This window comes from Streptomyces sp. NBC_01244, assembly GCF_035987325.1.
Classification (GTDB): Bacteria; Actinomycetota; Actinomycetes; order Streptomycetales; family Streptomycetaceae; genus Streptomyces.
Genome location: NZ_CP108488.1, coordinates 7,423,425 through 7,481,095, shown reverse-complemented (window position 1 = coordinate 7,481,095; position 57,671 = coordinate 7,423,425). Strand labels below are relative to the sequence as shown.

The 57,671-nt window shown below is 73.2% G+C and carries 46 protein-coding genes, 1 tRNA gene and 2 pseudogenes (2 of these 49 cut by a window edge); 31 read left to right on the top strand and 18 right to left on the bottom strand.

Going from position 1 to position 57,671, the window contains the following annotated elements; translation table 11 throughout:
• A protein-coding gene (locus OG247_RS33410) for an SAV2148 family HEPN domain-containing protein (RefSeq protein ID WP_327255687.1) crosses the window boundary here: on the bottom strand, nt 1-723 show its 5' portion. Its footprint begins 558 nt before the window's first position; the window shows 723 of its 1,281 coding nt (coding positions 1-723); it begins with the start codon at nt 721-723; its stop codon lies off the left edge, out of view.
• Nucleotides 724-1,078: 355 nt separating this feature from the next.
• Between OG247_RS33410 and glgX the strand changes: the two genes are divergently transcribed.
• Entirely contained in the window at nt 1,079-3,193 is a 2,115-nt protein-coding gene (gene glgX, locus OG247_RS33405) for a glycogen debranching protein GlgX (RefSeq protein ID WP_327255686.1), read from the top strand.
• Here glgX and OG247_RS33400 read toward each other — a convergent pair.
• Nucleotides 3,178-4,461, bottom strand: a complete 1,284-nt coding sequence (locus OG247_RS33400) for an MFS transporter (RefSeq protein WP_327255685.1) — start codon at nt 4,459-4,461, stop codon at nt 3,178-3,180. The genes glgX and OG247_RS33400 overlap by 16 nt on opposite strands.
• An 82-nt stretch (nt 4,462-4,543) precedes the next feature.
• On the opposite strand from OG247_RS33400, the gene treY reads away from it, so the two are divergent.
• Nucleotides 4,544-6,877 (top strand): malto-oligosyltrehalose synthase, encoded by a 2,334-nt coding sequence (treY, locus tag OG247_RS33395; RefSeq protein WP_327255684.1) that lies wholly within the window; start codon nt 4,544-4,546, stop codon nt 6,875-6,877.
• 328 nt (nt 6,878-7,205) lie between these two features.
• Nucleotides 7,206-8,468 (top strand): M14 family zinc carboxypeptidase, encoded by a 1,263-nt coding sequence (locus tag OG247_RS33390; protein ID WP_327255683.1) that lies wholly within the window; start codon nt 7,206-7,208, stop codon nt 8,466-8,468.
• 83 nt (nt 8,469-8,551) lie between these two features.
• Here OG247_RS33390 and OG247_RS33385 read toward each other — a convergent pair whose 3' ends face one another.
• The 3 genes and pseudogenes from OG247_RS33385 to OG247_RS33375 form a co-directional block, all read right to left on the bottom strand.
• Nucleotides 8,552-9,022 carry a GNAT family N-acetyltransferase gene (locus tag OG247_RS33385; RefSeq protein ID WP_327255682.1) on the bottom strand — a complete coding sequence of 157 codons (471 nt, stop codon included), beginning with the start codon at nt 9,020-9,022 and terminating at the stop codon, nt 8,552-8,554.
• Nucleotides 9,023-9,091: 69 nt separating this feature from the next.
• Nucleotides 9,092-10,226: pseudogene (locus tag OG247_RS33380) on the bottom strand (RNA-guided endonuclease InsQ/TnpB family protein).
• 149 nt (nt 10,227-10,375) lie between these two features.
• Nucleotides 10,376-10,939, bottom strand: coding sequence for a DUF1707 and FHA domain-containing protein (locus tag OG247_RS33375; protein WP_327255681.1), 564 nt, complete (start codon nt 10,937-10,939; stop codon nt 10,376-10,378).
• A gap of 112 nt (nt 10,940-11,051) precedes the next feature.
• Here OG247_RS33375 and treZ point away from each other — a divergent pair, with 112 nt between their 5' ends.
• Together treZ and OG247_RS33365 are read left to right on the top strand one after the other, a co-directional pair.
• On the top strand, nt 11,052-12,890 hold the full coding sequence (treZ, locus tag OG247_RS33370) for a malto-oligosyltrehalose trehalohydrolase (RefSeq protein ID WP_327255680.1): 1,839 nt from the start codon (nt 11,052-11,054) through the stop codon (nt 12,888-12,890).
• 52 nt (nt 12,891-12,942) lie between these two features.
• Complete coding sequence (locus OG247_RS33365) at nt 12,943-13,722, top strand: class I SAM-dependent methyltransferase (RefSeq protein WP_327255679.1); 780 nt, start codon at nt 12,943-12,945, stop codon at nt 13,720-13,722.
• A gap of 57 nt (nt 13,723-13,779) precedes the next feature.
• Here OG247_RS33365 and OG247_RS33360 read toward each other — a convergent pair whose 3' ends face one another.
• On the bottom strand, nt 13,780-14,901 hold the full coding sequence (locus OG247_RS33360; RefSeq protein WP_327255678.1) for an aminopeptidase P family protein: 1,122 nt from the start codon (nt 14,899-14,901) through the stop codon (nt 13,780-13,782).
• Between the two features lie 279 nt (nt 14,902-15,180).
• Complete coding sequence (locus OG247_RS33355) at nt 15,181-16,353, bottom strand: heparan-alpha-glucosaminide N-acetyltransferase domain-containing protein (protein WP_327255677.1); 1,173 nt, start codon at nt 16,351-16,353, stop codon at nt 15,181-15,183.
• 166 nt (nt 16,354-16,519) lie between these two features.
• Between OG247_RS33355 and OG247_RS33350 the strand changes: the two genes are divergently transcribed.
• Nucleotides 16,520-16,592 (top strand) — tRNA-His (locus OG247_RS33350).
• A gap of 124 nt (nt 16,593-16,716) precedes the next feature.
• Nucleotides 16,717-17,841 (top strand): alpha/beta hydrolase, encoded by a 1,125-nt coding sequence (locus OG247_RS33345; RefSeq protein ID WP_327255676.1) that lies wholly within the window; start codon nt 16,717-16,719, stop codon nt 17,839-17,841.
• A 56-nt stretch (nt 17,842-17,897) separates the two neighbouring features.
• Here the strand turns inward: OG247_RS33345 and OG247_RS33340 are convergent, their stop codons facing one another.
• Together OG247_RS33340 and OG247_RS33335 are read right to left on the bottom strand one after the other, a co-directional pair.
• Nucleotides 17,898-18,653, bottom strand: coding sequence for an alpha/beta fold hydrolase (locus OG247_RS33340; protein ID WP_327255675.1), 756 nt, complete (start codon nt 18,651-18,653; stop codon nt 17,898-17,900).
• Nucleotides 18,654-18,798: 145 nt separating this feature from the next.
• Nucleotides 18,799-19,161: a hypothetical protein gene (locus OG247_RS33335; protein ID WP_327255674.1), complete on the bottom strand. Its 363-nt coding sequence runs from the start codon at nt 19,159-19,161 to the stop codon at nt 18,799-18,801.
• 739 nt (nt 19,162-19,900) lie between these two features.
• Here OG247_RS33335 and OG247_RS33330 point away from each other — a divergent pair.
• The 4 genes and pseudogenes from OG247_RS33330 to OG247_RS44945 form a co-directional block, all read left to right on the top strand.
• Complete coding sequence (locus tag OG247_RS33330) at nt 19,901-20,509, top strand: DUF6879 family protein (protein ID WP_327255673.1); 609 nt, start codon at nt 19,901-19,903, stop codon at nt 20,507-20,509.
• Nucleotides 20,510-20,556: 47 nt separating this feature from the next.
• Entirely contained in the window at nt 20,557-22,914 is a 2,358-nt protein-coding gene (locus OG247_RS33325; RefSeq protein WP_327255672.1) for an ATP-binding protein, read from the top strand.
• Between the two features lie 68 nt (nt 22,915-22,982).
• Nucleotides 22,983-23,936: a GNAT family N-acetyltransferase gene (locus OG247_RS33320; RefSeq protein WP_327255671.1), complete on the top strand. Its 954-nt coding sequence runs from the start codon at nt 22,983-22,985 to the stop codon at nt 23,934-23,936.
• A 19-nt stretch (nt 23,937-23,955) separates the two neighbouring features.
• Nucleotides 23,956-24,135, top strand: a pseudogene (locus tag OG247_RS44945) (hypothetical protein); the annotation flags it as partial.
• A gap of 232 nt (nt 24,136-24,367) precedes the next feature.
• Here OG247_RS44945 and OG247_RS33315 read toward each other — a convergent pair.
• A complete protein-coding gene (locus OG247_RS33315; protein WP_327255670.1) occupies nt 24,368-26,431 on the bottom strand; it encodes a phosphocholine-specific phospholipase C in 2,064 nt (687 codons plus the stop codon).
• A 369-nt stretch (nt 26,432-26,800) separates the two neighbouring features.
• On the opposite strand from OG247_RS33315, the gene OG247_RS33310 reads away from it, so the two are divergent.
• The 10 genes from OG247_RS33310 to OG247_RS33265 all read left to right on the top strand — a co-directional run bounded on the left by OG247_RS33310 (nt 26,801) and on the right by OG247_RS33265 (nt 39,751).
• Nucleotides 26,801-27,829 (top strand): 3-oxoacyl-ACP synthase III family protein, encoded by a 1,029-nt coding sequence (locus tag OG247_RS33310; protein WP_327255669.1) that lies wholly within the window; start codon nt 26,801-26,803, stop codon nt 27,827-27,829.
• Nucleotides 27,826-28,578, top strand: coding sequence for a glycosyltransferase family 2 protein (locus OG247_RS33305; RefSeq protein ID WP_327255668.1), 753 nt, complete (start codon nt 27,826-27,828; stop codon nt 28,576-28,578). Before OG247_RS33310 ends, OG247_RS33305 begins: the two co-directional genes overlap by 4 nt.
• Nucleotides 28,578-30,251, top strand: coding sequence for a class I adenylate-forming enzyme family protein (locus tag OG247_RS33300; RefSeq protein WP_327255667.1), 1,674 nt, complete (start codon nt 28,578-28,580; stop codon nt 30,249-30,251). Before OG247_RS33305 ends, OG247_RS33300 begins: the two co-directional genes overlap by 1 nt.
• 104 nt (nt 30,252-30,355) lie before the next feature.
• Nucleotides 30,356-31,144, top strand: a complete 789-nt coding sequence (locus OG247_RS33295; protein WP_327255666.1) for a YhjD/YihY/BrkB family envelope integrity protein — start codon at nt 30,356-30,358, stop codon at nt 31,142-31,144.
• Complete coding sequence (locus OG247_RS33290; RefSeq protein ID WP_327255665.1) at nt 31,141-31,899, top strand: glycosyltransferase family 2 protein; 759 nt, start codon at nt 31,141-31,143, stop codon at nt 31,897-31,899. The genes OG247_RS33295 and OG247_RS33290 overlap by 4 nt, the downstream gene beginning before the upstream one ends.
• Complete coding sequence (locus OG247_RS33285) at nt 31,896-33,116, top strand: cytochrome P450 (RefSeq protein WP_327255664.1); 1,221 nt, start codon at nt 31,896-31,898, stop codon at nt 33,114-33,116. Before OG247_RS33290 ends, OG247_RS33285 begins: the two co-directional genes overlap by 4 nt.
• On the top strand, nt 33,113-34,075 hold the full coding sequence (locus tag OG247_RS33280; RefSeq protein ID WP_327255663.1) for an NAD-dependent epimerase/dehydratase family protein: 963 nt from the start codon (nt 33,113-33,115) through the stop codon (nt 34,073-34,075). The genes OG247_RS33285 and OG247_RS33280 overlap by 4 nt, the downstream gene beginning before the upstream one ends.
• A 120-nt stretch (nt 34,076-34,195) precedes the next feature.
• Nucleotides 34,196-35,503, top strand: coding sequence for a hypothetical protein (locus tag OG247_RS33275; RefSeq protein WP_327255662.1), 1,308 nt, complete (start codon nt 34,196-34,198; stop codon nt 35,501-35,503).
• A 209-nt stretch (nt 35,504-35,712) separates the two neighbouring features.
• Nucleotides 35,713-37,110: a hypothetical protein gene (locus OG247_RS33270; RefSeq protein ID WP_327255661.1), complete on the top strand. Its 1,398-nt coding sequence runs from the start codon at nt 35,713-35,715 to the stop codon at nt 37,108-37,110.
• Nucleotides 37,103-39,751 carry a hypothetical protein gene (locus OG247_RS33265; RefSeq protein ID WP_327255660.1) on the top strand — a complete coding sequence of 883 codons (2,649 nt, stop codon included), beginning with the start codon at nt 37,103-37,105 and terminating at the stop codon, nt 39,749-39,751. The genes OG247_RS33270 and OG247_RS33265 overlap by 8 nt, the downstream gene beginning before the upstream one ends.
• Before the next feature lie 127 nt (nt 39,752-39,878).
• Here OG247_RS33265 and msrB read toward each other — a convergent pair whose 3' ends face one another.
• From msrB to OG247_RS33245, 4 genes are all read right to left on the bottom strand, one after another.
• The gene (msrB, locus tag OG247_RS33260) at nt 39,879-40,286 is read right to left on the bottom strand and encodes a peptide-methionine (R)-S-oxide reductase MsrB (RefSeq protein ID WP_327255659.1); all 408 of its coding nucleotides are present in this window, start codon (nt 40,284-40,286) and stop codon (nt 39,879-39,881) included.
• A gap of 36 nt (nt 40,287-40,322) precedes the next feature.
• Nucleotides 40,323-41,717: a UDP-N-acetylmuramate--L-alanine ligase gene (gene murC / locus OG247_RS33255; protein WP_327255658.1), complete on the bottom strand. Its 1,395-nt coding sequence runs from the start codon at nt 41,715-41,717 to the stop codon at nt 40,323-40,325.
• 88 nt (nt 41,718-41,805) lie between these two features.
• Nucleotides 41,806-42,273 (bottom strand): indole-3-glycerol phosphate synthase, encoded by a 468-nt coding sequence (locus OG247_RS33250; RefSeq protein ID WP_243331409.1) that lies wholly within the window; start codon nt 42,271-42,273, stop codon nt 41,806-41,808.
• A gap of 147 nt (nt 42,274-42,420) precedes the next feature.
• A complete protein-coding gene (locus OG247_RS33245; protein ID WP_327255657.1) occupies nt 42,421-43,194 on the bottom strand; it encodes a pyrimidine reductase family protein in 774 nt (257 codons plus the stop codon).
• An 84-nt stretch (nt 43,195-43,278) separates the two neighbouring features.
• Between OG247_RS33245 and zapE the strand changes: the two genes are divergently transcribed.
• The 5 genes from zapE (at nt 43,279) to OG247_RS33220 (ending at nt 48,829) form a co-directional block, all read left to right on the top strand.
• On the top strand, nt 43,279-44,334 hold the full coding sequence (gene zapE, locus OG247_RS33240; RefSeq protein ID WP_442813676.1) for a cell division protein ZapE: 1,056 nt from the start codon (nt 43,279-43,281) through the stop codon (nt 44,332-44,334).
• Between the two features lie 62 nt (nt 44,335-44,396).
• Nucleotides 44,397-44,828, top strand: a complete 432-nt coding sequence (locus tag OG247_RS33235; protein ID WP_327255655.1) for an OsmC family protein — start codon at nt 44,397-44,399, stop codon at nt 44,826-44,828.
• Nucleotides 44,829-44,982: 154 nt separating this feature from the next.
• Nucleotides 44,983-46,323 (top strand): alkaline phosphatase PhoX, encoded by a 1,341-nt coding sequence (locus OG247_RS33230; protein WP_327255654.1) that lies wholly within the window; start codon nt 44,983-44,985, stop codon nt 46,321-46,323.
• 614 nt (nt 46,324-46,937) lie between these two features.
• The gene (locus OG247_RS33225; RefSeq protein ID WP_442813675.1) at nt 46,938-47,870 is read left to right on the top strand and encodes a polyphosphate kinase 2 family protein; all 933 of its coding nucleotides are present in this window, start codon (nt 46,938-46,940) and stop codon (nt 47,868-47,870) included.
• Nucleotides 47,871-47,887: 17 nt separating this feature from the next.
• Nucleotides 47,888-48,829, top strand: a complete 942-nt coding sequence (locus OG247_RS33220) for a polysaccharide deacetylase family protein (protein ID WP_442813482.1) — start codon at nt 47,888-47,890, stop codon at nt 48,827-48,829.
• Nucleotides 48,830-48,856: 27 nt separating this feature from the next.
• Here OG247_RS33220 and OG247_RS33215 read toward each other — a convergent pair whose 3' ends face one another.
• Together OG247_RS33215 and OG247_RS33210 are read right to left on the bottom strand one after the other, a co-directional pair.
• Nucleotides 48,857-49,057: a hypothetical protein gene (locus OG247_RS33215; RefSeq protein ID WP_327255653.1), complete on the bottom strand. Its 201-nt coding sequence runs from the start codon at nt 49,055-49,057 to the stop codon at nt 48,857-48,859.
• Between the two features lie 21 nt (nt 49,058-49,078).
• Nucleotides 49,079-49,753: an AIM24 family protein gene (locus OG247_RS33210; protein ID WP_327255652.1), complete on the bottom strand. Its 675-nt coding sequence runs from the start codon at nt 49,751-49,753 to the stop codon at nt 49,079-49,081.
• 71 nt (nt 49,754-49,824) lie between these two features.
• Between OG247_RS33210 and OG247_RS33205 the strand changes: the two genes are divergently transcribed.
• The 5 genes from OG247_RS33205 to OG247_RS33185 all read left to right on the top strand — a co-directional run bounded on the left by OG247_RS33205 (nt 49,825) and on the right by OG247_RS33185 (nt 56,005).
• Nucleotides 49,825-50,574, top strand: coding sequence for an aminoacyl-tRNA hydrolase (locus OG247_RS33205; RefSeq protein WP_327255651.1), 750 nt, complete (start codon nt 49,825-49,827; stop codon nt 50,572-50,574).
• Between the two features lie 134 nt (nt 50,575-50,708).
• Nucleotides 50,709-52,238, top strand: coding sequence for a DUF692 domain-containing protein (locus tag OG247_RS33200; protein ID WP_327255650.1), 1,530 nt, complete (start codon nt 50,709-50,711; stop codon nt 52,236-52,238).
• The gene (locus OG247_RS33195; protein ID WP_327255649.1) at nt 52,235-53,308 is read left to right on the top strand and encodes a TIGR04222 domain-containing membrane protein; all 1,074 of its coding nucleotides are present in this window, start codon (nt 52,235-52,237) and stop codon (nt 53,306-53,308) included. The genes OG247_RS33200 and OG247_RS33195 overlap by 4 nt, the downstream gene beginning before the upstream one ends.
• Before the next feature lie 83 nt (nt 53,309-53,391).
• Nucleotides 53,392-54,177: a TIGR04222 domain-containing membrane protein gene (locus OG247_RS33190; protein ID WP_327255648.1), complete on the top strand. Its 786-nt coding sequence runs from the start codon at nt 53,392-53,394 to the stop codon at nt 54,175-54,177.
• An 82-nt stretch (nt 54,178-54,259) separates the two neighbouring features.
• Nucleotides 54,260-56,005, top strand: coding sequence for an alpha/beta hydrolase (locus OG247_RS33185; RefSeq protein WP_327255647.1), 1,746 nt, complete (start codon nt 54,260-54,262; stop codon nt 56,003-56,005).
• A 105-nt stretch (nt 56,006-56,110) separates the two neighbouring features.
• Here OG247_RS33185 and hemQ read toward each other — a convergent pair whose 3' ends face one another.
• The gene (gene hemQ, locus OG247_RS33180) at nt 56,111-56,824 is read right to left on the bottom strand and encodes a hydrogen peroxide-dependent heme synthase (protein ID WP_243331434.1); all 714 of its coding nucleotides are present in this window, start codon (nt 56,822-56,824) and stop codon (nt 56,111-56,113) included.
• Nucleotides 56,825-56,828: 4 nt separating this feature from the next.
• A protein-coding gene (gene hemG / locus OG247_RS33175; RefSeq protein WP_327255646.1) for a protoporphyrinogen oxidase crosses the window boundary here: on the bottom strand, nt 56,829-57,671 show its 3' portion. It continues 651 nt past the right edge of the window; the window shows 843 of its 1,494 coding nt (coding positions 652-1,494); the start codon falls outside the window, past its right edge; the stop codon is at nt 56,829-56,831.

The following is a 57,671-nucleotide window of genomic DNA, read 5'->3' as shown; positions in this document are numbered from 1 at the left end:
GTCCGCGTACCGGTCGCCGACCAGGTCCTCGACGGCGTCGATGGGCAGCCGGTCCGCGGCCGGCGAGCCCGCGCCGCCGCCCAGTACCTCCAGCAGCCGCGCCGACGCCCGCTCGGCCTGTTCCAGGACCGCCCGCGACAGGGCCCGGTTGCGCGAGACGACGTTGCGGGTGACCTCCAGCTCGTCCAGCGCCTGCTCGATCTCGCGCCGGTCGTCGAAGTACGGCTCGAAGCAGGGCCAGTGCTGGACCATCAGCTCGCGCAGCTGCGGCAGGGTGAGGAAGCTCAGCACGTTGTCGTCGGCGGAGTCCAGCAGGTAGCCCTTGCGGCGGCTGACCTCGCGTACGGCGACGGCGCGCTGCACCCATTCCTGGCCGGCGGGGCCCGCGGCCGCCACCACCCAGTCGTCCCCGCCGTGCACGGGCTCGTAGACCGGCCGGAGCACCGCCCCGACCACGGACCGCAGCCGCTGCTCGATCAGGTTCAGCCAGATGTACGCGCGCCCGGCGCGCTGGGCCCGGGTCCGGACCTCGCTCCAGGCGTCCGCGCCCCAGTCCAGCTCGGCGCCGGCTCCCGCCTGCGCCTTCCCGGTCCCACCGGCCTCCGGCGGGGCCAGCGACACGGCCCCGGCGGGGATTCCGCCGGCCGCACCGCCCGCGGCGTCCGCCGGGCCGCCCTCGTGACCGCTGTCACCAGGGGGCAGCTCCAGACCTCCCGAGCTCACCCGTGCACCGCCTCCTGCGTCTGGACGCCCGTCTCCAGTGATCACGGAAGGGTACTCCGCGCGTGCGGCCCCCTGCAGCCCGATGCGCGGCCCTGCGGCCGGGCGCGGGCTCACGGCCCGTACCCGGGCCGTCCGTTGGCCCATTATCCGCTCTGCCGACGATCCGGATTCCCCATGGTCCGATGTCCCCATGGTCCGGCGACCCTCTTATCAGCTCTCCGGGTCACCCGGTAGGACCCTCCCAAGTCCCCGCGTGGAAGCCCTCTTTCGGGGAAGATCTGCCAGTGACGTGGTCCACGCCGGATCAGCCCTACACAGAGGGACACCAGAGGGACAGAGGGGAAGAGTCGTTTCTATGCAGGTCTGGCCGGGACAGGCGTATCCGCTCGGTGCCACGTATGACGGCGCCGGCACCAATTTCGCGGTCTATTCGGAGGCCGCCCGACGCATCGAGCTGTGCCTGCTGCACGACGACGGTTCGGAGACCGCGATCGAACTGCGCGAGACCGACGCGTTCGTCCGGCACGCCTACCTGCCGGGCATCATGCCCGGCCAGCGCTACGGATTCCGGGTGCACGGCCCCTACGAGCCCGAGCGCGGCAGGCGCTGCAACGCGGCGAAGCTGCTCCTGGACCCGTACGCGCGGGCCGTCGCGGGCAGCGTCGACTGGGGCGAGGAGGTGTACGGCTACCACTTCGGCCGGCCCGACTCCCGCAACGACCTGGACTCCGCGCCCAAGAGCATGAGTTCGGTCGTGGTCAACCCGTACTTCGACTGGGCCAACGACCGGCCGCCGCGCCACGAGTACCACCACACCGTGCTCTACGAGGCCCACGTGAAGGGCCTGACCATGCGTCATCCGGACCTCCCCGAGGAGCTGCGCGGCACGTACGGGGCCCTCGCGCACCCGGCGGTCATCGGGCACCTGACCAAGCTGGGGGTGACGGCGCTGGAGCTGATGCCGGTCCACCAGTTCGTCAACGACCACCGGCTCGTCGACGACGGGCTCAGCAACTACTGGGGCTACAACACCATCGGCTTCTTCGCCCCGCACAACGGCTACGCCTCGGGCGACCGCGGCCAGCAGGTGCTGGAGTTCAAGTCGGCCGTCCGAGCCCTGCACGAGGCCGGCATCGAGGTGATCCTCGACGTGGTCTACAACCACACCGCCGAGGGCAACCACCTGGGCCCGACGCTGTCCTTCCGGGGCCTGGACAACGCCTCGTACTACCGGCTCGCGGACGATCCCCGGCACTACATGGACACCACCGGCACCGGCAACTCGCTGCTGATGCGCTCCCCGCACGTGCTCCAGCTGATCATGGACTCGCTGCGCTACTGGGTCACCGAGATGCACGTGGACGGTTTCCGCTTCGACCTGGCGGCCACACTGGCCCGCCAGTTCCACGAGGTGGACCGGCTTTCCTCGTTCTTCGACCTGGTCCAGCAGGATCCGGTGGTCAGCCAGGTCAAGCTGATCGCGGAGCCGTGGGACCTGGGCGAGGGCGGCTACCAGGTGGGCAACTTCCCGCCGCTGTGGACCGAGTGGAACGGCAAGTACCGGGACACCGTACGGGACCTGTGGCGCGGGCAGCCGCGCACGCTCGCGGAGTTCGCGGGCCGGCTGACGGGCTCTTCCGACCTCTATCAGGACGACGGCCGGCGGCCGCTGGCCTCGATCAACTTCACGACCTGTCACGACGGTTTCACCCTGAACGACCTGGTCTCGTACAACGAGAAGCACAACGAGGCCAACCGCGAGGGCAATCGGGACGGCGAGACCCACAACCGCTCCTGGAACTGCGGGACGGAGGGGCCGACGGAGGATCCGGAGACGGTGGACCTGCGCGAGCGCCAGATGCGCAACTTCATCGCCACGCTGATGCTTTCGCAGGGCGTGCCGATGATCAGTCACGGAGACGAGTTCGCCCGCACCCAGGGCGGCAACAACAACGCCTACTGCCAGGACAACGACCTGTCGTGGGTGACCTGGCCCGAGCCCGGCAAACCGGCGCCCGCCCTGCTGGAGTTCACCCGGAGGATGGTGTGGCTGCGGCGGGAGCACCCGGTGTTCCGGCGGCGCCGGTTCTTCCACGGCCGGCCGGTGGAGGGGACCCACGACGAGCTTTCGGACATCGCCTGGTTCACCCCGCACGGCGAGGAGATGCGGGCCCGCGACTGGCAGGCCCAGCACGCGCGGGCACTGGCGGTGTTCCTGAACGGGGAGGCCATCTCAGAGCCCGGCACCCGCGGGGAGCGGATCACCGACGACTCCTTCCTGCTGATGTTCAACGCGGGCGCCGAAGCACAGGACTTCACGGTCCCGGCCGGGCACGGAGCGCAGTGGCGGCTGGTCGTGGACACGGCGCGGCCGGACGTACTGGCACCCGGTACCGGGCCGCAGTACGCGGCCGGGGACCGGGTGACACTGACAGGACGGTGTCTGGTGGTGCTTCAGCGCCCGGCGTAGGCGGCGCCTTCCAGGACGGCTTCCGGGCGGGCGCCCCCGACGGAGACCACCGGAGCGTGCGCACGGCCCGCCGGGACCTTGGTGACCAGGGCCAGGACCAGGCACAGGGCGGCCGCGCCCACGGCCACCGCGAAGGCGGCGGAGGGCCCGTACCACTCGGCGAGCCGCCCGGAGACGGCGAGCGAGGCGGCCTGGCCGGCGACGAGCGAGCTGGCGGCGAAGGCCATCGACTCGGCGAGCCGGGACGGCTCCACCGCCCGCTCGGTGAGCGCGAAGGCGGTGATCAGGTGCGGGGCGTAGGCGGCTCCGAGCACGGTGACGACCACGTACAGCGGCCACAGGGTTTCCGTGAAGAGCAGCGGTACGGAGAGCACGAGCGCGGCCGCCGTGGCCCACCGCCAGCGCAGCCGCAGTCCGAAGCGGGCGGGCAGCGCGCCGAGCGACAGCCCGACGGCGGCGCTGACGACGCCCATGGCCGCGTACACGATGCCGGCCTGGCCGGGGACGCCCAACTGTGCGGTGAGGGCGGCGATTCCGGCCTGGCAGGCGCCGAACATGGCGCCCTGGAGGGCGAGTGAGCCCCGTACCGCGATGACCACGCGGGGCGGGCGGACCCGGGAGCGCTCCTTGCCCCGGAGGACTCCGGCGGGCACTGCGGCCGTGACGGCGGCGGTCGGGTGCAGCGCGTAGAGGGTGCCGAACACGGCGACGAGGGCCGCCGCGCCGCCCAGCGCGATGGCCGGGTGCAGCGCGAGGGTGGCCAGACCCACGAGGGCGGGCCCGAAGACGAAGGAGACCTCGTCCAGGGTGCCTTCGAGGGAGTGGATGGCGCCCACGACGCTCTCGTCGGACTTGGCGCGGTGCGCCAGGGCCACGGAGCGGGTACGGGCGAGCGGTCCGATCAGCGGGACGGAGGCCCCGGTGACGAAGCCGATCGCGGCGAGCGGGACGGTGGCGAGGTCGGCGAGCGCCCCGACCACCAGGGCGGCGGTCGCCACCGCGTTGACCGCGGCGGCCGTCAGGACGACGGTGCGCTGCCCGTGACGGTCGGCGAGCCGGCCCAGGACGGGTCCGAAGACCACCTGGCCGGCGGAGAGGGTGCCGCCGACTATGCCCGCGGTGGCGAGGGAGCCACTGGTCTCGGCGACCAGGAGGACGCTGCCGAACTGCGACATCGCGACGGGCAGTCGGGCGAGGAAGGAAATGAGCGGGAGAAGGGGCCCGGTCAGGGCGATGACTCTTCGATAGGTGTTGACGGTTCCAAACACTTGAGCAACGTTAACCCGGCGCAGTCACCCGGATGCATTGGGTAATGGCACGGAATCCCGCATCCTGGGTACGTACGTTCTCATGAGCCTGCCCCCGCGTACCGGTCGCACCCGTCCCGAGTTCAACCGGCCGGAAACCGATGGACCACCGGCCGTCACACCGGCGTCGACCTACCGCCTTCAGCTGCGTCCCGAGTTCACCTTCGGCCACGCGCGGGCCGTCGTACCGCACCTCGCCTCGCTCGGTGTGTCACACCTGCACCTGTCCCCCGTGCTGGAGGCGGTGCCCGGTTCGGCCCACGGATACGACGTGACCGACCACACCCGGGTCCGGGTGGAGCTGGGCGGGGAGGACGGGCTGCGGGCCCTGGCCGCCGAGGCCCGGGCGCACGGGCTCGCACTCGTGCTCGACATCGTGCCGAACCACATGGCGCTGCCGGCGCCGCTCGGCCTCAACCGGCCCTTGTGGGAGGTGGCCCGGGAGGGTCCCGACTCGCCGTACGCGCGCTGGTTCGACATCGACTGGGAAGCGGGCGGGGGGCAGCTGCTGCTGCCCGTGCTCGCGGAGCCGCTGGATCCGGGCGAGGTCAAGGTCGACGGGCGGGGTGGGCGGGCCGTGCTGCGGATCGGGGAGCTGGAGTTCCCGGTCCGGGAGGGCACCGCCGGGCTGGAGCCCGCGGCGCTGCTCGCCGCCCAGTGGTACCGGCCGGCGTGCTGGCGGGAGGCCCGCACCGGGCTCAACTACCGCCGCTTCTTCACCATTTCGGAACTGATCGGGGTCCGCGTCGAGGATCCGGAGGTCTTCGCCGCCACCCACGCCAAGGTGCTGGAGCTGGTCCGCGACGGGGTCGCCGAGGGGCTGCGGATCGACCACGTGGACGGCCTGGCCGACCCCGGGGGGTACCTGCGGCGACTGCGGGACGCCGTCGGCGGGGACTGCTGGGTGGTGGTCGAGAAGATCCTCGCCCGCGAGGAGCGGCTGGCTCCCGGCTGGCCGGTGGCCGGGACCACCGGGTACGACGCCCTGTACCGGGTGGACGGGGTGCTGATCGACCCGGCCGGGGCCGCGCGGCTCGACGCCCGGTTCCGCGAGGCGACCGGGCAGCCCCGCTGGGAGCGGACGGCCGCGGCGGGCGCCCGGGAGGTCCTGACCGGCGACCTGGCCGCCGAGCTGGCCACGCTCGAGAGGCTGGCAGGACCCGAACTCGCCACTGCAGTACGCGAATTGCTCATCGCCTACCCCGTCTACCGGCCCTACCCCGGCGATCCGGAGCTCGCGCCCGAGGCCCTGGAGCGGGCCGCCGCGCAGGCCGGCGCGGGTCCGGTGGCCGGCGTACGCGAACTGCTGCTGCGGGACCCGGCCTTCGCGGCCCGCTTCTCCCAGACCTCGGCGGCCCTGCGCGCCAAGTCCCTCGAGGACAGGGCGTTCTACCGGTACGCCCCGCTGCTGTCGGCCACGGAAGTGGGCGGGGATCCCGGGGCTCCGGCGGTCACGGTGGCGGAGTTCCACGCGTACTGCGCCGAGCGGGCCAGGCTGTGGCCCCGCTCCGGGACGGTGCTGACCACGCACGACACGAAGCGCAGCGCGGACGTCCGGGCACGGATCTCGGTGCTCTCGCAGGACCCGGAATCCGTACCGGCTCCGGCCGGCGTCGATCCCCAACTCGCCTGGGTGGCCTGGCAGACGGCGTTCGGACTCGGGGCCGGCGACTCCCCCGCGGTGCGCCGCGACCGCCTCGGGCAGGCCCTGCTGAAGGCCGTCCGCGAAGCCGCCCTGCACACCACGTGGACCGAACAGAACCCCGCGTACGAGGCCGCGGTCCCGGGGTACGTCCCGGCGGCCGCACCCGAGCCGTCCGGACCCCTGGCGGCCGCGGCCCGCGCCAACCTGCTCGGCGCGGCGCTGCTGCACCTGGCCATGCCCGGAGTGCCGGAGGTCTACCAGGGAGCGGAGACGGAGTACCGGGCCCTGGTCGACCCGGACAACCGGCGGCCCGCCCACTTCCCCCGGGAGGCCCTGGCCCGGCTGGACGCGGGGGCTCGGCCGTCCGGGACGGCCGAGGAGAAGCTCGCCCTCACCGCCGCCCTGCTGCGGCTGCGCCGGAGCCGGCCCGGGCTGTTCGCCGGCTACGTGCCGCTGCTCGCCCGGGGCCCGGCGGCGGAGCACTGCGTGGCCTTCGCCCGCTCGGCCGGCCTGGTGGCGGTGGCCACCCGCCTGTCGCACGGGCTGGCCGGGGCGGGCGGCTGGCGCGACACCACCCTGCCCCTGCCGCCGGGACGCTGGCGGCGACTGCCGCTCCCCGGGCCGGGGGCCGCGCCCGCAGCCCCGTACACAGGTGACCTGCCGCTCGCGGAACTCCTGGGCGACGCTTCCCCGGTAGCCGTCCTGCTCCGTGAGGACCCGGACCGGGCGTGACGCCCCGGGCTGCTGCCGCGGAGCTGATCCCCGCCCCGCCCTTTCGCCGTTTCCTGGGGCTCCGCCCCAGACCCCGCGCCTCAAACGCCGGCGAGGCTGATTTTTTCAGCCCGTCCGGCGTTTGAGGACCGGGTCCGGGCAGCGCCCGGGGAACGGGCGAAGGGCGGGTAGGGGACTCCGCCCCGCGCAGCGGCGGCAGCGGCAGCGGCAGCGGCAGCGGCAGCGGCAGCGGCAGCGGCACACTAGGCCACAGCGACAGCGGAGCGGCACGGCGCCCGGACCAGGCGAACACGGCTAGGGCAGGCTCGCGGCGGGAATGGGATCACCTGTGACCCTCATCCGTGACATGTGCTACCCCACCCCCCACGAACTGGCCCTGGCCGCACGCGCCCTGGTCGATGAACACCCCGCCTCGGCCCGGCTCCGCCAGATCGGCGCGTCCCGGGCCGGGGAACCCCTGTGGCTGCTCTCCGTGGGCTCCACGACGGCAACGGCGACCGCACCGAACGTGCTCGTCGTCGCCGGCGCCCACGCCAACGAGCCCGTCGGCGGGGCCACCGCCCTCGCGCTCGCCCGCCACCTGATCCGCGTACCCGCCGCCGGAACGACGTGGCACTTCCTGCTCTGCGCCGACCCCGACGGCGCGGCTCTGCACCGCACCCCCCGCCCGTACTCCCTGCTCGACTACCACCGGAACTTCTTCCGGCCGCCCGGCCCCGAACAGCCCGAGTGGGCACCGTCTTTACTGCCCCCGGACCGCCTCCCGCCCGAGACCCTCGCCCTGACCCGGCTCATCGACGAGCTCCGGCCCGTCCTCCAGGTCTCCCTGCACGGCACCGATCTCGGCGGCTCCTGGGTGCAGCTGACCCGGGACATACCCGGCCTCGCGGAGCCCTTCGGCAAATCGGCCGCCGAGCTGCGCATCCCGGTGGAGACCAGCGCCTCCGACGCGGCCGGCTGGCCCTCGCCGGGCGCGGGGATCTTCGTGATGCCCTCCCCCGGGACCAGCGCGGACGGACCCTTCCACCCCGAGGACACCCGGCTGAGCACCTGGTACCACGCCCACCGCCACGCCGGCACCACCGCGATCGTCGAAGTCCCCATGTGGGCCTCGGACCTGGTCGACGATCCGGCCCCGCACCCCGATCCGCGCACCGCCCTGCGCATCCTGGCCGGCCGGCTCACCGCCGACGCCGCGCAGGTGGCGGCCCTGCGGGAGGACGCGGCCGAGGGTACGGACCCGGCCGCCGCGGCCCTGCTGCGCGCGGTGGACTGGACGCTCGCGCTGATCCCCCGGATCGCCGCCGAGTGGACGGGTCCGGGGGCTCCCGCCGAGGCGACGGCGGCGTACATCGGGAGCATCGACGCCTTCGGACGGCGGCTGTCGCTGCGCGCCGCGGCGATGCTGCTGCGGGTGCTGCGCGCGCAGGGGCAGCCGGCGGCGCCGGCCGTGGACCGGCTCGTCACGGGGTGGTGCGAGGAGTTCGCGGACCGCTTCCAGGCACGCTGGGTCCCGGTGGCCACGCAGGTGGAGCACCAGTCCCGGGTCGTCCTGGCGGCCTACGACCGGCTCGTGGCGGCGGGCCGGTAGGCGGGGGGCGGCGGACGGGCTCGGTCAGACGGGGGCAGGAGGGGGCGGTAGGCGGGGGCGGTAGGCGGAATCGCCGCCGCGGGTCACTCCACCGGCAGGGCGTACCGGAGCTTCGGCTTGCCGGTGGCCCCGAGCCGGTCGTAGAAGCGGATCGCGCCCTCGTTCCAGTCGGGCGTCTGCCACTCGACGTGGTCGAGGCCCAGCTCGCGGGCGAGTGCGGCCACCCCGTCCATCAGGGCGGCGCCGAGGCCGTGTCCGCGGGCCTCCTCGGCCAGGTAGAGGCAGTCCATGTGGAGGTGGTGGCGGGCCTCCCAGAAGGAGAACTCGGCCGAGCAGGCGGTGTACCCGGCGATCTCGCCCCGCGGGGTCTCGGCCAGCAGCACCCACAGCCGGGCCCCGTCGGCGAACAGCTGCGCGCCGAGCCGGTCGGCGAGACCGGCCGAACGAGGCTCGGACCTCTCGTAGACCATGTGCTCGCGCATGAGCGCGACCAGCCGGGGCAGGTCCTCTGGGCGCGCGGGCCGTACGACGGGGGCGGCAGACATGTGTTCCATGATTGAATCCTCCCCTCCCTGAGGGGAGGGGGATTCCGCACCCTCCAGGACTGATCGGGGATTTCTAGCTCACGCTGCCATACCAGGCAGCGCCTGGTCCGGTCTTCCACGATCAGCACTAGCCGGGTTGAGACCAGCCCGGACCAGCATCACGCGCGCGGAGTTCTTATCCCTGGGGGACACGGCTCCGCACACGGTGCAGGCATACGTTCGCATCGAGAGAGGGAGTGCGTGCTTGGTTCTCGCTCCGCACTGCGCGCAGTCCATCGTGGTGTGCGCGGGGTGTACCAGGAACACGGCGCGGCCGTGCTTTCGGCCCATCTCGACCAAGGCCGTCTTGGTGGCGCCGATCGCTGCGTCGGCGGCCTTCTTGGCCATGGTGGATTTAGCGAGAAACTTCGACTTGAAGTCCTCCACCGCCAGGGCGTCGTGGTCGCGGACCACGCGCTTGGCCCACTTACGGCCGGTGTCCTGCCGCTGCCGGACCACCTTCTTGTACAGCTTCGCCGTCAGCCTTCTTGCCGTGCTCGGCATGCGGGAGGTCGTGGTCGTCGCTGGTGGTGGTCGCTGTCTCCCTCACACCCCAGTCGATCCCGATCACCGCACCCGTCTCCGGGAGCGGCTGGCCTTCGGTCGGGACGACGAAGGAGCAGTACCAGTGCCCGAGACTGTCCTGGTACACGCGCACGCTGGACGGGCCGGCGGGAAGGCTCCGCGACCACACCACCGTCAAGACGATCCCGCCCGCCAGGTGCAAGCGGCCGTCCTTCAAGCGGAAACCACGCTTGGTGTAGTTGAGGGACGGCAGCGCTCCCCGCTTCTTCTTCCACTTCGGCATCCCGGCCCGCTGCCGCACCGGCAACCGGTCCTTGACGTCCTTCTGCGCCTTGGCCCGGGACTTCCCGAAATCCCGAATCAACTGCTGCTGCGGAACGCTGGAGCCCTCACGGAGCCAGCTGTTCGTCTTGCGGCACTCGGTCAGCATCTTGTCCAGCTGCCCCGGACCACACGTCTGCTTGTCCACACCCTCAGGCCGGCGCTTGTTCCACAGGTGCGTCTGCTTCGACTTCGCGCAGCACTCGTTCCAGATCCACCGGCATCGATCCCACTCCGCCATCAGGGTGGCGAGCGCGGTGGACGACACGCGGACGCGGAAGGTCCACCGGGCATACCCGGCATCCCCCACGATCGGTGTCTTCGCCATCCCAACAACCTAGCCCCGCCCACTGACAACAAACGAAGGAGCAGGTCAGACCAGATGGGAACCGGCCTCCGATCGCTCCCCGCCCGCGCCCCGAACCCCCGTGTCTCCGGCCCCCGGACCAGCGGGCCCCGGACCGCCCGCCCGGATGCTCAGCCGCCCGACAGCCTGAAGCTCATCCGTCCGAAGCCGATCTGGTCCCCGTCCCGGACCACCGCCGAGCCCGTCACCCGGCGCCCGTTCACCGTGGTCCCGTTCGTCGAGCCGAGGTCGCGCACCACCCAGACCCCGTCCCGGATGCCCAGTTCCGCGTGGGCCCGCGAGACCGTCTCGTGGCTCAGGCGCAGTCCGTTGCCCGGGTCGCGGCCGATCCGCAGCGGTCCGGCGCTCGGATGCGGGAGGAGCAGCGTGGGCAGCTTCTCCGCGGCCCAGGCCCGCCGTACGCCCACGGACACGGCCGAGACCCGCCCCACCCAGCCGAACAGCCGGCTGGTCCACGGGCCCTCCGTGCCGTCCCGGCCCTCCAGGTCCGCGGTGAGCACCGCGAGGTCCTCGGAGCGGCGGGCGACGAGGGCGAGCTCCATGCGGCGCAGGAAGGTGTCGTGCGACAGCTTGCCGACGGCGGCGCCCTCCCTGAGCTGGCCCAGCGCGCGGTCGCGCTCGGCATCGGAGAGCCGCGGGGCGGGGAAGGCGGAGAACTCGAAACTCGACGTCACCAGGTGATTGTCGGCCTGTCGGGGGCAGAGTGTCCAGAACTCCCGCGACCGGCCGGGGATGATGGCCCGGACACGCAGGTTGGGGTAGCGCCGCCAGACGAGGGGACCGTCCGTGCAGTTCGAGGTGTGGGCACCGCTGACAGACCGGGTCGCACTGCGGCTCGACGGGGCCGCGTACGCGATGGAGCGCGATCCGGAGCGCCCCGGCTGGTGGGTCGCCGAAGCCGAGGCGCGGGACGGATCCCACTACGGGTTCCAGCTGGGCGGCGCCCCGCAGGCTCCCGTTCCCGGGGACGACCCGCGCGACCCGGTGCACCCCGGGCACCACGTGGAGCATCCGGACCACACTCGCCTCGGACCCCCCGTACGCCCCGATCCGCGCGGGCGGCGCCTGCCGGAAGGCCCCGACGGGCTCTCGGCCGTGGTCGACTTCGCCGCCCTCCTTCCCGGCGAGCCGGCGCCCTCCCCCCGGGTGCCGCTGCAGGACGCCGTCCTGTACGAGCTGCACATCGGCACCTTCACCCCCGAGGGCACCTTCGACGCGGCCGCCGCCCGCCTCGGCCACCTCACCGCCCTCGGCATCACCCACATCGAGCTGATGCCGGTGTGCTCCTTCCCCGGGCGGCACGGCTGGGGGTACGACGGGGTCGCGCCCTGGGCGGTGCACGAGCCGTACGGGGGCCCGGCCGGGCTGGTCCGGTTCGTGGAGGCCGCGCACACCGCCGGGCTCGGCGTGGTGCTCGACGTGGTCCACAACCACCTCGGCCCCTCCGGCAACCACCTCCCCGTCTTCGGCCCGTACTTCACCGAGACCCACCACACCCCCTGGGGCGCGGCGGTGAACCTGGACGCGCCCGGCTCCGACGAGGTGCGCGCCTACCTGCTGGGCAGCGCGCTGGCCTGGCTGCGCGACTACCGGATCGACGGGCTGCGGCTGGACGCGGTGCACGCGCTCGCCGACGACCGGGCCCTGACCTTCCTGGAGGAGCTGTCCGCGGCGGTGGACGAGCTGGCCGCCGAGACCGGCCGGCCGCTGTTCCTGATCGCGGAGTCGGACCGCTGCGATCCCCGCACCACGAACCCGCGCGCCGCCGGGGGCCTGGGCCTGCACGCGCAGTGGAACGACGACTTCCACCATGCCCTGCACTGCGCGCTGACCGGTGAGTCCCAGGCGTACTACGCGGACTTCGCCGAGGCCCCGCTCGGGGCCCTCGCCAAGACCATGACCCGGGCCTTCTTCCACGACGGGACCTGGTCCTCCTTCCGGGGCCGCCACCACGGCCGCGCGGTGGACCGCGGCCGCACCCCGGCGCACCGCTTCCTCGGCTACACCCAGACCCACGACCAGGTCGGCAACCGCGCGCTGGGCGACCGGCTCTCGGCCTCCCTGTCCCCCGGGCTGCTGGCGTGCGCGGCGACGGTGGCGCTGACCGGGCCGTTCGTGCCGATGCTGTTCATGGGCGAGGAGTGGGGCGCCGGCACGCCGTGGCAGTACTTCACCGACCATCCCGACGAGGAGCTCGCCGAGGCCGTACGGGTGGGCCGGCGGCGGGAGTTCGCGGAGCACGGCTGGAAGGCGGAGGAGATTCCCGACCCCCAGGACCCGGCCACCCGGGACCGCTCCCGCCTCGACTGGGCCGAGCCGGGCCGGGGGGCCCACGCCCGCCTGCTGGACTGGTACCGCACCCTGATCTCGCTCCGCCGGACCCACTCCGACCTGCGCGATCCCGATCTGGCGGCGCTGCGGATCGCCCATGACGAGGAGCGCCGCTGGCTGACGTTCCGCCGGGGCGACGTCCGCGTGGTGGTGAACCTCTCCGGGGAGCCCGTCACCGTCGCGCTGGGCCGCAACGGGGTCCGGGTGCTGGCCGCCTGGCTCCCCGTCGAGCATCCGGACGCCGACGGGCGGGTCCACGTACCGGCCGAGTCGGCGGTGGTGCTGGGCCATTAGGGCCCGCAAACCCAGTCGCGGAGGCCCGGAGCCGTCTGATGGGATCGGCCCCATGAAGATCGAACCTGTCGAATCATCCGCGGCCGGCGGCGGACACGCGGCCAAGTACGACCGCATCGGGGTGGGCTACCGGGAGATCCGGCGGCCCGATCCCCGGCTGGCCGCACTGATCGCGGGCGCCCTGGGGGACGCCCGGACCGTGGTCAACGTCGGGGCGGGCGCCGGTTCTTACGAGCCGGAGGACCGCGAGGTGACCGCCGTGGACCCGTCCCGGGTCATGCTCGACCAGCACCCGGGGACCCGCAAGATCAAGGCGGGTGCGGAGGAACTTCCCTTCGAGGACGGGGCATTCGACGCCGCGATGGCGGTGATGACGGTCCATCACTGGCCGGACCCCGCGCGCGGGCTGGCCGAACTGCGGCGGGTTTCGCGGCGCCAGGCCGTCTTCACCTGGGATCCGGCCCACCGGCCCGAGCTGTGGCTCTTCGAGGAGTACCTGCCGGAGGTCGGGGAACTGGACCGCTCCGCCTTCACCCCGCTGTCCGTGGTGACGGGGGCGCTGGACGCGCACACCGTGATCCCCTTCCCCGTCCCGCACGATTTCACCGACGGCTTCCGGGCCGCCTTCTGGCGTCGGCCCGAGTCCTACCTCGACCCGGTCGTACGGGCCGCCGGCTCCACCCTCGCGAGCCTGCCCGCCTCCGTCGTGGAACCGGCGATCGCCCGGCTGCGCGAAGACCTGCGGTCGGGGGCGTGGCGGCGCCGCCACGCCGACCTGCTGGAGCGGGAGAGCATCGACTACGGCTACCGCCTGGTTCTCGCCGGGGCCTGACCCGGCGAGCACCGTGCGCCGTCGCCTACGCCACTACTCCACTACTCCACTACTCCACTACTCCACGATGGCCAGCTCCCGGGAGGCGTTGTTGAAGCTGCGGCAGCCGTTCCCGGTGACCGTGATGATGTCCTCGATGCGGACCCCGAACCGCCCCGGAAGGTAGATCCCCGGCTCCACGGAGAAGCACATGCCGGGGACGAGGGGCTGCTCCTCGCCTTCCACCATGTACGGCGGCTCGTGCGTGGTGACTCCGATGCCGTGGCCCGTGCGGTGGATGAACTGCTCGCCGTAGCCGAACTCCGTGATCACCGCGCGGGCCGCCCGGTCCACGTCCTGGCAGGCGGCCCCCGGCCGGGCCGCCGCCACTCCCGCCAACTGGGCCTCGCGGACGATGTCGTGGACGCGCTGCTCCTCCTCGGTGGGCTCGCCGACGTGGACGGTACGGGAGATGTCGGAGCCGTAACCGTGCTTGAGGCCGCCGAAGTCGAGGACCACCATGTCCCCGTGCTGGATGACCCGGTCACCGGCTTCGTGGTGCGGGTTGGCGCCGTTCGGGCCGGAGCCGACGACGGTGAAGTCCACCTGGGAGTGGCCGTGCACGCGCAGCAGCGCGGCCAGGTCGTCGGCGACGTCGCTCTCCCGGCGCCCCGCGAAGGGGACATGGAGGATCTGGGCGTACGCGGCGTCCGCCGCCTCACCGGCCGCGGCGAGGCGGGCCAGCTCGCGCTCGTCCTTGACCGCGCGCAGCATCGGTAGCGCATCGGTCAGCGAGACGTACGAGGTCGCCGGCAACTCCCGCTGCAGGCCCAGCAGATGCAGCGCCCAGGCGTTGTCGCTGACCCCGAAGCGGCCGGCCACGTCCAGCAGCGGGGAGGTCACGGCGTACGGGTTCTTCCCGTCGGCCCAGTCCCGCAGGGTCAGCGCGCCCGCGCCGGGGGACTTCGCCGCGTCGGGGGCTTCCAGCGCGGGGACGACGAGGACGGGGTCCTGCCCGGCGGCGAGGACGAGCAGGGTCATCCGCTCGGTGTCGACGGGCCGGTACCCGGTGAGGTGGGCCAGGTCGGGCCCGGGGGCGACCAGCAGGCCGGCCAGCCCCGCGTCGGCGGCGGCCTGCGCGGCGGCGGCCATCCGGGCGGCGTAGTCGGCGGCCGTGAAGGGATCGGAGTCATGGTCCATGACTCCGATCCTCCCGCGCCCCGCCCCCGGACGGCAGGGGGCCGCGCCGATCACCCGGCCCCGTCCCCCGCACTGCCCGCTACGCGGAGCCTGTCCCCTACCCGCCCTTCCACCGCCCCCCGAGCTCCGCCCAGACCCGCGCCGCGGCACTCTTCAGCCCCGCCGGCGTTTGAGGCGCGGGGGTCCGGGGGTGGAACCCCCGACGGGGTCCGGGGCGCAGCCCCGGGGAACTGGGGAAGGGCGGGTAGGGGACAGAACCGCCCCGCCCGCCCAAGGGCGTCAGCCCGCCGCCCGCCCCGCCGGTGTCGCCGCCCGCAGGGCCCACTCCAGCGGCCCCCGGTACAGCTCCGTCCCGCGCAGGAGCCGCCGCCAGACCACGCACCCGATCAGCGCGCATGCCGAGAACCCGGCCAGGACCTCCCACCCGCTCCAGCCCCGCAGGAACACCGCCAGCGCGAGCGCGTGCACCACGTACACCGTCAGGGCCATCGCCCCGACGGCGGCGAGCGGCCGCAGCAGCCGCGCCGCCACCCGGCCCGCGCCGTGCGCGGCCAGGGCGAGCAGGCCTATGAGGGCCGCCCCGACCCCGGAGTTGCCGAGGGTCTCCAGCGGGGTCTGGCTGTAAGGGCCGGCCACCAGCAGCCAGTCCCAGGAGGTGCTGGGGACGGCCCCGAACTGCCGGCCCAGCACCGCCGCGACCGGGTCGGGCTCCGCCGCCGCCCAGGGGTGCTCCCGCGCGATGGCTTCCAGGAGCGGCCCGCGCCGGCCCCCGGGCCCCAGCGCGAGCCAGGAGACGCCGTAGCCGGCGACGGCGGCCGCCGCCCCGTACCCGGTCAGCAGCCGCAGCGACCGCCCGCTCCGCAGGTCGGCGAGGCGGCCGAGGGCCATGCCGGCCAGGATGTACGGGAAGTAGGTGAGCAGCGGGTAGGCGCCCGAGAGCAGGAGCTCCCGCAGCATCCCCCCGGCCCCCGCCCAGCTCGCCAGGTCGGCGGGGACCGGCGTGGCCCCGCGCCCGCCGGTGCGCAGCCCGAGGGCGGGGCCCAGCAAGTACGAGAGGAGCGGGCCCAGCGCCACCGAGCCTCCGGCGACGGCGGCCAGGGTGCGGGTGCGCAGCCGGGTGAAGGGTTCGGCGGCAAGGAAGTAGACGGCGTAGAAGGCCAGGATCACGAGGATGCCGGGCGAGAGCGCTGCAAGGCACAGGCCGAGCGCGGCGAGGATCGCGCAGCGGGTCAGGGTGGCCCGCAGGGGCGGCGGTCCGGCGGCCCGGGCGCGGGCGAGCGCGAGGGAGAACCCGGCGATGAGCGTGAAGACGGCGGGCGCCCGGCCGTCGGCGGCGACGAGCAGCCAGCCGGGGCCCTCGGGCGTGGGCGGCGGGCCGACGTGTACGGCGAACATGCCGAGGACGGCGATGCCGCGGGCGGCGTCCAGGCCGGTGAGTCGGTTTGATCCCATAACGGTAGTGATGGCGATCCGGGACGCGGGGTTGCCTGCGCCCTCACCCGGAGCCGGTCTCCGGGTCGCCGGGTCGCGGGGTCGCCGGAAAAGGCGTCGCGGGAGCACCCCGCTGATCAGCTATGCTGTGCTTGCACATCGAACGGGTGGTCCGCCGCCCTTCGTGGTGGGTGTAGCTCAGTTGGTAGAGCACCTGGTTGTGGTCCAGGTGGCCGCGGGTTCAAGTCCCGTCACTCACCCTGTTGATCCCGTGGGGGTTACGAGTTCTTCTCGTAACCCCCACGGGTTTTTTCGTTCCCCTGCGGGAGCGGCGCGTCACGACCGGCCGGGCCCGCCCGTCCGAGTCCTGGCAGGATCAACCACATGAAATGGGACATCGGGGGCACCCCGGCGCTGCTCCTCGCCGTCCTCGTGGCGGCCGCGGTGTTCGGGGCCACCGTGTGGCTGTGGCCCCGGCTCGCGGGGTCCGGGGTGCGGCCGGTGCTGGGGCGGGCCGGGCTCCAGCTCGCGATCACCCTGACGACCGGGTCGGCGCTGCTGCTCGCGGTGAACTCCTCGTACGGCTTCTACGGCTCCTGGCGCGACCTGCTGTCCCTGCGCCGCGAGGACCCCGCGTCGGCGGGCGCGCAGGCCCCGGGGCGGGAGGCGCTGCGGGTGCGGGGCACCCACTCCTGGCGGCACGCGGGCTCCGACGACCCGGCGGTGATCGGCCGGATCGAGGTGGTGACGGTGCGCGGGGCGCACAGCGGGCTGTCGGGGCAGGGGTACGTGTACCTGCCGCCGCAGTACGTGCACGCGTCGGCCGGGCGGCGGGCGGAGTTCCCGGTGGTGCTGGCGCTGAGCGGGTTCCCGAGTACGCCGGGGGTGCTGATCGACCGGCTGCGGTATCCGCAGCTGGCACTGGAGGCGGTACGGGCGGGGCGGATGCGGCCGGCGGTGCTGATCCTGATGACGCCGACGGTGGCGCCGCCCAGGGACACCCAGTGCGTGGACGTGCCGGGCGGTCCGCGGGCGGAGACCTTCTTCGCCCGGGACCTGCGGACGGCGGTCTCCTCGTACTACGGCCTCACCGGCGATGCCCGGGGGTGGGGCGTGATGGGCAATTCGGTGGGCGGCTACTGCGCGCTGAAGCTGGCCCTGCGCACGCCGGACGCCTACCGGGCGGCGGCCGCGCTGTCGGCCCCGTACGCGGCGGCGCGGGACGCGGACACCGGAGACCTGTTCGGCGGGGACGCGGGCCGCCGGCAGGAGGACGACCTGCTGTGGCGGCTGCGGAACCTGCCGCAGCCGCCGGTGTCCCTGCTCGTGGCGAGCAGCCGCAAGGGCGAGCACCAGTACCCGGCGACGCTGGAGTTCATCGACGCGGTACGGCCGCCCGCGCGGGTGTCCTCGATCCTCCTCGCGAGCGGCGGGCACAACTACGAGACGTGGGCGCGCGAGGTCCCGTCGGCCCTGGAGTGGCTGGTAGGACGCCTGAGCCCGCACTGACACGCGCCGAACACGGCTCGCCCCCCTCCCCCCTACGCCCCTACTCCCCTACTCCCCTACCCGCGCAGGAAGGCCTCCACCTCGGTGGCGAAGGCCACCGGGCTCTCGTGCGGTGGGTAGTGGCCGGCGCCGGGCAGCGGCAGGATGCGGCAGTTCGGGTACGAGACCTGCCAGGTGGCCCGCATGACCTCCACGGTGAGCGCGAGGTCGTACTCGCCGACGAGGACCAGCACCGGGACCGTGCTGCCCTTCACGGCGGCAGACAGGTCGAGCGGCTGCCAGCCGGCGAGGTACCCGGCGAAGGCCTCCGGCCGGGACACGGCGAGCGAGTGCGCGACCATCCGGTCCAGCCAGTACGTGCTCGCGCGGCGGCCGGTGACGATGTCGAGGATGGCGCGGCGGTTCTCCGCGCTGCCGGCGGCCCCGTAGAAGAGCCCGTGGGTGGCGTCGTCCATCTCGTACGGGCCTGCGGGGACCGGGTTGATGCCGATCAGCTTCTCGATGCGCTCGGGGGCGCGCACCAGGACCTGCTGCATGGCCTTGCCGCCCATGGAGTGGCCGAGGAGGGAGAAGGTGTCCCAGCCGAGCTCGTCGGCGAGCGCGAGGACGTCGTCGGCGATCTCGGGGAGCGTGTAGCGGCCTGGGACGTCCCTGCGGTCGCCGTAGCCCCGGTAGTCGAGGAAGGCGTACGAAAACTCCCCCGGGTCCAGATGGTCCAGTACGGAGCCCCAGTTGGCGGACGTGCCGAACCAGTCGTGCAGCACGATGACGCGCACGGGCCCGGTACCGATCCTGCGGTGGGCGATGGCCATGCGTTCTCCCTCGGTGACGGGACACGGAAAACCAACGCCGTAGGTCTGCCCACCGCGCCTGCGGTCACACCCTTGGAAACCCCTCTCGCACCACCACCAGCGGAGCATCCGCCACGACATGGCCCTACAAGGAAGCCGGTCCGCGTCAGTGCTGGGGAGGTGGGGTGGTGGTGAAGGTGACACCGCCGGTGATGGTGTGGGCTTGGACGGTGTGTCCGTGGACGGTACCGGTGATGTTGTTGTGGGCCGTTCCACTCGCGGCTTCTTGCGACGGTGTGATTTCAGCGAGGAGTGCGCGCAAGTGGGCGGCTACTTCGGGGTTGGTGCGCAGGGTGCGGCGCATGCGCCCCCGCCACTCCTCCTCCAACATGTCCAGGGTCGGCTGCGGGTTTCCTGCTTCGCGGGCGTGTGTCAGCTCGGTGCGGGATTCCTCCAACTCGCCCTCGATCGCCTCGGCCTCGACTCGGTCGCGGCCGAGGAGCCGGGCGGTTCGGGCGCGTATGCTCACCCACCCATCGGCGGCCATCGCCGCTACGATCGCGGTTGCCCCGGACATCGCCAGGGCCGCCAACTCGGCATCCATCTACGCATCTCCCAAGGCTCTTTGATGATGGTGTCTACACAGGCGGCCCGTTCCGCCGGTTTCGCGTCCTCCGGGCACAGTCGGTGGCTGCCCAGGGCCGTCTGATTCCTACCCCGCAGCCGTCACCCTGCACATGCCTCCTGATGCGGATGTGGCACCTTGCCGACAACTCCTGGCCGGGCCCCCCGAAGACCGGCCTCGAGTGGCGGTCTGCCGGGCAGGTGGTGCAGGCGTGACCTGGGGCTGGTCGGCCCCGCGGCCTGGGTTGAGTAGGGTTTGCGCCAGTGTCACCTGTGTGCCGCAAACCAGTAGGAACGACAAGTCCGTTGCGCTAGCTTGTCACTCCAAGGGTTCGCTTGGACATGGAGGGTGACCATGGCTAGTGGCGTGTGGAGTCCCGACCCGCAGGCATCGTTAGTCCGTCGGCTGGGTATCGCGCCGACGGCTCCCGGGAGTGGTCGCGACCCTGGAGAGACCGGCAGCGGTGGTGAAAGCGGCTGCCCCGACGTCTGGGAACTGGACAACGGGGATGTGGTCGTCATCGGACGTGATCTGACCGAAAACTACGCCGGACGACTCCCGGACGGAGTCAGTGTCAGTGCGGGCGAGCGACTTGTGGTGATCCCCCGGGGGATGGCGAGGGCGGTACGGAGCGATGTCCCGGATGCTTGAGGAACTATTGGACGCGCCAGGCGAGCGGCTGCTCGGAGACGCTTACCTGGCTGACTTCGAGCAACACTTCTGGCGGATCGGCAAACCCGGGTTCTGGAAGCTGGAGCGCCTCCAGCAATTCCAGGAGCCAACGGACGACAGTTGGGTCGCCTTCTCCAAGGGAGACTGGCCAGGAGCCCTGGCCTTGCTGGAGAGCCGCCGCGAGGCACTCACCCAGCACTACGCCAGACTTCGGTCCCACGGGTTCGAGACGTGGCGGATCAGGGTTGTGGAAGAACCGCTCACCGACTACATGCGCTGGGAGCTGCGCCTGCTGCTCATGCGGGACGAACTCGGCGGTCATACCAGAGTGATCGATGCCGCGAGGGTTCGCCCGTACGAACAGGCTGCTGTGCTACCCGAGTTGATCACCCTTGGTGATGACGTGGTGTATCACCTGCTTTATGACGAGAACGGCCTGCAGGAGGGTGGCGTCCGCTATATCGGACGTGATCTGGTCCTCCGCTGCAGGCAGTTCGTGCAAGGGCTCTACGACGAGGGCGAGAGCATCAGCGATTACCTCGCCCGGGAGGGGATCTTGCCGGCGCGAGAGCAGTACTGATGTCGTCATCGCCCAACGAGCCTGCACACCTCGAATCCCATGCCGACTTGTCCGGCTCCGCCCGCGACGTGGTGCAGGCCGGGAACGTGCACGGCGGGGTCCACTTCCACCGCGCCACGGAACGGAACCGCCCCGAACCTCCTCGCCAACTACCCGGAGACGTAGGCGGATTCGTCAACCGCCGCGATGAGCTCCTGGCGCTCGACACGGTCCTGGACCGGAGGCAGGGCGGCACTTCGGGGGCCAGTGGGGTCTACGTGATCACCGGGACCGCCGGTGTGGGCAAGACCTCGCTGGCCCTGCACTGGGCGCACAGCGTGCGCGACCGGTTTCGCGGTGGTCAGCTCTACGTCAACCTTCGCGGCTACGACCCCGGCGAACCGGTCACCGCGGAGCAAGCCCTCGACCACTTCCTGCGGGCCTTGGGCGTTGCCCCGTCCGCGGTGCCGGCACGCTTGGAGGACCGCTCCGCGCTGTTCCGGTCTCTCCTGGCCGATCAGCGTGCGCTCGTGATCCTGGACAATGCGGCGACGGTCAGCCAGGTTCGGCCGCTTCTTCCCGGGAACCCGGACTGCCTGGTTCTGGTGACCAGTCGGCACCGCTTCTCCGGCCTGGTCGCCAGGGACGGCGCGCACCGGCTCGTCCTGGACGTCTTCTCCGAGCAGCACGCGGTAACACTGCTGCAGACCGTCACGGCGGGGTACCGGGGCCTCCCCGATACCGACACGGACCTGTCCGAGCTGGCCCGCTTGTGCGCCCGATTGCCACTGGCCCTGCGGATCGCCGCTGAGCGCGCCTCGAGCAGGCCCCTCATGCCCCTGGACGAGCTGATAGCGGACCTGCGAGACGAGTCGGCGCTGTGGGGTGCTCTGACAGCCGAGGAGGACGACGAGTCCGACGCCGTGCGAACCGTTTTCGCCTGGTCATACCGGGCCTTGTCGGAGGTGGCCGCGCGGCTGTTCCGGCTGCTGGGCCTCCACCCCGGCCCTGAATTCGGGGTGTCTGCCGCGGCCTCGCTCGCCGGCACCACTGTCCCGGTGGCCCGTCAGACGCTCGACGTCCTCACGGGAGCACATGTCCTCGAACAGGCCACGTACGGGCGGTTCCAGTTCCACGACCTCTTGCGGGTCTATGCCGCGCAGCAGGCCGTGCAGTACGAGGACGACGAGGCCAGGGCCGAGGCCCTGGCCCGGGTGCTGGACCACTACCTCATCGCGCTGGCCCGTGCGATCTCGCACATCAGCCCGCTGGACCGGCTCGTGCCACTGCCCGAGCCCGAGCCCGGCGCGGTCGTAGTGGAGTTCGCGGACAGTGCCGCGGCCTGGCAGTGGTTCGAGTTGGAACGGGCCAACCTCGTGGCCGCCGTCCACGCGGCCGCGGCTGGAGGCCGGCACGAAGTGACGTGGCGAATCGCCGCCCTGTTGCGCAGCATCTATGTGAGCCGCAACCCGTTCCGGGAATGGATCGCCGTGGCCGAAACCGGTCTCGCTTCGGCTACTGCCATCGGTGACCGGCGAGGCCAGGCGGAACTGCGCGACAGCCTGGGCAAGGCGTACTTGCAGTCGCAACGACTCGAAGAGGCCGAGGCGCATCACCGCGAGGCACTGCGGCTGCGCCAAGAGAGCGGCGACCGCTACGGCGAGGGCATCGCCGTCAATGCACTCGGCCTGCTCGACTGGCGGCGCCGCAGACTCGCGGCCGCCGAAGAACGATTCCAGGAGGGACGGGGGATTTTCCGAGGCCTGGCCAATCTGCGCTGGGAGGCCCTGCTCCTGTCGAACCTGGGAATGACCCGGTTCGACGGGCTTCAGCTCGATGCGGCGGAGGCGGACCTCAGAGAGTCGCTCCGGCTCTGCCGGGAGGTGGGGGACCGGGCCAACGAGGGGAACGCTCTGTTCTATCTCGCGATGACTCAACGGGAGCGAGGTGAGCCGGAGACCGCCCTGTCGACCGTACGGCAAGCCCTCGACATCGCCCGGACGGACAGGCTCACGGCCTGGGGAGCCTTCTGGCATCTGGAACTCGCGCGAATCCAGCGCGCTCTCGGGAAGCCGGGCGAGGCGCTGGTGTCCTGCCAGGAATCAGCCGTGGTCCAGCGCCAGATCGGCGACCGCAACCGCGAGGCCGCGGCACACGACTGCGCGGGTGAGGCATACCGTGACCTCGGCCGCCTCACCGAGGCAGCCGGGTTTCACCGCATGGCGGTCACCGTGTTCCGCGACACCCGGGACCAGTGGGCCCTCGCCGGTGCGCTGGTCAACCTGGCACTCGCGCTAGCGCTGTCCGGTAGCGATGACGGAGAGGAAGCCGCGGGCTGCGCCAGAGACGCGGCAGCGATCCTGAGCCGTTTCGATGACGCGCGCGCGACGGCCCAGCGCGAGCGGATCTCGGGGCTGATCCCGTGACAGAGCGCCTCGCGGCCGGTTCTGGAGCCGGCTTGATCACCGGCCTGACGGAACGCCACAATCACAGGTTGCGCCGGATCGACCCCCGGGTGGCCTCCGCGGCCTTGCTCGCGGACGACCAAGAGCTCACCGTCTCCAGCAGGAACGGGGCCTTCGCCGCAGGCCGGATCCAGCAGTACCGCTTCGGCGAGGATACGTACGCTGCCCTCTGGGGCGCACTGCAGCGGCACGTCCTACAGCTGCGCGTCTTCGGGACGGATCCCGCGGCGGCCGTCGACGAGGTGCTGGCCGGACTGCTCGGCCGACTCCGCGCCGACCCTTGTGCCAGTGCTGCTGCCGGCCCAGGTGCCGGGCTGGAGAACGACCGGTCCGTGGCGCTCACCTGGCCCAGCCTGGATACGGCCTGCGCGGCTCCGCTCGTCCGGCACGGCTTCGCCCCGCTGACCTCCCTGGTCCTGAAGCGGCTTGGGCAGCGAGCGGATTCCCCGGGGGGAACGACTGTACGTCCCGCCCAGCCGGGTGACCTGGAGCGCCTTGCCGAGCAAGCGGAACGGCTACACCTGTTCGAGATCCAGCTGGGGGTACTGCCACGGCGCCCCGCGCTCCGGACCCGGCTGGCGGAGGAACTGGCCGGTGCCCTGGCGGGCGAACCCTCCTTTGTGCTGACTGCACTGATCGACGGCGTACCGGTCGGATTCCTGCACGGGCAGTTCCCTCACGGTGCCTGGATCGAACAGCAGGTCACCACGGAGCCCACGGGGTACCTGTCCCGGCTGTTCGTCGAACCGGAGGCGCGGCGGAAGTCGGTGGGGCAGGCGCTGATCGCCGCCGCACACGAGACGCTCCGTGCGCGCGGTGCGCAGGCCGTGCTGCTCCACCACAGCCTGCACAACCCGCTCGCCGCCCCCCTGTGGGCGCGGGTGGGCTACCGGCCCGTGCTGACCACTTGGACGAGGACACCGCCCGGGGCCGACGTGCAGCAACACCAGGGGCCGCCCCCGCCGGGCGCCGGCCTGAGCTGACCTTGTCGTAACGGCTTCGGTGGCGGGGCAACTCGGTGTACGACAGTCACCGGGGCCGACCGAGTCGGCTGCTTCGGGGCGGGAGCGGGCAAGGAGCGAGGGGCATGGGGCGTCGGGGGGGAGCCAAGCGGTCACCGTACGGACGCTGTCGTTCAGCCCTGACGGCACCCGCCTCGCCACCACCGGCCATGACCGGACCCTTCGCGTGTGGGCTGCGTGGACGGGGGAGGCACTCGCCACCATGCGGACCGACAGCGCTCTCACGGCCTGTTCGTGGCACCCCGGCGGCCGGCTGATCGTCGCGGGCGACCGGGGAGTGCTCGCGTACGACTTCCAGCACCCGGGGTGAGCGGCCCGGCACGCCCGCAGCCACCGTCCCCGCGACCTCCCGGTCCTGGAACGGCGGCTGCTGCGTGCGCCGGACGACCGCGTCAGACGGTCTTGATCGCCGGGTCCGAGACTCCGGCCGCGCCCGTTTCCACGTGGCCGGCGAAGCGGCGCAGGAAGGTGGCGTCCGCGTCGGAGACGACGGTGACGTCGTACCAGCGGGCCGTGCCGGACAGGGTCACGGTGTGCGCGACGGTGGCGCCCGCCGCGACGCGCACGACCTGGGCCGTGCCGCCGTAAGCGTTGGTGACGGTCAGGTTGACGGCCGCCGTGCCCCCGTTGGTCAGGGACAGCACCAGGTTGCCGGTGGAGGCGGAGTGGCGGGCCGTGGCTTCGGGGCCGGCCTTCTTCGCCGGGCCCTTCCAGGTGCGCAGGAAGCCGTTCGGGCCCCAGACCGAGAGGTTGATCTGGTTTCCGGTGGAGCTGCTCGTGCTCCAGGTGTCCGACAGGGTCTTGCCCGCCTCGACCGTGTAGGGCCACGGGCCGTCCGTACGGTTGCCCGAGGTGCTGTGGAAGTGGGCGCCGAGGGTCGGACCCGAGGAGAAGGTCAGGGTGAACTTGCCCGTGGAGACCGTGGCCTTGCCGTCCACGTACGGGGCGTAGCCCAGTGCGCGAGTCGGCTTGGCGCCGGCTTCCTGCTTGGGCAGGGTGCCCGTGGCCGGCGGGGTCGGGTTGTAGGACGAGTGACGGTTCTTGTCCGGCGGTACGTACGCGGCCGTGGACGGCAGGGCGGCGGGCGCGGCGTCGGCCTGCGTGAAGTCGAAGGCCGAGGTCAGGTCACCGCAGACCGCGCGGCGCCACGGGGAGATGTTGGGCTCCTGCACACCGAAGCGCTTCTCCATGAAGCGGATCACCGAGGTGTGGTCGAAGGTCTCGGAGCAGACGTAGCCGCCCTTGCTCCACGGGGAGACCACGATCATCGGGACGCGGGGGCCGAGGCCGTACGGGCCGGCGGCGTAGCCGGAGACGCCCCCGGTGTAGAGGTCGCCGGTGACGCTCGCCGTGGACAGGCCCCAGGCGGAGGACGTGGGCGGGTACGGCGGGACGACGTGGTCGAAGAAGCCGTCGTTCTCGTCGTAGGTGATGAAGAGGGCCGTCTTCGCCCACACGTCGGGGTTCGCGGTCAGCGAGTCCAGGACCTGCGAGATGTACCAGGCGCCGAAGTTCGTGGGCCAGTTGGAGTGCTCGCTGAAGGCCTCGGGGGCGGCTATCCAGGAGATCTTCGGGAGGGTGCCGTTCACGACGTCCGCGCGCAGCTTGTCGAAGTAGCCCTCGCCGGCCTTGGCGTTGGTGCCCGTACGGGCCTTCTCGTACAGGGCGCTGCCGGGCTGGGCGCTCCGGTAGTTGTTGAAGTACAGCAGCGAGTTGTCGCCGTAGTTGCCGCGGAAGGCGTCGTTGATCCAGCCCCAGGATCCGGCGGCGTTCAGGCCGTCGCCGATGTCCTGGTAGACCTTCCAGGACACCCCGGCCGACTCCAGGCGCTCGGGGTAGGTCTTCCAGCCGTAGCCGGCTTCCTGGTTGCCGAGGACCGGGCCGCCGCCCACGCCGTCGTTGCCCGTGTAACCCGTCCACATGTAGTAGCGGTTGGGGTCCGTGGCACCGATGAAGGAGCAGTGGTAGGCGTCGCACACCGTGAAGGCGTCGGCGAGCGCGTAGTGGAACGGGATGTCGTTCCGGGTCATGTACGCCATGGTCGTGGCCGTCTTGGCGGGGACCCACTTGTCGTACTTGCCGTTGTTGTACGCCTGGTGGCCGCCGGCCCAGTCGTGGTTCAGCCCCGTCAGGAACTGCATGCCCAGGTCGTTGATCTGCGGGTTGAAGGGCAGGATGTCCTTGGTCCCGTTGGACTGGTGGAAGACGGACTTGCCGTTGTCCTGGATGACCGGCCTCGGGTCCCCGAACCCGCGGACCCCCTTCATCGCACCGAAGTAGTGGTCGAAGGAACGGTTCTCCTGCATGAGGACGACGATGTGCTCGATGTCCTGGATGGTGCCGGTACTGCCCTGGGGCGAGATCGCGGCGGCCCGGGCGATGCTCTCGTTCAGCATCGTGACGGCGGCGGCGCCACCGGCGATCTGCAGGAACCTGCGCCGATTCAATTCAGTCATGGAGAACGACCTCTGCGGGTGAGACGGGTGCGGGGGGTGTCGAGGGGCGCCCCAAGAACAGCGGCCCCGGGGTACCGGTCGGCGTTGCTTTCATGACAGTGGGCCGTACACCTGGAGAACGGAATACCTCGTCAGGCGGTTCATGCCCCACCTGCCACATCGCTTCGCGATCTCTTCACGATCTCTTTGCGGGCGTCTCTTCGCGGGCGTCCCTCCGCGGCCGTGGTCACCGTGTGGCGGGTCGGCGGGTCGGCGGGCCGGCGGGTCGGCGGGTCGGCGGGTCGGCGGTCGCGGGTACTCATCCGGCCGGCGGGCGGGATGAGCATCCGTACTCAGGACCGGGACCGGATGGCGCGTCATCGTGAAGGCATGCCGAATCAGCCACCCGTACCGCGCCCGCGGCTCCGCGCCGGGATCACCGCCGTCGCCGGCATCCTGCCCGGGGACGTCCTCACCTCCGACCGGCTCCAGAGCGAGATCGCCGGCCGGGCCGGACTCACGCTACCGCCGCGGCTGTTGACCCAGGCCACCGGGATCCGTACCCGCCGGATCGCGGGCGACGGGGTGTACGCGTCCACGCTCGCGGTGGGGGCGGCCCGCCGGGTACTGGACACCGCCGGGCTCGGGCCCCCCGACATCGACCTGTTGCTCTTCGCCTCCGCCTCCCGCGATGTCGCCGAGCCCGCCACCGCGCACATCGTCCAGGCCGAACTCGGCACGAAGGCCCATGCCCTGGACGTCACCAACGCGTGCAACAGCTTCGTCAACGGCATCGACCTCGCCCGCGCCATGATCCTCGCGGGCCGGGCCCGGCGGGCCCTGGTGGTCACCGGGGAGACCCCGAGCCGGGCCGTACGGACGGCTCCCGCCGACTTCGCCGAGTTCCGCGCCGGCTTCGCCGGCTACACCTTCGGCGACGCGGGGGCCGCCGTGATCGTCGAGCCCGTGGAGCGCGGCGGGATCCTCGACGTGGACACCGAGACCCACTCAGAGCACTGGGAGGTCGGGGGCATCCCGGGCGGCGGTTCGCGCCACCCGCGCGGGGACGCGTACACCTACTTCCGCGGCGACGGGCACGAACTGCGCGGGGTCTTCGAGAAGGTGGGCACGGCCGTCATCGACCGGACCCTGCACCGGACGGGCATGGACTGGGACGACTTCTCGAAGGTGCTGGTGCACCAGGTGACGGTGCCGTATCTGGAGCGGTTCGCCGAGCTGACCGGGGTGCCCGCCGGGAAACTGGTGGTGACCGTGCCCGAGCTCGGCAATGTCGCGAGCGCGACGATCGGGGTGCAGCTGGACCGGATATTCGATGAACTGACGGCTGGTGAACGGGTGTTGTTCGTAGGGCTCGGCGGCGGGATCAGCATCATGACGATGATCTGGGAGAAGTCGTGAGCGCGGCCGGGCGGCTGTGGGTGGTGGTGCCCGCGCACGAGGAGGAGGACCGGATCGCGGGGACCCTCGCCGCGCTCTCCCGCCAACGGGACCGGGATTTCACCCTGTTGGTCGTCGACAACGCCTCGGCCGACCGGACGGGCGCCGTGGCGCGGGAGTTCGCGGCGGGCGCACCCTTCGCGGTGGAGGTCATCGATGAACCGGAGAAGGGCGTCGGCTCCGCCGTCGACACCGGCTTCCGGTACGCGATCGGGCGCGGCGCGACCCTGCTCGCCCGCACCGACGCCGACTGCCTGCCCCACCCGGGGTGGACGGGCGCGGCGCGGGCGGCGCTGGTCCGCAGCCCCGGGCTGGTCTGCGGGCGGATCGTGGCCCGCCGCGACGAACACGGCCCGCTGGGCCGCGCCGGGTTCGGGATCCTCGTACGGCTCGCCGGGCTCTTCGGCCGGCTGCGGCCGGAGCACGCGCGCCGCCGCGGCTACCGCGCCCCGTACCGGATGCACGCCGGGAACAACATGGCCATCACCGCCGAGCTGTACCTGGCCGTCGGCGGGATGCCGCGGCGCCCCTCCCCCACCGACCGGCTCTTCCTCAACGCGGTGCGCCGCCACACCGACCGGATCACGCGCTGCCGGGCGATGGTCGTGGAGAACTCCACGCGCCGGCTGCGCGCGTACGGGATCGCCGGTACGGCCCGCTGGTACCTCGGCCGCGGCAGCGGCCCGCACGGAACGGACGACCCCCGCTGATGCTGGACCGCCTCGACCACGCGCTGCGCGCCCGCCCCGAGCGGCCCGCCGTCCTGACCGCCACGCGTACGGGAGCCACCCGGACCGCCGCCACCCGCGGGGAACTCGCCGAGCTGGCCGACGCGTTCGCCGCCGCACTGTACGCGCGCGGGCTGCGCGCCGGGGACACTGTCGGGGTCGCCGTACGCCCCGGGCCGCGCGCGCTCGCCGTCCTGCTCGCGCTGTGGCGACTCGGTCTGCGCGGGGCCGTCCTCGACCCGGGAGCCGGACCCGACGTGCTGCGCGCCCGGCTGGCTTCGGCGCGGCCCGCGCTGGTGCTGGCCGATGCCGCCGCGCAGGCGGTGGCCGGGTGGGCACGGCCGCTGGCCCGGCGGGCGGCCGGGCTGGAACTGCCGGAGCTGGCCGGGCTGGGCGCGCCGGTGGCCACGGTCGGGCGGCGGCTGCCCGGATGCGCGCCCGCGCTGGACCTGCGCGCGGCGCGGGTCGGCGTTCCCTCGCGGTTCGCGGGCGGCGGGGACGCCGACGCCGTCATCGTGTTCACCTCCGGGACCACCTCGCGGCCCCGGGCGGTGGTGCACACACGGGCGAGCCTGGCCGCCGGGATGGAGACGGTCTCGGCCCTGTTCTCCCCTGGTCCGGGGGCGACTTGGGCTTCCTCCACAGCTACCGAGCCCGTCCTCGGCGGCACCTTCTTCGTGCTGGTCCCCGCCCTCGTGCGCGGCGCTCCCGTGGCCCTCCCGGCCCGTTCGCCCCGGGTGCTGGCCCGCCAACTGGCCCGGCTGGAGCCGCGGGACACCTACCTCACCCCGCCGCAGCTGCGGGACGCACTGCGCGCGGGGGCCCGCCACCGGGGCCGGGTGTGGACCGGATCGGCTCCGGCGAGCGCCGAACTGCTGGGACGCGTACGGGAGTCGGGGGCCGATGAGGCCTGGGGGGTGTACGCGCTGACCGAGTTGTTCCCGGCCGCCGCGGTGGAGTCCCGGGAGAAAGCCGCCCACGAGGGCCCCGGCGACCTGGTCGGCGCCCCGCTGCCCGGTGTGCGCGCCGAGTGCGGCGCGGACGGGGAACTGCTGCTGACCGGCCCCGGGGCCCGGCACCGCTACCTCGGCGAGGACCCGGATCCGTGGGTGCGTACGGGCGACCGGGGGCGGCTGGACGGCGCGGGCCGGATCGTGCTGGAGGGCAGGGCCAAGGACATGGTGCTGCGCCGGGCCGAGAACATCTACCCGGGCCTGTACGAACCGGCCCTGCACGTGCCCGGGGTGGAACTGGCGCTGCTCGTCGGGGTTCCGGCGGACGCGGGCGACCAGCACGGGGACCGCCACGGCCCCCGCTATGGCGACGAGCGGCTCGTGGCGGTCGTCCAGCCCTGCCACGGTGCCGCCGAGCCCGCGCTGCGGTCCGCGCTGGCGGGCCCGCTGCGCCGCATGGGCACGGCCGTGCCCGACGCCCTGCTGTTCGCGCGGATCCCGCTGTCGGGACGCTCCCGCAAACCGGACCGCGCGGCAACGGCGGCCCTGGCGGCCCACCGGCTGGGCTCCGGGTCCTGGCCCGGGCCCTGGTCCGGGCCCGGCTCCGACTCCGGCTCCGGCTCCGGCTCCGGCTCATCCGGGCCCGGCTCCAACTCCGACTCCGGCTCCAACCCCGCACGGAACGGCGCGCCCCGACCGTGACCCGCCACCCCGGCCAAGGCCTCCCGCGCGCGGCGGCGGCCCCCGTGACGGCCGCACCCGCGTGGCGGGCCCCTGCCCGCGCCGCGGCCGTCCGGAAGCGGGTCATGGCCGTCCGGAAGCGGGTCATGGGCGCCCGGAAGCGGGTCATGGCCTCCCATCGCCGCTACACCCGGGCCAACGGCGACGCCCTCGCGGGCTCGCTCACGTACGCCCTGCTCGTCGGGACGGCCCCGGCGGTACTACTCCTCGCCTCGCTGGCGGGCCGATCCGGGGCGGACGGGGGTGGGGACGGTGCCGGGCGGGTCGTGGACGGGCTGACCGCGGCCCTGCTGCCCGCCGCCGCGGCCCCGCTGGCCGGGCGGCTGCCCACCGCGGCCCCGCACTGGCGGCCGCTGCTCGCCCTCGCCCTCTGCTGGTCGGTGGTGCGGATGGCCCGGGCGCTGCGCACGGGCGTGCGGGCCATGTGCGGGCAGAACGCGGGCAGCGGAAACCCCGTGCGCGACGCGGCGCGGGACGTCGCGGGTGCGGCCGTGCTCTGTCTCGCGGTCACCGCCGTCGCCGCCGTGGTGACGGCGGGCGGTCCGGGCTGGACGGTCCCCGCGCTGTGGGCGCTGTTCGCGGCCGTCCTGCGGCTCGCCCCGCGTCGCGCCCCCGGCAGGCCCCGGGCTGCCGCCATCGCGGGCCCGGCGCTGGCGGCCGCGCTGGCCTGCCGGCTGCTCGCCCTCGCCGCGGGCCCCTACCTCGCCGCGACCGCCGAACTGCACGGTGACCTCTACCGCGGGGCCGGGCCGCTGATCGGACTGCTCGTCTGGGGGAGCCTGTGCGCCCGGGTGCTGCTCCGCGCGGCGTCCTGGGCCGCCACCGCCAACCAGCCCGAAGGAGCGAAGAGTTGACGAACCTGTGGGTGGTCGTGCCCGCGTACAACGAGGCGGCCGCCATCGGTGCCACCCTGGCCGCGCTCGCCGCCCAGTACGACACCGGATTCACGCTCGCGGTCGTGGACAACGCCTCCACCGACCGGACCGCGGAAGCCGTACGGGACTTCGCGCGCTCGGCGCCCTTTCCCGTCGAGCTGATCGCGGAGGAACGGCCCGGCGCCGGGACCGCCGCCGACACGGGCTTCCGGTACGCCATCGCCGCCGGCGCCACCCACCTGCTGCGCACGGACGCCGACTGTCTGCCCGCCCCGGAGTGGACTGCCGTCGCGAAGGCGGAGTTCGGGCGGGGCGCCGAGATGCTGTGCGGCCGCAGCGTGCCGCGCCGCGACGAGCGGCCCACCCTCCTCGAAGCCCGGCTGCTGCCGGCGCTGATCCGGCTCACCTCGCTCTACGGCCGCTACCGGCGGGCCCACCGCCACCCCCGCTACCGCACCCCGTACGTCCTGTGTCACGGCCACAACCTGGGCATCACCGCCGGACTCTACCTGCGCTGCGGCGGCGCCCTGCGCGTGCCGCTGCACGAGCGGTCCGAGGACGTGGCCCTGCTGAACCGGGCCCGCGAGCACAGCCAGCGGATCGTACGCGCGGAGCACCTGGTGGTGCAGAACAGCTTGCGCAGGCTGCGGAGTTGGGGACCCCGCCGAACCCTGCTCTGGTACTGGGACCGGCGCTACCGGCCCGCCGACACCGCGGAGGCACACGTCCGATGACCACCGACCCGACGATCCGCACCCAAGCCCGGAACCCGGCCCGGACCCACGAGGCGGCCGGTGCCACGACCCTCACCGCGGCCCACACGAAGGCCCTCACCGCAGCCCACACGAAGGCCCGCCGCCGGGACCGGCGCGTCTACCTGCGCGCCCACCCGCTCCTGTTCGCGCTGCTCGCCGCCACCCGCGGGCGGCCCGTACGCCGACTCGGCCCCGGCACGCTGCTCGTCCACGGCACGGAGGCCTACCGGGAGGCGCTGACCCGGCTGCCGCTGGACCGCACCGCGCCCGGCACCACGGGCGGGGCGGCCCGGGCCGCCCGGGTGGAGGGCGTGCTCTTCGACCAGGAGGGCTCCGGCCACCGGACGGCCCGGCGGGAGCTCACCGAGCTGCTCGGCGCGGCCGGGACCCGCGAACTGCGCGCGGCATGGCATCCGTTGCTCCTACGGCGGCTCGCGCCGCTGCCGCTCGGGGGCACGGTGGACCTGGTGCCGCTGGCCCGGGAACTGGCCGGCTCGGTGGTGTACGCCCTGCTGCGCCCCGGCGCCGGGGCGGGGCGGGGCGGGGAAGGCGCCTGCGCCGGCCCCCTCGCCCTCGCGGAGGCGGCCGCCGAGGCCGCGGCCGCCTCCGTGCGCAGTCACCTCCCCGGCCCGCCCCGCCCCGGCGCCGGGGCCGCGGCGATCCGCGCCGCCGAGCGGCTCCGCGGGCTCCTGGGTTCCGGGGCGGACGACCGGGCCGCGATGCTGGCGGTCGCGGCCGTCAACACCACGGTCGCGGCGCTGCCCCGGGCGGTGGCCTGGTGCGCCGACGCGGGTTTGTGGGACCAGGCGGCGGACCCTGCCCTGTGCCCCGCCCTGGCCGACGAGCTGCTGCGCGTGACGGCAGCCTCGCCCCTCCTCCCCCGGGTGGCCGCGGCCGGCGGCTCGGTCGGTGGCTGCCCGGTCGGTGCCGGGGACCGGCTGCTCCTGGTGGCCCGGCACGCGGCCGGAGCCCACCTGCGGGACCCCGATGGGCGCGGCCCCGCCGAGCCCGGCGTCGCCCGCCTGGTCTTCGGCGCCGGGCCACACGCCTGCCCGGGAGCCCGCCTGGCGCGGGAGCAGTTGGCCGGCGTACTGGCGGCCCTGGCTCCGCACCGGCCCGTCGTGGCCCGGGCCCGGGTGGACCGCCGAGCCGCCCTGCCCGGCTGGCGTTCGCTGGTCGTACGGGCGGCGGCGTGACATCCCGTAGGCGGCCTGACGCGGCCGGCATCCGGATCGCCGTCACGGGCGCGAGCGGCTTCTGCGGGGGGCACGTCGCCCGCGCCGCGGCGGCGGCCGGGGCTCGGGTGGTGTGCGTGGGCCGCAGGCCTGGCCCGCTCGGGGAACACCGGTTCTGGGACGCGTCCCTCGGGGAGCCGGACCTCTCGGGCACGGACCTCGTCGTGCACTGCGCGGCGGCCGTCGGCGATCCGGCGCCCGGCTCCCCCGCGGAGGCCGTCATGCACGCGGTCAACGTCACCGGCACCGCACGGCTGCTGCACGCGGCGGGCGCCCGCCCGGTGGTCTGGGTCAGCAGCGCCAGCGTCTACGACCCCCGCCGCGACCGCACGCTCGTCCGCGAGGACCACCCGCGCACGGGTCACCTGAACGCCTACGGCCGCACGAAGGCCGCCGGCGAGGCCCTGGCCCTGGCCGCGGGCGCGGTGGTGCTGCGCCCGCGCGCGGTGTACGGCCCCGGCGACACCCAGCTCCTGCCCCGGCTGCTCTCCCGGGTCCGCGCCGGAACCCTCTTCCTGCCGGGCCCGGACGTCCCGCTCAGCCTGACGGCGGTGGAAAACCTGGCCGGGGCCTGCCTGGCGGCTCCCGCCTGGCCCCCCGGCGCGTACAACATCGCCGACGCCCGCCCCTACCGGCGTGACGCGGCCGTCCGCGATGTCCTGCACGCCCACGGCGTCCACGCCCGCATACGCCACCTCCCACCGGCCCTGGCCCGGGCCGCGGCAAGAATCTCGGAATCCCTGTCCTCAGGCGAACCGCCCCTCAGCCGCTACGGGGTGGACCAGCTGGCCCACCCCGTGGTCCTGGACCTGACCCGAGCCCACACCCAGGGCTGGACCCCGCCCCGCACCCTGTCGGACCACCTCGCCGCGCTGCGGGGTGAACCGCGGGAAGAGGAGGGAGCCGACGAGCCCAGGTGAACTGCCGCGCCGGTCCATGAGTTCAGTGGACGGCCGTACTCGTTCGTCCACACCGTGGACAGATCGCCAGTTCGGCTCGGATGTCAGCCGTAGGCTGTCGTGGGAAATCAAGGGGAGAGTATGACTGACGACCGCGAGGCAATAATTCCGGTGTGGACGCTGGCCACCGGTGACGTCCGGGTGCCCGCACTGGCCGGAGACGAGCCGATGACGGCTGAGCGCCTGGCCGAACTGCGCAGTGTGCTGGCCGCCCTGGCCGACAAGCCGATTGCCACACTCGAGGCGCATCCACTGCCCGGCAATCTCGACCGCAGCCGCGGTATCCCGCTCGATGCCGCGAGTCCCTTGGCGGAGCACCTGTCCAAGCTCATCACGCAATCAGCGCGAGGTTCCTCCGCGGTGGCCACGACGACCGCGGCCGGCGAAGGCCTGTATCGCATGGTGGTTCCGGCGAAGGTCGTCGCCCAGCTCGGTCAGGGCATCGTCCGCCCGATGGCGTCGAAGGTGGCGGCCGGTGGCATCCACGGAACGCTCATGAACTCAACGGGCATCGCCGCCCAGGCGACGTTCGTGCCGGTCGGCAGAGCGGCGGCAGCGGGCGCGGTCGGTGGAGCCGGTGCGACGGCCGGCTTCGCGGCCGCGGGCAGCGCGGCGCTCACCGTGGCCGCGCCGCTGGTGCTCATGGCCATAGCGGTGGGGGTCAGCGCGAATGCCGACCACAAGCGCTCGCAGGCCGTCAAACGCATCACGAAACTGCTGGAGCAACTGCACGAGGAGAAGCTCGATGACGAGCGCAATGAACTCGACGGCTGCCGCGATGCCATCGAAAAGGCCACCGCCGTCCTGCTCGACCAGGGAAAGCCCGGTGTCTCGCTGGGACTGGACTCGGCAGTGCATGCCATCAGCAAGGCGCTGGCCGCCGCTGACCGCCGCCTCGCCAAGTGGCAGAAGGCAGTCGAAAAGCTGCCCGCCGGCAAGCCCGTCGAGATCGGCAAGCTGAAGAAGTCGTTCCCTGGCGTCGACGACCGCGGCGGCAAGTTCCGCGCCCACCTCGAACTCGCCGCCTTGGCCATCGCGCTGAAGCGGAGGGTCATCGTCCTGCAGGCCGTCGAGCATGCCCAGACCGACCCTGGCAACTTGTTCGAGAACTTCAGCCGCGCGCTCAAGGCCGACCAGCAGCGCCTCGACACAATGGAGTCGGGCATCGCCGGGGTCCTGCAGCGCCTGTCTGCGCTGGATCTGGAACGCGCGTCCAGTCTGCTGCCCGTGATGCACGTCGGTGACGTCGATCGCCTGCTGCGCGCGGTGAACGGGCTTCGCAAGCTGGGCGACGGCGTCGTGGTGAACAGCCCCACGATCGACGTGGCGATCGAGATGGCCCGCAGCAAGGACGGCTCACTGGTCGTGTTCCCCGCGCTGCCCGCGTAGGCGTGGTGGGTTCGAATCCCGCCCTCGCCGCCGCCCCGGCACCACTCGTTTGCGAACACCCTTCTATCATCGACCAGTTGTTGAAACCTCGGTCGAGGGAGTGAAAGTACCCGGTGACGGCGACACTCGCAGGACCCGATTGGTCGGCGAAGGGCCTCGATGTCGCGGCCGGCCTGTATCCCCTGTCCGTTGAGCGGCATGTGCGGCGGATGGCAGGCCATCTGGTGCCCGGGGTGACCTCGGTGACCCCGCACGCCCGGTACTTCGCACTGCACGCCCTCATCGCCGACGAGGCCGCTCGCCAGAGGCTCACCGTCGCGCAGACTCAGGATCTCCTCCGTCGGTCCGAAGTGGTGCTCGCTGCCGTCTCCTTTGCCCACGACCACGGTGACACCGCCATCCCCCGCGCCCACGGGACCGACCGGCTCGCCCAGGTGCTGCGCGGAGGAACGGTCTCCTTGGAACAGGCCTCACAGCCGGGCAGGGGCGGGTACGCGACCTCCGAGTGGGGGTTCTGGCCCCCGTACCAGGCTTCCGAGGCAACGGTGCTGGGCATCGTCGGGCCGGATCGGAAGATGCTCACCACGGGCCGGGCATACGATGCCGCTGCCGCCCGCGAGGGCCTCGGCCCGCTGCTGGACCTGGCGCGTACACCCGGCGACCTCCGGGTCTTCGATCTGGCCCCCCTGGGTGACCGGTTGTGCGTGTGCGCGGGCGGCGGTGCACCGGACGGGCAGTGGATCGCCCGGCTGATGTGCGCGCCCGGGGCCGACACCGAGGCCCCGCGATCCCCCGCGGCCACCCGAAGGGAGACCATCCGGCTCCTCGCACGGGTCGTGGGCGAAACGCACGTCGCGTCGGTCTCCCGCGACTTCGGGCCCGTCATCGCCTTCGGCGCGTTCGCGGCCGACGACGCCGTGGCCGCCGGGCTCCACGTCACTCCCGTCTGGCGCGGTGTGGTCCTGCGCAATTACGCGGTCGGAGCATGGCGACGGCTGTGGTGTTGGCTCGTGGACCAAGTGGACGGGTACATGACTGTCGAGGACCTCGCCGAAGCTCTGGCGGCCCAGTTGCCGGACACCACCGTCGCCGCTTTCCTGGACGAGTTGCCCGCCACCGTCGACTCGGCCGGGCACCTGCTGCCGGCGGAGCCGGACCTGCGGAAGCAGGGCGATCCGCTGCCGCTGCGTGAGCTGCGGGTGCTGGCCGTCACCGCGCGCCGAGTCCACGAACTCGACGGTCGTACGCTCGACGCGTTCCTGGGGCGACGGGGCATCGAGCTGGGACCCGAGTGGACCCACCACCGCTTCACCGAGGCCCGTCCCCACCAGCTGCGCGACTTCGCCCGGCAGCTCACCTCCGACCTCCTGACCCGCGCCCGGCGGATCGCCCTGTCCAAGGCCCGCACCCGCCCCGACGGCAGTCTTTGGCTTCCGACCCGGCTTCATGAACGCGCCGGAATGCTGTACCGGACCAGCAAGGAAAGCAGCGACGACGTCGGGCTGAGGCTCGGCACGCTCACGAGCGTACTGGCCGGGTCCGGTGTGCTGGGGTACACCGACGGGCGCTGGCACGTCACTACAGCCGGGGAGACCCTCGTTGTCTGAGATCACGGCCGATGCGGGGATCCAGGCCATCGCCTCGCCCCTTTCGCTGCTCATCGAGGAGGAGGCGCATCACGACCGGCAGCTGCAAGAGGTCCTGATGCTTTCCTTCACCTGCGATCCCGGGTTCATCGAGTCCTTCGCGCTCGGCGCGGCGCAGGCCGCCGGAGCGCGCGTCACCGTCGTCGGTGACGTGGCTGTGACCAGTGCCGATCCGCGGTCGGTGCGCCGTGCCGGCCGCAGTTACGTGGCAGGGCTGGCGCAGTGCCGCAGCGGCGCCGCCTTCCATCCCAAGCTCGTCCTGCTCGCCGGGCCGAAGCGGGTGACGGTGGCCATCGGCTCGGGCAATGCCACGCTGGCCGGCTGGCACGCGAACTCAGAGCTGTGGAGCACCGTCCGCGGGGACGCGGACCGCTCCCCGGCCCTCTTCGGCGATCTGGCGCACTGGCTGCGCGGCCTGCCCGGCCCTGTACGGTTCTCCGCCGGCGTGGCGGAGGCCCTCGAACGCTGCGCCGTGCTGCTGGACTCGCCCGGAGGCCACGCACCGACCTCGGGCGAAGGTGCCCGCCTGGTGTCGAGTGTGACCGGCCCGATTCTGCACCAGCTGCCGGTCGGGCCCGTGGATGAACTCGCCGTCAGCGCACCGTTCCACGACCTGGGAGCCGGGGCGCTGCATGCCCTCGTCCGGCGCCTCGCCCCGAAACGCCTGACCGTCGTGTACCAGCCGGACAAGGTCCGGCTCGACGGGCCGGCGGTGGCCGATCTCGTGGAGCAGTACGGGGGCGAACTCCGGGTCGACGGCGAACACGAGCGTTACCGGCACGGCAAGCTCGTGGAGTGGTCGGTGGACGGGCAACGCTGGACGCTGACGGGCAGTCCGAACCTGTCCCGGGCAGCGCTGCTCCGGTCGGTCGCGGACGGCGGCAACTGCGAGCTCGGGATCGTCGCACCGACTGGGCGAACACTGGTACCGGCCGGAGCGCCCCAGACGCCCACGGCCATCCGCTCGCTCCGGTTGGAGCCACCCGCCGAACGGTCCACCGACGTAGCCCTGTTGCTCGGCGCGGCCCGAGTGCCGGACGGGGTGGACGTCCTCATCGCGAGGATGCCGGACCGGCCCGGGTACCTTCAGCTGTCCCGGGCGGCGGCCCCTCCGGAGTCGTGGGAGCGGGTCGGTGATGTTCCGGCCGGCAGTGCGCAGTGCACGATCGGGTTGCCGGCGGAAGGAGGCAGCCGGGTGCGGCTCGTCGTTCCGGGATACGACGGGGTACCGGTCTACAGCAATGTCGTCTTCGTCGTCGACCCGGTGCGCGCCACCCAGCGGCCGGGTGCGGGTGCCGGCCACGCCGCCGCGCCGACCACCCGCCCCGACGAGCTGTTCGGCGATCCTCTCCTCGCCGAGCGGTTCTTCACCGACGTGGCTCAGTTGCGGTCAGGTCTCAGCGTCCGCGCCGAAGGCGGCTCGGCCGTTCCGGCGCACGGCGCGGCGGCGACCCGGAAGACGGATGCTGATGCAGATGCGGACAGCTGGGAGGACTACCTCGACCGGTGCGCCGGGCGGATGGGGAACCCTCTTCTCCACTTCGCTCTGGGCTTGCCGGCATTGCCGGACGGCAGTGCGGACGTCGCACACCGGGAACTGCTGCGGGTCAGCTGGGACGAACGGGGCGACGAGCGCTTCGAGAACGATGAGGAAGAGGCGGGGTTCGAGGAGGACGGGGCCGAGCAGCCGAGCCGTGTGTTCGAGCTGCCCGATCTCGGAACCCGTGGCGAGGAGGAACGCCGTCGCTACCGCCGGTGGGCCGCACGGCTGGCCGAGGCCACCCCGTCCTTGGGGCCCGCGGAGCGACTGCTGGCCGTCCGGCTGCTGCTCTGGACGGTCGCCGCGCAGGCGTGGCCGGCCGGTGACACCGCGTGGGTGCCGTTGCTGGCCTCCGCGGTCGCCGGCCTCGATGGGGACGGCCTGCCCGAGGAGGCTCAGGTCCCGGCGGGCAGCCTGGCCGCCGTCGCGCTGTCCGTTCTCCGCGCACACATACCGCGCTACGAGAACACTGGGGAAGCCCTGGCGTTCCGACGTGCCTGCCGGGCGACCGGACATCTGCTGGTCGCCGCGGACGAGGGCTGCGTCGATGCCTATACGGCCGTGCTGGCCGACGCCTTCGGCGGCGCCGTCCACCCCGAGACCGTGCTGGACCTCATCGACGACATAGTGCAGGACGATCCCCTCACGGAAGCGATCGCAGCCCTTGAGGAGCGGGGACACGTGGCCCACCGTCACGACGGCCAAGTGCTGCACGTCCACGGGCGCTTCGGGACCCCTGCCCTCGCCGCCGTCGAGGCGGTGGGTGCGGCGCAGGACGCTCCCCTCATCGGGGCGTGGGCGACGACCGACAGCGGAACCTGGGCGTTCGCCGCCTGGCAGCGGCCGGACCTCGTCGTACTGGACGCGGGACGGGGCAGACCGCTCTGGCGGCACTACCGGCTCACACCGCTCGGCAGTCCGCGGGCACTCGCCCTCTCCCGCAGCTTCGCCGCCGCGAAGAGCGTCCCGCACGGCCCGCAGCTCCAGCCGTTCTCCGAGGCACTGGCGTTGTTCTCCGCCCTCGGCGTGGACGACTTCCACCCGCCGGAGGACTGCCGGTAGGGCACGGCAACCGGTTGGTACGCCGGCCGACCCGGCCGGTCCTCGCCGGCTGCCGGGGGCCGGCCGCCGGGGGCCGGCCGCCGAAAGCCCGGCGGCCGACGCCCGTTCGATTTCCGCGTGCGTGGCCTCAGCCCCCGGCGGGCGTGAGCCGCAGGGAGATGCTGTTGATGCAGTACCGCTGGTCCGTGGGGGTCGGGTAGCCCTCGCCCTCGAAGACGTGGCCCAGGTGGGAGCCGCACTTCGCGCACAGGACCTCGGTGCGGACCATGCCGTGGGCGACGTCCGCCTTCAGTTCGACCGCGTCGGAGTCCTTCGGGTCGTAGAAGGACGGCCAGCCGCAGTGGGATTCGAACTTCTCCGTGGAGCGGAACAGCTCGGAGCCGCAGCCGCGGCAGCTGTAGACGCCCTCGGTCTTGGTGTCCGTGTACTCACCGCGGAAGGCGGGCTCGGTCCCGGCGAGGCGCAGTACCTGGTACTCGGACGGGGTCAGCTCCGCCTGCCACTGCTCGTCCGTCTTCTCTACCTCGTACGACATGACTGTTCTCCCGCTTTCCCGCTCTTCCCAGAGCCGTCAGTTCGACAGACGGGCCAGGATGGCCGGCCCCAGGTCCGTGACATCGCCCGCACCCATGGTGAGAACGAGATCGCCGGGCTTGGCCATTCCCGCGATGACGTCGGCGACGGCTTCCTTGGAGTGCTCGGGGGTGACGTCGGCCCCGGCGGCGCGCGCTGCGTCGATGATGATCTCGCTGGTGATCCCGGGGACCGGGTCCTCGCGGGCCGGGTAGATGTCGAGGACGACCGAGGCGTCGGCGAGGGCGAGGGCCTGGCCCATCTCCTTGCCGAGTTCCTGGGTACGGGAGAAGAGGTGCGGCTGGAAGACGACCAGGATGTGGGAGTCCCCGGCGGCGCCCCGGATGGCCTCCAGGTCGGCGGTCATCTCCGTCGGGTGGTGCGCGTAGGAGTCGATGACCTGGACCCCGGCGGCCTCGCCCTTGAGCTGGAGGCGGCGCTTGACCCCGGTGTACTTGCCGAGGGCGGAGGCCAGGTTGTGGGCCGGGATGCCGAGCGCGACGCCGGCGGCGAGGGCCGCGACGGCGTTGTGCGCGTAGTGGCGGCCGGGCACGGAGACGGTGAAGGTGAGCATCCGGCCGTCGATGACGACGGTGACCTCGCTGCTCAGCCCGCGCGGGGTGATCTTGGTGATCTGGACGTCGGCGGTGGGCTCCTCGCCGTACGTGACGATCGTCAGGTCGGGGTTGCCGCCGACCCGCCCGGCGATCTCGGCCGCGCCGGCCTGGCCGTGGGCGATGACCAGGGTGCCACCGGCCGGGATCTTGCCGACGAAGGTCTCGAAGGACTCGTAGATCTCGTCCATCGACGCGTAGTTCGCGTGGTGGTCGAGCTCGGCGTTGAGGATGATCGCGACCTGCGGGGTGTACTTGTGGAAGCTGCGGTCGCTCTCGTCGGCCTCGGCCACGAAGATGTCGCCCTCGCCGTGGTGGGCGTTGGAGCCGGGGGCGTCCAGGTCGCCGCCGATGGCGTACGAGGGGTCCAGGCCCAGCGCCGACAGGGAGACGGCCAGCATCGAGGTGGTGGTGGTCTTGCCGTGGGTGCCGGCGACGGCGATCGGCCGCAGGCCGTCCATCAGCCCGGCCAGGGCGTCGGAGCGGTGCACGACGGGGATGCCGAGCTCGGCGGCGCGGGCCAGCTCCGGGTTGTCGGCGCGGATGGCGCTGGAGACGACCACGCAGGTGGCGTCGTCGGCGAGGTGACCGGCGGCGTGCCCGATGTGGACCGTGGCACCGTGGGCGCGCAGCGCCTGGGCGGTCTCGGAGTCACGGGCGTCGCTGCCGGCCACCTTGGCGCCGCGCTGGGCCAGGATCTTCGCGATGCCGGACATGCCGGCGCCGCCGATGCCGATGAAGTGGGGCCGTTCCATGGCGGTCGGCAGGCCGGGCTTCATTCAGGTAGCTCCAGGATCGAGTGCGTACGTACGGCGGCCGGATGCGCGGATACGGGGATTGCGGATGCGCGGTCCGGCCGCCTCCACCCTATTCCTTGTGGGCGAAGAGCTTGAGCACCGGAACGCCGACCTTGTGGCGTGCCCGTGAGGCCCAGTCCCGGTGGAAGAACTCCTCGACGTAGTGCGGGGCGGTCAGCACGATCACCTCGTCGGCGTTGGTCTCGTCCACGACCGCCTTCAGCTTGTCGAGCGGATGCTCGTCCACGATCTGCCCGACGGCCTTGGCCCCCTTGGCCCGCAGCGAGGCGAGGGAGTGCTCGATCGCCAGTTCGGCCGGGCCGCGGGCTGCCTCGCCCTCCGGTTCGTCGCCCTCGCGAATGGCCTCGGGAAGCTCACCGAGCGCTACGTCGTCGATGGCGCGCAGCAGCCGGTCCCGGTCGCCGCGGGGCTGCATGAGGACGATGAAGGAGACCTGCTCGTCTCCGTGGAGGGTCGTGACGAAGTCCACGTCGACGGGGGTCAGCGGCTGCTCGATCATCAATACGCTCGTGAACACGGACGCCCTCTCCTTCGTGGGCCGAGACCGGCCGGCCGGCCCCTGCGGAAACCATCCTGCCCCGCTGTCGCACGGGGCCTGTGCGGTTATACCTGCCCACTACTGTGCCCAGCGGAAGCCAAGCGGAACGACTAATTCCGCCTCTCTTCAGATCCGACGGTAACGCGTGAACAGAAACCCGGCCTCTTCCAGCAGGCAGGCCGGTGCGAGCCGGTGCGGAACCGTGACGGACGGTCCTCCGGAGATCCTCTGCGCGTCACCCGCCGTGAGCATCGGCGAGATCGTCAGGCACAGCTCGTCCAGCGCGTCGGCGGCCACGAACTGACCCAGCAGCCGGGGCCCGCCCTCGGTGAGCTGGCGGCGCAGCCCCCGGTCAGCGAGTTCCCGTACGGCCCGGGCCGGGTCCACGCCTGCCCCGTCACCGGCCACCACCACGTGCGCCCCGGCCTTGACGGCCTCGGCGACCCGGCCGGCGGGAGCGGCGGCGCCCGTGAGCACCAGTGTGGGCACCAGCGGGGAGGCGAAGAGCGGCAGCGAGAAGTCCAGGTCCAGGCTCGCGGAGACCACGGCGATGACGGCGGCGGGATCCTGACCCGCCGCCGCGCGGCGGGCCGCGAAGGCCTCCCGGGCCCGCGCCGGGCGGTAGCCCTCCTGGCGAACCGTTTCCGCACCGACGACCACCACATCGGCCAGGGCCCGCAGGGTGCCGAAGATCCGCATGTCGGTCTCGTTGGAGATGGGCTGGGAACGCCCGTCGTGCTGGGCCGCGCCGTCCAGGGTGGAGACCATGTTGGCCCGCAGCCAGTGGCCGTCCGGGCCGAGCCCGGGGTACTCGTACGCCTCGGCGAGTTCGTCCAGCGACCACGCACGGTCGGTCTGGTCCGCTGATGTCTGATCGGTCACAGGGAACAGGCGTCGCATCGGTGCAGTGTGCCACGCCCCGTAGAGTTAAGAGCTGTGTCAACATCACTCTCGCCCTCAGCGTCAGCCTCCGGGCGGCCCCCGATAGCCGACGTGGGACCGCAGTCCCTGTGTGCCCGCGAGCCCCGGGTGCCCGCCGAACGGCTCGTGGCCGAGATGGTGCCGCCGCCGCGCTTCGACGCGGTGCGCTTCGACACCTACGACCCCGACCCGGCCCAGCCCAGCCAGTCCGAGGCCGTCACCGTCCTCGCGGACTTCGCCGCGGGCCTCGGCGGGGCGCACGCGAGCGGGTCGGGCAAGCGCCGCTGGTTCGCGAGGAAGCCGGTGGCCTCCACCGCCCCGCGCGGGGTCTACCTCGACGGCGGCTACGGCGTCGGCAAGACCCACCTGCTCGCCTCCCTCTGGCACGCCACCCCGGCCGAGCCGGCCCTCAAGGCCTTCGGCACCTTCGTGGAGCTGACCAACCTGGTCGGCGCGCTCGGCTTCCAGCAGACCGTGCAGACCCTCGGCGGGCACCGTCTGCTGTGCATCGACGAGTTCGAGCTCGACGACCCGGGCGACACCGTCCTCGTCTCCTCCCTGCTCAGCCGCCTGGTCGAGCAGGGCGTGGCGCTGGCCGCCACCTCCAACACCCTGCCCGGCAAGCTCGGCGAGGGCCGCTTCGCCGCCGCCGACTTCCTGCGGGAGATCCAGGGGCTCTCCGCGCACTTCCGCCCGCTGCGCATCGACGGCCAGGACTACCGCCACCGCGGCCTGCCCGAGGCCCCCGCGCCGTTCTCCGACGAGCAGGTGACGAAGGCCGCGTACGCCACCGAGGGCGCGAGCCTCGACGATTTCCCGGGGCTGCTGGAGCACCTGGCGAAGGTCCACCCCAGCCGGTACGGGGCCCTGACCGACGGCATAGCGGCCGTCTGCCTCACCGACGTCGGACCGGTCCCGGACCAGTCGACGGCGCTGCGGCTGGTGGTCCTCGCCGACCGGCTGTACGACCGGGAGGTCCCGGTCCTGGCGGCGGGCGTCCCCTTCGACAAGCTGTTCAGTGACGACATGCTGAACGGCGGCTACCGCAAGAAGTACTTCCGGGCCATCTCGCGGCTCACCGCGCTGGCACGCGACGCGAAGCCCCTGGTGTCCCAGTAGGTTTGGAGGCGTCGGCCCGTTCCGCGGGCCGGCCGTTTCCACTTCTGCGAAAGGGATCCACCATGGCTGGCGCCACCCGCAATGCACACGCCGTCTGGGAAGGCGACCTGTTCGAGGGCAAGGGCGAGGTCACCCTCGACTCCTCCGGCCTCGGCAGCTTCAAGGTCTCCTGGCCCGCGCGCACCGACGCGGAGGCGAACGGGCGGACCAGCCCGGAGGAGCTCATCGCCGCCGCGCATTCGAGCTGCTTCAACATGGCCTTCTCGAACGGTCTCGCGAAGGCGGGCAACCCGCCCACCAAGCTGACCACTTCTGCCGCCGTCACCTTCGTGCCGGGCAAGGGCATCACCGGAATCCACCTCACCGTCGAGGGCGAGGTGCCGGGCCTGGACAACGACGCGTTCGTCGCCGCGGCCGAGGACGCCAAGCAGAACTGCCCGGTCAGCCAGGCCCTGACGGGTACGACCATCACCCTCAGCGCGAAGCTGGCCTAGCTCCTGCGCTCCGCCCCGGTCCAGCCTCGCCGGCGTTTTGAGGCGCGGGGTCCGGGGCGGAGCCCCAGGGGGTCCGGGCGCGGCGCGGCGAGGATCGCGGGGCGGCGTGGTACCACGGGCCGGTCGAAGACCGCCCCCGCACCCGGAGTTGCCGATGAACCTCAGCCGACGCAGCCTGATGGCCGCCGCCGCCATCTCCTTCGGCGGAGCCCTCGGCGCGCTGTTCACCGGCGCCGCCGCCCCCGCCGCCGCCCGCGGCTACGGCCCGCTCGTCACCGACCCCGCCGGGCTGCTCGACCTGCCGGCCGGCTTCACGTACCGCGTCCTCTCGCGCGCCGGCGACCCGCTGCGTTCGGGCGAGGGCACCATCCCGGGCAATTTCGACGGCATGGCCGCCTTCGACGCCGGGCAGGGCCGCGTCCGGCTGGTGCGCAACCACGAGAACCGGACCACCGCCGCCCTGCGGGTCCCTCCCGTCGACGGGCTCACCTACGATCCGTACGCCCTCGGCGGCTGCACCGTCCTCGACCTCGACCCGGCCGGCCGCGTCACCGCCGAGCGCGTCGCCCTCGCCGGCACCGCCGTCAACTGCGCGGGTGGCCGTACTCCCTGGAACACCTGGCTGTCCTGCGAGGAGACCGAGGACCGGGCGGGCACCGCCGGCTACACCCGCGACCACGGCTACGTCTTCGAGGTCGACCCCGCCGGCCCCCGCCGCTCCGGCGCCGTCCCGCTCACCGCGATGGGCCGCTTCGCGCACGAAGCCGTCGCCGTGGACCCGTACCTCGGTGTGGTCTACGAGACCGAGGACGCCTTCGTCGAACCCTTCGGGCTCTTCTACCGGTTCCTGCCGACCCGCCCCCTCGGCGGCCCGGGCTCCCTGCGCGCGGGCGGCGAACTGGAGGCCCTGCGGGTCCCCGGGCTGGCGAACCTGGCGGTGGTGGACGAGCCCGGGGCCCAGTTCCCGGTGGAGTGGGTCCCCGTGCCGGACCCGTCCGCGTCCGGCACCCCGATCCGGCTCCAGGACTTCGGCCCCGGCGGGATCACCCACGCGCAGAAGCTGGAGGGCTGCTACTGGGGCGACGGCGGCGTCCACTTCGTCTCCAGCTACTCCCGCACCCGCGAGGGCGCCCCCGCCGACCACCACGGCCAGGTCTGGTTCTACGACCCGCTGCGCGCGCGGCTCCGGCTGGACGTGGTGTTCGGCCCGGCCGCGGACCTCCAGCTGCCCGGAGACTCCCCCGACAACATCTGTCTGGCCCCCGACGGCGGCCTGATGGTGTGCGAGGACGGCGGCGGCGCGCAGTACGTCTTCGGCGTGACCCCCGGGGGCGAGGTCTACCCGGTGGCCCGCAACGCCGCCGACATCGGGAAACCGGGGGCTCCGGAGTGGGGGGAGTTCGCCGGGGTCACCTTCTCCCCCGACGCCCGGACCATGTACGTGAACGCGTACACGCCCGGGACCACCTTCGCGGTGACGGGCCCGTGGCAGTGATCCGTACCGCCTTCCGTACCGCCTTCCGTACCGCCTTCCGGCCCGCCCGTACCGCCTTCCGGCCCGCCCGGCCTGGTCTTTCGTCACGTCGCGGTCCACTGCGTTGTGGTGGAGGATCGTAGGGAGTCGACGGATCGAGGTAGGTAGCGGTGGCCAAGAAGGACAGCAGGAAGCCGGCGGGGTCGGCCGAGCCGACGGAGACGGCGAAGTCCGGGAAGGGCACCAAGCCCGCGGGGACGGCCAAGGTCGTCGAGAACGCGGAGACCCCGAAGGCCGCCAAGGGCGCGGAGGTCGCGGAGGTCGACAAGCCCGCCAAGGGCGCCGGGGGCTCGAAGACCTCGAAGGCCTCGAAGACCCCCAAGGGTGAGAAGGCCGGGAAGCCGGCCAAGGCGGCGAGGGCAGCCAAGGTGGAGAAGGCTCCCAAGGCCGGGAAGGCCTCCAAGGAGGCGAAGGCGGGCAAGGCCGGGAAGGCCGAGAAGGCGGGCGCCCCCGGAGGCGCTGCGAAGCCGGCCGCGCCCGCCAAGGGAGAGCAGACGGCCGAGCCCGATGCCGCCACCACAGCCACCGCCGCGAAGCCGAAGTCCAAGCCCCTCTCCCTGCGCGAGCTGCTCCGCATCTCCGCCGAGAACTCCAAGGGCTCCAAGGGCGGAACCCGCAAGTCCGGAGGCCACGGGCACGGGTACGGGCACGGCCGCGGTCACGGGTACGACGCCCCCCTGAGCCCCCTGCTCCGCGTGCCCTCCGGCGAGCGCGTCGACCTCGGGGCCTTCCACCCCGGAGCGACCCCGGGCGGTCCCACCGACAAGGCGGCCGGCGTGGCGGCCACCGCATTGATGGGCGAGCGGCTCGCCTCCCTCCAGGAACGGCTGTACGCCGCCAGCACCGCGGGCGACCGCCGCCGCGTCCTGCTCGTGCTCCAGGGCATGGACACCAGCGGCAAGGGCGGCACCGTCAAGCACGTGATCGGCCTGTTCAACCCCTCCGGCTGCCGGATCAAGGCCTTCAAGGCGCCCACGTCCGAGGAGCAGAACCACCCCTTCCTCTGGCGCATCATGAAGGCGCTCCCCCAGCCGGGCGAGATCGGCATCTTCGACCGTTCGCACTACGAGGACGTCCTCATCGCCCGCGTCCGCGACCTGGTGCCGCGCAGTCAGCTGGGCCGCCGCTACGCGCAGATCAACCGGTTCGAGAAGTCCCTCGCCGACGACGGCGTCACCGTGGTGAAGGTCTTCCTCCACATCGGCTACGAGGAGCAGCGCAAGCGGCTCCTGGAGCGGCTCGACACCCCGGACAAGCACTGGAAGTTCAACGCGGGCGACATCGAGGAGCGCTCCGTGTGGCCCGCGTACCAGCAGGCGTACGAACTGGCCCTGGAGCGCTGCTCCACGGAGGCCGCGCCCTGGTACGTCGTCCCCTCGGACCGCAAGTGGTACCGCAACTGGGCGATCAGCAAACTGCTGCTGGAGCATCTGGAGGGCATCGCGCCGCAGTACCCGAAGGGTGACTTCGACGTGGAGGAGTGCCGCATCCGCCTGCTTGCCACATAGTCATATATTTTGCGTATGTGACCATCTCAGTGCGCAGGACGACGGCTGCCGTCGCGGCCGTAGCAGCTCTCAGTGCCGCCCTCGCCGCGTGCGGGGGCGGCACCGGTACGCCGGACGCCGGCGGCCGGGCCCGGATGGGAGCCTCCGCGGCCCCTTCCGCTCCGGCCTCCGCCTCCCCTTCCACCGCGGGGTCCGCCGCCCCGCCGGCGAGCCCCCGGAGCAGTCCGCCGGCGTCCCCGCGGGCCGGTGCCCCCGGCAAGGCGCCGACCCTGGCTCCCGGTCCGGGCGGCCTGACCCCCGTCTTCGACCGCGCGAAGCAGCGGACCGACAAGACGGTGGCGCTGACCTTCGACGCCGACATGACCTCCGATCAGGGGCCGCGCGCGGCGGACGGCGAACACTTCGACAACCCGCGGCTGATCTCCACGCTGCGCACCCTCAAGGTGCCCTCGACGGTGTTCATGACGGGCCGCTGGGCCGAGGAGTACCCGGACCAGACGAAGTCCATCGGCACCGACCCGAACTTCGAGATCGCGAACCACTCGTACAGCCACCACGCCTTCAAGTCCCCCTGCTACGGACTCCCCACCCTCGACGAGGCGGCCGCCCGCGCCGACGTGGACCGGGCCTTCGAGGCCTTCCACAAGGCGGGCGCGGTCAACACCGTCCCGTACTTCCGCTTCCCCGGCGGCTGCTACGACGACCAGGCGCTCCGGGCCATCTCCACGGCCAAGGTCACGGCCGTCCAGTGGGACGTGGTCAGCGGGGACGCGTTCGCGAAGGATCCCGACGCGGTGGCCGAGCAGGTCCTGGCCGGGGTGAAGCCCGGCTCGGTCGTGGTCATGCACTGCACGCGCAGCGCGGCCCCGGTCACCGAGGAGGCCATCCGGAAGATCGTCCCGGAGCTGCGCAAGCGCGGCTACCGCTTCGTCAAGGTCTCCGACCTCATCGGAAAGTAGCCCGCGCCCCCTGCTCCTGCTCCGGCCTCAGCCGGAGCAGGCCGTGCGCTGCGCGTCCTGCCACTCGCACACCGGGCACAGCACCACGCCCGGGGTCGCGACCCCGTACTCGGTGGGCTTCCCGCACTCCACGCAGTCGGCGTAGGGCGGCCCGGGCACCCGCCCGGCGGGGGCCGCGGGAGCGGGGCAGTACGAGGAGTCGGGCGCGTGCTGCTCCGTCTGGTCCATGCGTACGAGCCTACTGCGCGGTCAGTGGGCGGCGGCCGGCTCGGTGGCCTCGCTCGGGCGGACGATGACGAAGCCCTCGCCGCTGAGCTTCAGCTGGACGGCCTCGCCGGAGCCGCCGCGGATCATCGAGCCGACGGACTGGGAGCGGTGCAGCGCCGCCTCCAGGCGGGCGCTCCAGCCGACCACCGCGTCGGTGTCCACGAACACCGGGGCCTGCGGGGTGACCGGGATGATGATCGGATTCCCGTCGCAGACGACGGCGAGCCTCCCGGTGCCGGTGAAGAGGCTGTTGAAGAGGCCGCCGCCGGTCATGCCGGCGCCCTTGAGCATCTTGATCTCGTAGCCGAGGGTCGGATCGAAGCACAGGACGTTGCGGCCGTTGACGGTCAGGGCGTCGCCGGGCTCGAACTCGATGATGAAGCAGTGGCCCGCCCGGTGCGCGAACCAGGCCTCGCCCTGCCCGCGTACGGACATCAGCGCGAGCCCCTCGCCCGTGACGGCGCGCTTGAGCATGCCGCCGATGCCCTGTCCCTTGCGCTCGAACTGCAGGTTCCCGCGGAACGCGACCATGGAGCCCTGGCGGGCGAGCATCTCACCGTTGACGGTGTACTTCACGGACTTGGCGTTCTGCAGGGTCATCCCGGGTACGGCGGACGCCTCGGCCAGGTTCCCGGACGCGAAAAGGTCACTCTTCATGCGGTCGATCCTCGTCCGTCCCGGGCCCCTCGGGCATCAGCCTGGAGGCTGATGCTGGCATCCTTGGCCGGATGAGCACCGAGGACACGCGCCACGACACCCAGGTACCCGCAGTCGGGTCCGACAGCCCCTTCCGGCAGGAGCGGATCGCCCGCGACGACGCACCGCAGTACGTCCTCCCGCTGGTGGTGCGGATCGAGAAGGCGGAGCCGCCGGCCCGGACCGACGCCCTGGAGACGGCCGCCCGCGCCGTGCTCGTCCTGCTCACCGACGAGCGTTCGGCCGACGAGGGCGAGTGGGCGGCGGCGGTCCGGGACTGGCAGGACGCGCGGATCCGCAAGGTGGTGCGCAGGGCGCGCGGGGCGGAGTGGCGCAAGGCCGGGACCCTGCCGGGCCTCACGGTGCACGGCGCCGACTCGGAGGTACGGGTCTTCCCGCCGGTCCCGCTCGACGGCTGGCCCAAGGAGCTGGCCAAGCTCCAGGTCTCGGGCACCGACCTGGACGACCCGGAGCCGGTCGCTCCGGCGGAGGCCGGGCTGCCGGTCCTCTGGCTCAACCCCGCTCTGGACATGTCGGCCGGCAAGGCCATGGCCCAGGCCGGACACGCGGCGCAGCTCGCGTGGTGGGAGCTGACCGGCCCGGAACGGGCCGCGTGGCGGGAGTCCGGCTTCCGGCTGGCCGTACGGACGGCCGCGCGCGAGCGGTGGGCGGAGCTGTCGGGGAGCGGGCTGCCGGTGGTGCGGGACGCGGGGTTCACCGAGATCGCGCCCGGCTCGTGCACGGTGGTCGCGGACCATCCGGCGCTGCGGGCGCGGCTGTAGGCCGTCTCTTTCGGGTCTTGCCGGTCAGGCCGGGAACCTCAAATGTTGCTCTGAACGTCCCCCTGGGCGGGTTGGCCCGGCTCCGTCGGGGCCATGACATCGGCACACGGACCGATGAGAGGGGGCGAGGGGACATGAAGCCCATGGCACACCTGGGGGTGGGCATCGGCTGGCGGCCGGAGATCGCGGGGGCGGTGGAAAGCCTCCCGGGCTTGGACTGGGTCGAGGTCGTGGCGGAGAACATCTGCCCCGGCCACCTGCCCGAGTCCCTGGAGCGGCTGCTCGCACGCGGGGTCCGCGTGGTGCCGCACGGGGTCTCGCTGGGCATCGGCGGCGCCGACCGTCCGGACCCCGTGAAGCTGGCCGCGCTCGGGGAGCGGGCGGTGGCGCTGGGGGCTCCGCTGGTCACCGAGCACATCGCCTTCGTACGGACCTCCTCGGTCGCGCCGGGACCGGTGCTCGAAGCCGGGCACCTGCTGCCCGTGCCGCGGACCCGGGACGCGCTGGACGTGCTCTGCGCGAACGTGCGGATCGCGCAGGACGCGCTGCCGGTGCCGCTCGCGCTGGAGAACATCGCGGCGCTGGTGTCGTGGCCCGGGGAGGAACTCACCGAGGGGCAGTTCCTGACGGAGCTCGTCGAGCGGACCGGGGTGCGGCTGCTGATCGACGTGGCCAACCTGCACACCAACCGGGTCAACCGGGGGGAGGACCCGGTCGCCGTACTGGACGGGATCCCGCTGGAGGCGCTGGCGTACGTGCACGTCGCCGGGGGCGTGGAGCGGGGTGGGGTGTGGCACGACACGCACGCGCATCCCGTGCCGGCTGCCGTGCTGGATGTTCTCGCGGAGCTCCGCTCCCGGGTGGAGCCAGCGGGGGTCCTGCTGGAGCGGGACGACGACTTTCCGCCTGACGCGGAGCTGGCGGGTGAGCTGGCCGCGATCCGGCGGGTGCTGGGCGGCCCTGCGGGAGCCGTCCCCGACCCGCCCTTCCTCCGTTCCCCGGGCGCTGCCCGGACCCGCGCCTCAAACGCCGGCGAGGCTGAGGTGGGCTCCGGCCCGGCCAGTGCCGCGAACACCGGCGGGGCTGAGGTGGAGTCCGGCCCGGCCCGCGCCGCGAACACCGGCGGGGCTGGGGTGGGGTCCGGCCCGACCCGCGCCGCGAACACCGGCGGGGCTGGGGTGGGGTCCGGCCCGGCGCGCGCCGCGCGCGTCGGCGGGGCCGAGGTGGAGTCCGGCGCGGTGGGCGGTGAGTGGGACGCCGTGCGGACTCGGGTCGGGATCGGGCAGGCCGCGCTCTTGTCGGCGCTGGTGGCCGGGACGCCGGTGCCCGAGGGGTTCGACCGGCAGCGGGTGCGCGTGCAGGCGCGGGCGCTCGCGGCCAAGCGGGCCGGGGTCGTGTCCAAGCTGGCGCCCGAGCTGCCCGGGATCCTGGGCGGGGAGGACGCGTACCGGGAGGCCTTCCTCGGCTACGCCCGGCACCGGCCCATGACCGCCGGGTACCGGCGCGACGCGCTGGACTTCGCCGAGCACCTGCTGGTCCGGAACCTGCCCGCCGACCCCGCCGCCCGGCGCCGGCTCACGCTCTGGTGGCGGGACCGGGCCGGTGCCAGGCCACCGGGCCGGGCCGTGCGCTGGGCCCGCGCCCTGGTGGGGAGGGCGGCATGAACTTCTTCGACTTCCTCGCCGTGGCCGTCTGGATCGGCGTCATCGCCTCCGGCGTCCTGCTCGTGCGCGGCCTGCGGCAGTCGCGGCCGCCCGTCCTGCGGCCCGCCCCGCGCCTGCACGACCTGTCCGAGGCCGCCTTCATGGCCGGCGGGCCGGGCGCGGTGGTGGACGCCGCGCTCGTCTCGCTGCTCTGCGACGGCCGGATGCTGGTCGGCGGGCCCGGCATCGTCCAGGTACGGCCCGGAGTGCGGGGCGGCGACCCCGCCCAGCGGGCCGTGCTCCAGGCCTGCCAGGGCGCTCCGTCCGGGTGGCTGTACCAGATCCGCTACGCCGCCATGCGGGACCCGGCCGTGCAGGAGACCGGCGACGCCCTGGCCGCCCGCGGGCTGATCGCCACCCCCGGCGGGCGGCACCGCTGGCTGCGCCACGGGGTGATCCAGGCCGTGGTGTGCGCAGTGGTGCTGGTCCTCTCGCTGCCCCTGTCCTTCGTCGCCTTCGTGCTCCAGGAGGGGGCCGGATCCGTCCGCGTGCCGTTCATCGCCGAGGTGCTGCCCGTCCTGCTGGGCGGAATCGTGGTGGGCACCGTCGGCGCCTCCCGCGCCCGGCAGCGGATCACCCCGGCGGGGGCCGCGGCGCTGCGCGCCATCCGTGCGCACTACGGGGCCGACCAGAGCCCGTACGTCCAGACTTCGCTGTTCGGGCTGCGGGGCCTGCGGGACCCGTACCTGCGCGAGCAGTTGGTGCCGGCGGCCCGCGGGACCCGGCTGGCGGCGGCCCAGTCGCGCGGTCGTTCCGGCGGCTCGCGATCCTCCTGGGAGTCCGGGGCCTCGGACTCGGGGGCCTCGATGATCCCGGTCGTCTGGTGCGCGGGCTCCGACGGCGGCGGTTCCGGCGGGTCGGGCTGCGGCTCCTCGAGTTCGGGGTGCGGGTCCTCCGGGGGCGGTTGCGGGGGCGGCGGATCCAGCGGGTCGAGCTGTTCCAGCGGCTCAAGCGGATCGAGTTGTTCCAGCAGTTCCAGCGGTTCGAGTTGTAGCAGTTCGTCCAGTTCCAGCTGTGGCAGCAGTTCCTGACCGCCCATCACGGACCCGTCACGAGCTGCTCACACCTCGGCAGAGCCCTGTACCGGCCGTTCCACATCTTGTAGAACTCGGACATGTTCTGGGTCCTGTTCCTCCTCATCGCCTGGGCAGGGCTGCTGATCGCGTGCACCCGGCTCCTGAAGGCCGCCGCCGAACTGGAGGCGCCCCCGCCGGGCACCGCCGCGCGCCACCACCACGACGAGCTGAACCTGTACGAGGCCGCCTACCTCGCCGGCGGCCCGGAGCGGGTGGCCGAGCTGACGCTGCTGTCGATGCAGCGTCAGCGGCGGCTGCTGCTCGCGTACACGGGCTGGGCGACGGTGGTCGATCCGGTGGGCCGCGATCCGCACGAGTGCTCGGTGCTCGGCGCGTTCGGGCCGGACGGGCAGGAGCCGGTGACCTCCATACGGGCGGTCGCGGCACGGGATCCGGCCGTACGGGCCCTCGCGGACCGGCTCTCGGAGGCCGGGCTCGCGCTGCGCGACGGGGGCCGGCAGGGCGTCTACGCGGGGATCCGGTCGGTCCGGCGGGCCACCGTGCTGGTCCTCGGCATGCTGGTGGCCGCGCTGTGCGTACCCGATCCGGGGACCACGACCACGATGATCCTGTGCTGGTTCGCGCTCCCGCTGATCCTCGCGCTGGGCTGCCTGGCCATAGCCCGGGTCGAGGGGCACGCGCAGTCCGGGTGGGCCTCCCCCGCCGGCCGGCGGCTCCTCGTCGAGCTGGGCCGGGAACGGGGTGTGCGGGGCTCGCTCACCGCGGTGGCGCTGCGGGGGCTGCGCGCGGTCACCGATCCCGAGCTGCGGGCGGCGCTCACGTACGGCAAGCGGGGCCGGATTCCGCGGCAACGGGGGCATTGAGCGCGACACCGGCCGGTGGTCCTGTACAGGGGGCCACCCGCCGGATCTCATCGGAGGGTCCGATGAGACGAGAGGCCCTGCCATGCGCATGCCCCGGGTGCCCGCCACGGTCGCGCTGGCCGCCCTGACACTGGCCGCCTTCCTGCCGACGGCCTCCGGCGCCGAGGCCGCTCCCCCCGGCCCGTCGCCGTCGGCGCCCCCCGGCCTCGCCTCCGCCCGGGCGGCCGCCGAGACCGCCGGGGCCGAACTCGTGGCCCGCCGGGCCGCCGCCGCCGCGCGCGCGGGGCTCCCGGGCCCGGGAGGGGCCGCGCCGCCGGACCGTCAGGGTGCCGGTGACGGAGTGGAGTTCGGGCCGTGTCCCGTCGCCGAGGGGCTCGGGCCGGACGTGCGGTGCGGCACGCTCCGGGTCCCGGTCGACTACGCCCGGCCCTTCGGGGAGCGGACCGAGATCCTCGTCAGCCGGGTCGCAGCCTCCGGCGCGGGCGGGGCCCGGCGGCAGGGGGCGCTCGTGTACAACCCCGGCGGGCCGGGCGGGAACGGCCTCTTCTTCCCGCTCGTCGCCGGTCTGCCCGAGTGGCGCCGCGTCGGGGCCGCCTACGACCTCGTCGGCTACGCCCCGCGCGGGGTGGGCCGCTCGGGGCACGCGCTGTCCTGCCAGGACCCGGCGCGGTACGCCCAGGCTCCGGCCGAGGCCGTCGGCGCCCGGCCGGACGCCGCCGCCAAGGAGGACCGGATCGCCGCCGCGCGGGCCTACGCCCGCGGTTGCGCGGAGCGGGCCGGGACGGCCCTGGGCTCGTACACGACCCTGAACAACGTCCGTGACCTGCACGTACTGCGCGCGGCGCTCGGCGAGGGCCGGCTGACCTTCATGGGGGCCTCGTACGGCACCTACCTCGGTGCGGTGTACGCCACCCTCTACCCCGGCCATGTCCGCCGGATGGTCTTCGACTCGGCGGTCGACCCCGACCCGCGCAAGGTCTGGTACCGCAACAACCTCGCCCAGGCTCCCGGCTTCGAGCGCCGCTGGGCGGACTTCCGCGCCTGGGCGGCCCGTCACCACGCCGTGTACGGGCTCGGCTCCACCGCCGAAGCGGTGCAGGCGAGTTACGACCGGGTGCGGTCGACGCTCGCCCGCGAACCGGCGGGCGGGGTGGTCGGCACCGGGCAGCTGCACTCCGCGTACTTGCGGGCCGCGTACTACGACGAGGTCTGGCCGGGCCGCGCGGCGGCCCTGGCGGCGTTCCTGCGCGGCGACCCGCGCCCGCTCGTCTCGCTCGCCGCCCCGGACCCGGCGGCGGCCGCCGAGGGCGAGAACGCGACGGCCGTCTACACGGCGACCCTGTGCAACGACGCCCCGTGGCCCGGCGACTGGGAGACCTGGGACCGCGACAACACCGAACTGGCCCGCACGGCCCCCTTCGAGACCTGGGCCAACGCCTTCCTGAACCTGCCCTGCGCCTTCTGGCCGGTGCGCGAACGGCAGCGGCCGGTGGACGTCGGGCCGCGGCCGGGCGCCCCGCTGCCCGGCACGCTGATCGTCGCGGCCGAGCGGGACGGCGCCACCCCGTACGGCGGCGCCCTGGAGCTCCAGCGGCGGCTCGGGCCGCGGGCCGGGCTGGTGACGGAGGCGGGGGCCGGAACCCACGGAGTGGTCGGCGGACGCAATGACTGCGTGGACGCTCACGTGGAACGGTACTTGCTGACAGGTGACACCTCAGGTTGGCGTGTCACGTGTGCGCCGCATCCGGAGCCCGCACCGGTGTCGCTGGACGACCGGGCAGCGACCGCCCCGGGGCACCCCAGGGCACTGCTGCCGCCAGTCGTCTGAACTTCCGGGCGGGATCTCCGGCTGCGTCGATTCGGGGGCAGGGCCTCCCGATCCCCGGAGGGCGCCGGTCAGCGGTCCTCCGGTCCTTCCCCCCAGGGGAGGTCTCTAGGCGAGTCCGGCCACCAGATCGGCGACGGACTTGCGGCGCCCGGTGTAGAAGGGCACCTCTTCACGGACGTGCATGCGGGCCTCGGAGGCGCGCAGGTGACGCATGAGGTCGACGATGCGGTACAGCTCGTCGGCCTCGAAGGCCAGCAGCCACTCGTAGTCGCCGAGCGAGAAGGAGGCGACGGTGTTGGCGCGCACGTCGGGGTAGCCGCGGGCCATCATGCCGTGGTCCTTGAGCATGCGGCGGCGGTCCTCGTCGGGCAGCAGGTACCAGTCGTAGCTGCGCACGAAGGGGTAGACGCTGACGTAGTCGCGCGGCGTCTCGTCGGCCAGGAAGGCCGGGATGTGGGACTTGTTGAACTCGGCCGGGCGGTGCAGGGCCATGTTCGACCAGACCGGCTCCAGCGCGCGGCCCAGCTTGGTGCGGCGGAACAGGTTGTACGCGGTCTGCAGCTCGTCGGAGGTCTCCGCGTGCCACCAGATCATGATGTCCGCGTCGGCGCGCAGGCCGGAGACGTCATAGGTGCCGCGGACGGTGATGTCCTTGGCGGCCAGCTGGTCGAACAGCTCCTGGACCTCGTCGGCGAAGCCGGCGCGGTTCTCGGGGAGCACGTCCTTCAGCTTGAAGACGGACCACAGGGTGTAGCGGATGACCTCGTTGAGGTCCTTCGCCTTCTTCCCCGCGTTGGGAATCTTCTCTGGTGCAGTCATGTGTCTATTGTCCCGTGTGCTGATCAGTGGTCGGTGCCAGGGGTGCCCCAGCGGCGCCCAACGTGGCGATCACCACGTCGGCGGCCTTGCCCGCGCTCGCGATGCAGGCCGGGATGCCGACCCCGTCGTACACGGCTCCGCACACCGCGAGGCCCGGCAGGGCCGCGACGGCGGAGCGGATCCGGGCCACCCGGCCGAGGTGCCCGACCGGGTACTGGGGCAGGCCGCCGTCCCAGCGGGTGACGGTGGAGTCCACCGGGCGGACGGTGGGCGCGAGGCCCACGGCCCGGCCGAGGTCGGCGAGGGAGACCTCGACCAGTTCCTCGTCGGAGCGCTTCAGGTCGCCCTCGTCGCCGTGGCGGCCGACGGAGGTGCGCAGCAGGAAGAGGTCGGGATCGGTCCCGGCCCAGGCCCACTTGTTGCTGGAGAAGGTCGAGGCCTTGATCGTCCGGCCGTCCACGGGCGGTACGAGGAACCCGCTCGCGCCGCCGTCGGCGATCCCGGCGGGCAGGTCGGAGCGGCGCAGGGCCATCGTGACCAGGGCCATGGAGGCGTACTCGACCCCGCGCAGCTCGGTGGCGGCCAGGGGCGCGATCCCGTCGAGCAGGCGGGCGGCGGGTCCGGCCTGGACGGCCACGACCACCCCGTCGGCCTCGATGGCCTCGGCGCCGCCCGGTGCGTCGGCGAGCACCCGCCAGCCGGTGGCGGTACGGGTGAGCTCGCGCGCGGGGGCGTCGAGGAGGATCCGGGCACCGGCCGCCCGGCAGGCTTCGGCGACGGCGAGCGGGAGCCTGCCGATGCCGCCGTCGATGCCGGAGAAGACGGGACCGGTCTGCCCCGCGCGGGC

What these genes read in the sequence shown, in the direction of transcription:
- glgX (WP_327255686.1), top strand. Translation starts at nt 1,079, where the DNA reads ATGCAGGTCTGGCCGGGACAGGCGTATCCGCTCGGTGCCACGTATGAC.
- treY (WP_327255684.1), top strand. Translation starts at nt 4,544, where the DNA reads ATGAGCCTGCCCCCGCGTACCGGTCGCACCCGTCCCGAGTTCAACCGG.
- OG247_RS33385 (WP_327255682.1), bottom strand. Translation starts at nt 9,022, where the DNA reads ATGGAACACATGTCTGCCGCCCCCGTCGTACGGCCCGCGCGCCCAGAG.
- OG247_RS33365 (WP_327255679.1), top strand. Translation starts at nt 12,943, where the DNA reads ATGAAGATCGAACCTGTCGAATCATCCGCGGCCGGCGGCGGACACGCG.
- OG247_RS33360 (WP_327255678.1), bottom strand. Translation starts at nt 14,901, where the DNA reads ATGGACCATGACTCCGATCCCTTCACGGCCGCCGACTACGCCGCCCGG.
- OG247_RS33355 (WP_327255677.1), bottom strand. Translation starts at nt 16,353, where the DNA reads ATGGGATCAAACCGACTCACCGGCCTGGACGCCGCCCGCGGCATCGCC.
- OG247_RS33345 (WP_327255676.1), top strand. Translation starts at nt 16,717, where the DNA reads ATGAAATGGGACATCGGGGGCACCCCGGCGCTGCTCCTCGCCGTCCTC.
- OG247_RS33340 (WP_327255675.1), bottom strand. Translation starts at nt 18,653, where the DNA reads ATGGCCATCGCCCACCGCAGGATCGGTACCGGGCCCGTGCGCGTCATC.
- OG247_RS33330 (WP_327255673.1), top strand. Translation starts at nt 19,901, where the DNA reads ATGCTTGAGGAACTATTGGACGCGCCAGGCGAGCGGCTGCTCGGAGAC.
- OG247_RS33315 (WP_327255670.1), bottom strand. Translation starts at nt 26,431, where the DNA reads ATGACTGAATTGAATCGGCGCAGGTTCCTGCAGATCGCCGGTGGCGCC.
- OG247_RS33310 (WP_327255669.1), top strand. Translation starts at nt 26,801, where the DNA reads ATGCCGAATCAGCCACCCGTACCGCGCCCGCGGCTCCGCGCCGGGATC.
- OG247_RS33300 (WP_327255667.1), top strand. Translation starts at nt 28,578, where the DNA reads ATGCTGGACCGCCTCGACCACGCGCTGCGCGCCCGCCCCGAGCGGCCC.
- OG247_RS33295 (WP_327255666.1), top strand. Translation starts at nt 30,356, where the DNA reads ATGGCCGTCCGGAAGCGGGTCATGGGCGCCCGGAAGCGGGTCATGGCC.
- OG247_RS33285 (WP_327255664.1), top strand. Translation starts at nt 31,896, where the DNA reads ATGACCACCGACCCGACGATCCGCACCCAAGCCCGGAACCCGGCCCGG.
- OG247_RS33275 (WP_327255662.1), top strand. Translation starts at nt 34,196, where the DNA reads ATGACTGACGACCGCGAGGCAATAATTCCGGTGTGGACGCTGGCCACC.
- OG247_RS33270 (WP_327255661.1), top strand. Translation starts at nt 35,713, where the DNA reads ATGGCAGGCCATCTGGTGCCCGGGGTGACCTCGGTGACCCCGCACGCC.
- msrB (WP_327255659.1), bottom strand. Translation starts at nt 40,286, where the DNA reads ATGTCGTACGAGGTAGAGAAGACGGACGAGCAGTGGCAGGCGGAGCTG.
- murC (WP_327255658.1), bottom strand. Translation starts at nt 41,717, where the DNA reads ATGAAGCCCGGCCTGCCGACCGCCATGGAACGGCCCCACTTCATCGGC.
- OG247_RS33245 (WP_327255657.1), bottom strand. Translation starts at nt 43,194, where the DNA reads ATGCGACGCCTGTTCCCTGTGACCGATCAGACATCAGCGGACCAGACC.
- OG247_RS33235 (WP_327255655.1), top strand. Translation starts at nt 44,397, where the DNA reads ATGGCTGGCGCCACCCGCAATGCACACGCCGTCTGGGAAGGCGACCTG.
- OG247_RS33230 (WP_327255654.1), top strand. Translation starts at nt 44,983, where the DNA reads ATGAACCTCAGCCGACGCAGCCTGATGGCCGCCGCCGCCATCTCCTTC.
- OG247_RS33215 (WP_327255653.1), bottom strand. Translation starts at nt 49,057, where the DNA reads ATGGACCAGACGGAGCAGCACGCGCCCGACTCCTCGTACTGCCCCGCT.
- OG247_RS33210 (WP_327255652.1), bottom strand. Translation starts at nt 49,753, where the DNA reads ATGAAGAGTGACCTTTTCGCGTCCGGGAACCTGGCCGAGGCGTCCGCC.
- OG247_RS33205 (WP_327255651.1), top strand. Translation starts at nt 49,825, where the DNA reads ATGAGCACCGAGGACACGCGCCACGACACCCAGGTACCCGCAGTCGGG.
- OG247_RS33200 (WP_327255650.1), top strand. Translation starts at nt 50,709, where the DNA reads ATGAAGCCCATGGCACACCTGGGGGTGGGCATCGGCTGGCGGCCGGAG.
- OG247_RS33195 (WP_327255649.1), top strand. Translation starts at nt 52,235, where the DNA reads ATGAACTTCTTCGACTTCCTCGCCGTGGCCGTCTGGATCGGCGTCATC.
- OG247_RS33190 (WP_327255648.1), top strand. Translation starts at nt 53,392, where the DNA reads ATGTTCTGGGTCCTGTTCCTCCTCATCGCCTGGGCAGGGCTGCTGATC.
- OG247_RS33185 (WP_327255647.1), top strand. Translation starts at nt 54,260, where the DNA reads ATGCGCATGCCCCGGGTGCCCGCCACGGTCGCGCTGGCCGCCCTGACA.
- hemQ (WP_243331434.1), bottom strand. Translation starts at nt 56,824, where the DNA reads ATGACTGCACCAGAGAAGATTCCCAACGCGGGGAAGAAGGCGAAGGAC.